Source organism: Streptomyces sp. NPDC088762, assembly GCF_044750905.1.
Lineage (GTDB): Bacteria > Actinomycetota > Actinomycetes > Streptomycetales > Streptomycetaceae > Streptomyces.
This window is the reverse complement of the sequence record NZ_JBIVKT010000018.1, coordinates 114,082-166,150: the sequence shown is the minus strand read 5'-3', so window position 1 is coordinate 166,150 and position 52,069 is coordinate 114,082. Positions and strand designations below refer to the sequence as shown.

34 protein-coding genes and 2 tRNA genes (1 of these 36 cut by a window edge) are annotated in these 52,069 nt (G+C 70.3%); 31 read left to right on the top strand and 5 right to left on the bottom strand.

Going from position 1 to position 52,069, the window contains the following annotated elements; genetic code table 11:
• Nucleotides 1-258: 258 nt before the first annotated feature.
• From ACIP5M_RS30835 to ACIP5M_RS30825, 3 genes are all read left to right on the top strand, one after another.
• On the top strand, nt 259-1,647 hold the full coding sequence (locus ACIP5M_RS30835) for a pyridoxal phosphate-dependent decarboxylase family protein (protein ID WP_401202751.1): 1,389 nt from the start codon (nt 259-261) through the stop codon (nt 1,645-1,647).
• Nucleotides 1,644-2,099: an HD domain-containing protein gene (locus tag ACIP5M_RS30830; RefSeq protein WP_401202749.1), complete on the top strand. Its 456-nt coding sequence runs from the start codon at nt 1,644-1,646 to the stop codon at nt 2,097-2,099. Before ACIP5M_RS30835 ends, ACIP5M_RS30830 begins: the two co-directional genes overlap by 4 nt.
• 174 nt (nt 2,100-2,273) lie before the next feature.
• Nucleotides 2,274-2,468 (top strand): hypothetical protein, encoded by a 195-nt coding sequence (locus ACIP5M_RS30825; RefSeq protein ID WP_150519620.1) that lies wholly within the window; start codon nt 2,274-2,276, stop codon nt 2,466-2,468.
• Nucleotides 2,469-2,540: 72 nt separating this feature from the next.
• Here the strand turns inward: ACIP5M_RS30825 and ACIP5M_RS30820 are convergent.
• Nucleotides 2,541-2,611 (bottom strand) — tRNA-Gly (locus ACIP5M_RS30820).
• Nucleotides 2,612-2,788: 177 nt separating this feature from the next.
• Between ACIP5M_RS30820 and ACIP5M_RS30815 the strand changes: the two genes are divergently transcribed.
• From ACIP5M_RS30815 to clpX, 5 genes are all read left to right on the top strand, one after another.
• Nucleotides 2,789-2,865: transfer RNA gene (locus ACIP5M_RS30815), tRNA-Pro, on the top strand.
• Nucleotides 2,866-3,053: 188 nt separating this feature from the next.
• Nucleotides 3,054-4,433, top strand: a complete 1,380-nt coding sequence (tig, locus tag ACIP5M_RS30810) for a trigger factor (protein ID WP_401202746.1) — start codon at nt 3,054-3,056, stop codon at nt 4,431-4,433.
• Nucleotides 4,434-4,720: 287 nt separating this feature from the next.
• Nucleotides 4,721-5,338: an ATP-dependent Clp protease proteolytic subunit gene (locus ACIP5M_RS30805; RefSeq protein ID WP_073915168.1), complete on the top strand. Its 618-nt coding sequence runs from the start codon at nt 4,721-4,723 to the stop codon at nt 5,336-5,338.
• A gap of 107 nt (nt 5,339-5,445) precedes the next feature.
• Entirely contained in the window at nt 5,446-6,099 is a 654-nt protein-coding gene (locus ACIP5M_RS30800) for an ATP-dependent Clp protease proteolytic subunit (RefSeq protein ID WP_401202742.1), read from the top strand.
• A gap of 153 nt (nt 6,100-6,252) precedes the next feature.
• Nucleotides 6,253-7,539 carry an ATP-dependent Clp protease ATP-binding subunit ClpX gene (gene clpX / locus ACIP5M_RS30795; protein WP_030649983.1) on the top strand — a complete coding sequence of 429 codons (1,287 nt, stop codon included), beginning with the start codon at nt 6,253-6,255 and terminating at the stop codon, nt 7,537-7,539.
• An 82-nt stretch (nt 7,540-7,621) separates the two neighbouring features.
• Here clpX and ACIP5M_RS30790 read toward each other — a convergent pair whose 3' ends face one another.
• A complete protein-coding gene (locus tag ACIP5M_RS30790; protein WP_401202739.1) occupies nt 7,622-8,536 on the bottom strand; it encodes a hypothetical protein in 915 nt (304 codons plus the stop codon).
• A 188-nt stretch (nt 8,537-8,724) separates the two neighbouring features.
• Between ACIP5M_RS30790 and ACIP5M_RS30785 the strand changes: the two genes are divergently transcribed.
• The 11 genes from ACIP5M_RS30785 to ACIP5M_RS30735 all read left to right on the top strand — a co-directional run bounded on the left by ACIP5M_RS30785 (nt 8,725) and on the right by ACIP5M_RS30735 (nt 24,018).
• Nucleotides 8,725-11,346: a valine--tRNA ligase gene (locus tag ACIP5M_RS30785; protein WP_401202736.1), complete on the top strand. Its 2,622-nt coding sequence runs from the start codon at nt 8,725-8,727 to the stop codon at nt 11,344-11,346.
• 162 nt (nt 11,347-11,508) lie between these two features.
• Nucleotides 11,509-13,020, top strand: a complete 1,512-nt coding sequence (locus ACIP5M_RS30780; RefSeq protein ID WP_401202733.1) for a bifunctional folylpolyglutamate synthase/dihydrofolate synthase — start codon at nt 11,509-11,511, stop codon at nt 13,018-13,020.
• 3 nt (nt 13,021-13,023) lie between these two features.
• A complete protein-coding gene (locus tag ACIP5M_RS30775) occupies nt 13,024-13,392 on the top strand; it encodes a DUF4233 domain-containing protein (RefSeq protein WP_401202731.1) in 369 nt (122 codons plus the stop codon).
• A gap of 64 nt (nt 13,393-13,456) precedes the next feature.
• Nucleotides 13,457-13,867, top strand: coding sequence for a nucleoside-diphosphate kinase (gene ndk, locus ACIP5M_RS30770; protein WP_030710854.1), 411 nt, complete (start codon nt 13,457-13,459; stop codon nt 13,865-13,867).
• 318 nt (nt 13,868-14,185) lie between these two features.
• Nucleotides 14,186-15,205 carry a rod shape-determining protein gene (locus ACIP5M_RS30765; RefSeq protein ID WP_008738981.1) on the top strand — a complete coding sequence of 340 codons (1,020 nt, stop codon included), beginning with the start codon at nt 14,186-14,188 and terminating at the stop codon, nt 15,203-15,205.
• Nucleotides 15,206-15,336: 131 nt separating this feature from the next.
• Nucleotides 15,337-16,284 (top strand): rod shape-determining protein MreC, encoded by a 948-nt coding sequence (gene mreC / locus ACIP5M_RS30760; RefSeq protein ID WP_401202728.1) that lies wholly within the window; start codon nt 15,337-15,339, stop codon nt 16,282-16,284.
• Nucleotides 16,285-16,297: 13 nt separating this feature from the next.
• Nucleotides 16,298-17,005 (top strand): rod shape-determining protein MreD, encoded by a 708-nt coding sequence (gene mreD, locus ACIP5M_RS30755; RefSeq protein ID WP_401202726.1) that lies wholly within the window; start codon nt 16,298-16,300, stop codon nt 17,003-17,005.
• Between the two features lie 13 nt (nt 17,006-17,018).
• Nucleotides 17,019-19,199: a penicillin-binding protein 2 gene (gene mrdA, locus ACIP5M_RS30750; RefSeq protein ID WP_401202724.1), complete on the top strand. Its 2,181-nt coding sequence runs from the start codon at nt 17,019-17,021 to the stop codon at nt 19,197-19,199.
• 19 nt (nt 19,200-19,218) lie between these two features.
• Nucleotides 19,219-20,418, top strand: a complete 1,200-nt coding sequence (gene rodA / locus ACIP5M_RS30745) for a rod shape-determining protein RodA (RefSeq protein WP_401202721.1) — start codon at nt 19,219-19,221, stop codon at nt 20,416-20,418.
• 66 nt (nt 20,419-20,484) lie between these two features.
• Entirely contained in the window at nt 20,485-22,017 is a 1,533-nt protein-coding gene (locus tag ACIP5M_RS30740; protein ID WP_401202718.1) for a CHAD domain-containing protein, read from the top strand.
• A gap of 72 nt (nt 22,018-22,089) precedes the next feature.
• Nucleotides 22,090-24,018, top strand: a complete 1,929-nt coding sequence (locus tag ACIP5M_RS30735; protein WP_401202715.1) for a TIGR03960 family B12-binding radical SAM protein — start codon at nt 22,090-22,092, stop codon at nt 24,016-24,018.
• Nucleotides 24,019-24,065: 47 nt separating this feature from the next.
• On the opposite strand, the gene ACIP5M_RS30730 is transcribed toward ACIP5M_RS30735, so the two are convergent.
• Complete coding sequence (locus tag ACIP5M_RS30730) at nt 24,066-25,511, bottom strand: recombinase family protein (protein ID WP_401202712.1); 1,446 nt, start codon at nt 25,509-25,511, stop codon at nt 24,066-24,068.
• A 198-nt stretch (nt 25,512-25,709) separates the two neighbouring features.
• Between ACIP5M_RS30730 and ACIP5M_RS30725 the strand changes: the two genes are divergently transcribed.
• From ACIP5M_RS30725 to galE, 12 genes are all read left to right on the top strand, one after another.
• Nucleotides 25,710-26,510: a hypothetical protein gene (locus ACIP5M_RS30725; RefSeq protein ID WP_401202709.1), complete on the top strand. Its 801-nt coding sequence runs from the start codon at nt 25,710-25,712 to the stop codon at nt 26,508-26,510.
• Between the two features lie 111 nt (nt 26,511-26,621).
• On the top strand, nt 26,622-27,401 hold the full coding sequence (locus ACIP5M_RS30720; RefSeq protein WP_401202707.1) for a TIGR03936 family radical SAM-associated protein: 780 nt from the start codon (nt 26,622-26,624) through the stop codon (nt 27,399-27,401).
• A 235-nt stretch (nt 27,402-27,636) separates the two neighbouring features.
• Nucleotides 27,637-31,659 (top strand): ribonuclease E/G, encoded by a 4,023-nt coding sequence (locus ACIP5M_RS30715; protein WP_401202705.1) that lies wholly within the window; start codon nt 27,637-27,639, stop codon nt 31,657-31,659.
• Nucleotides 31,660-32,098: 439 nt separating this feature from the next.
• Nucleotides 32,099-33,610 (top strand): integrin alpha, encoded by a 1,512-nt coding sequence (locus ACIP5M_RS30710; RefSeq protein WP_401202702.1) that lies wholly within the window; start codon nt 32,099-32,101, stop codon nt 33,608-33,610.
• Entirely contained in the window at nt 33,607-37,212 is a 3,606-nt protein-coding gene (locus ACIP5M_RS30705) for a LamG domain-containing protein (protein ID WP_401202699.1), read from the top strand. The genes ACIP5M_RS30710 and ACIP5M_RS30705 overlap by 4 nt, the downstream gene beginning before the upstream one ends.
• Before the next feature lie 99 nt (nt 37,213-37,311).
• The gene (locus tag ACIP5M_RS30700) at nt 37,312-44,205 is read left to right on the top strand and encodes an RHS repeat-associated core domain-containing protein (RefSeq protein WP_401202696.1); all 6,894 of its coding nucleotides are present in this window, start codon (nt 37,312-37,314) and stop codon (nt 44,203-44,205) included.
• A gap of 146 nt (nt 44,206-44,351) precedes the next feature.
• Nucleotides 44,352-44,822, top strand: a complete 471-nt coding sequence (locus ACIP5M_RS30695) for a hypothetical protein (RefSeq protein ID WP_401202694.1) — start codon at nt 44,352-44,354, stop codon at nt 44,820-44,822.
• Between the two features lie 219 nt (nt 44,823-45,041).
• Nucleotides 45,042-45,362: a 50S ribosomal protein L21 gene (gene rplU, locus ACIP5M_RS30690; protein WP_015033583.1), complete on the top strand. Its 321-nt coding sequence runs from the start codon at nt 45,042-45,044 to the stop codon at nt 45,360-45,362.
• 13 nt (nt 45,363-45,375) lie between these two features.
• The gene (rpmA, locus tag ACIP5M_RS30685; protein WP_226732937.1) at nt 45,376-45,630 is read left to right on the top strand and encodes a 50S ribosomal protein L27; all 255 of its coding nucleotides are present in this window, start codon (nt 45,376-45,378) and stop codon (nt 45,628-45,630) included.
• A gap of 187 nt (nt 45,631-45,817) precedes the next feature.
• Nucleotides 45,818-47,263 (top strand): GTPase ObgE, encoded by a 1,446-nt coding sequence (gene obgE, locus ACIP5M_RS30680; RefSeq protein WP_401202691.1) that lies wholly within the window; start codon nt 45,818-45,820, stop codon nt 47,261-47,263.
• Nucleotides 47,264-47,330: 67 nt separating this feature from the next.
• Nucleotides 47,331-48,953, top strand: coding sequence for a glycosyltransferase family 2 protein (locus ACIP5M_RS30675; protein ID WP_401202688.1), 1,623 nt, complete (start codon nt 47,331-47,333; stop codon nt 48,951-48,953).
• Between the two features lie 52 nt (nt 48,954-49,005).
• Nucleotides 49,006-50,019 (top strand): UDP-glucose 4-epimerase GalE, encoded by a 1,014-nt coding sequence (gene galE / locus ACIP5M_RS30670; protein WP_401202685.1) that lies wholly within the window; start codon nt 49,006-49,008, stop codon nt 50,017-50,019.
• 84 nt (nt 50,020-50,103) lie between these two features.
• Here galE and ACIP5M_RS30665 read toward each other — a convergent pair whose 3' ends face one another.
• Nucleotides 50,104-51,276, bottom strand: coding sequence for a glycosyltransferase (locus tag ACIP5M_RS30665; RefSeq protein WP_401202682.1), 1,173 nt, complete (start codon nt 51,274-51,276; stop codon nt 50,104-50,106).
• Nucleotides 51,273-52,069 carry the final stretch of a CDP-glycerol glycerophosphotransferase family protein gene (locus ACIP5M_RS30660; protein ID WP_401202681.1) on the bottom strand. 2,083 nt of this gene lie beyond the right edge of the window, so only the last 797 of its 2,880 coding nucleotides appear in the window; the start codon falls outside the window, past its right edge; the stop codon is at nt 51,273-51,275. Before ACIP5M_RS30660 ends, ACIP5M_RS30665 begins: the two co-directional genes overlap by 4 nt.

The following is a 52,069-nucleotide window of genomic DNA, read 5'->3' as shown; positions in this document are numbered from 1 at the left end:
CCCATCCCCCGACCCTACGACCGCCGCTCGGCAGCCCTTTCCCCCGGTCTCTCCCCCCCGCGAAGCCCCCGCCAGGACCCCCCGCAGAGCCAGTCGCAGGAGGCCGCGGGAACCACCCAGCCTCGCCGGCGCTTGAGGCGCGGGGCCGGGGGCGGCCGCCAGCCCGCTGCCTGAAGCCGGCCCCCGCCGGGCGCACACGGGCCACTCACCCCCGATTGGCCCGCCCCCCGCGGCAACGGGCCGCCCTAGCGTGCCCCCATGGACCGCACCCTCGCCGACGATCTCGCCCGGCTTCCCGACCTCCTCGACGCAACCCGCCGCGCCGCCGCCGACGCCCTCGCCACCCTGGACGCACGCCCCGTCGTACCGCCGCCCCCCGGGCAGCAGCGGCCCGAGCCCCTCCCGGAACACGGCACCGGGACCGAAGCCGCCCTCGCCGCCTTCCGGGAGCGGTGGGAGCCCCGGCTGTCGGCCTCCGCCGGGCCCCGCTACCTCGGCTTCGTCACCGGCGGAGCCACCCCCGCCGCCCTCGCCGGGGACTGGCTCACCGCCGCCCACGACCAGAACTCCAACTCCGCCTTCGACGGCCCCGGCCAGGACCTCGAACGCGAGACCGTCGGCTGGCTCCGCGCGCTCTTCGACCTCTCCGACGCCCACTCCGGGACCTTCGTCTCCGGCGCCACCATGTCCAACACCACCGGCCTCGCCATCGCCCGCGAATGGCTCGGCGAACGCCTCGGCGTCTCCCCGGCCGAGGACGGCGTCGCCGCCCTCGGCCCCGTCCGCGTGCTCTCCGGCGCCCCGCACTCCTCCATCGCCAAGGCCCTCTCCGTCCTCGGCCTGGGCCGTGGCTCCCTGGTCACGGTCCCCACGCTGCCCGGCCGCGAGGCCGTCGACCCCGCCGCCCTCGACCGCGCCCTCGCCGACACCCCCGGTCCGGCCGTGGTCGTCGCCAACGCCGGCACCGTCAACACCGTCGACTTCGACGACCTCCGGGCCGTCGCCGCGCTCAAGGCCCGCCACGACTTCTGGCTGCACACCGACGCCGCCTTCGGCGCCTTCGCCGCCCTCTCCCCGGACCACGCCCACCTGGCCGCCGGCCTCGACGCCTCCGACTCCCTCTGCGTCGACCTGCACAAATGGCTCAACGTCCCCTACGACAGCGCCGTCCAGTTCACCCGCCGCCGCGACCTCCAGGCCCGCGTCTTCCAGAACGCCGCCGCCTACCTCGGCCCCCTCGGCGACCACCCCGACCTCGTCCACCTCACCCCCGAGAACTCCCACCGGCTGCGCGCCCTCGCCGCCTGGTTCACGCTCCGCGCCTACGGCCGCCAGGGCCACCGAGAGATCGTCGAACGCGACATCGCCTGTGCCCGCGCCCTGGGCGCCGCACTGGAACGGGACGCGGCCTTCCGCCTCCTCGCCCCCGTCCGCCTCAACGTCGTCTGCTTCACCCTCGCCGAGGACCCCAGCCCGGACCGCCTGGCGGCCCTCCGGGAGGCCGTCGCCGCCGAGGTCTTCGTCACCCCGACCGTCTACGCGGGAACCGCGGCCCTGCGCGCCGCGTTCTCCAACTGGCGCACCACGCACGCGGATGTACGCCGGGCCGCGGAGGCGCTCGGCGCAGCAGCAAGGGAGATCGCATGACGAGCAGTCCCCTGACCCTGATCGAGGTCGAAGCCCTGGCGCGCACCGCGCACGAGGGCCAGACCGACAAGGCCGGCCGGCCCTACGCCGAGCACCTCGCGGCCGTGGCCGAAGGCGTCCGCGCGCGCGGCGGCAGTCCCGAACAGCAGGCGGCGGCCTGGCTCCACGACGCCATCGAGGACGAAGCCCTCAGCATGACCTGGCTGGATTCCGCCGCCCTCCCGCAGTCCGTCAAGGACATGGTGCTCGCGGTCACCAAGCGCCCCGGCGAACCGGTCGAGCAGTACACGGCCCGCATCCTCGCCACCCCCGGCGCCCTGCTCGTCAAGGAGGCCGACCTGGCGCACAACGCGGATCCGGCACGGCTCTCCGTACTCGACGCCCCCACCCGCGACCGGCTGTCCGCGAAGTACGCCCACGTCCGCTCCCTGCTCGGTCTCCCCACCCCGTGACACCCCCGATGCCCGAAATATGCCTTCCGCACGTGTGGTTGGCGGAAACGGAACGATGGTGATGCGTCACGGAGCGGATAGACGCGCCCTATTGGTGGGAGGATGGTCCATGTGGGGGTGTGCGCGGCCGTGCGCCCCGGGCCGACCAGGGGACGACCGAAGGTGTGATCAGTAGTGGCCATTTCGCTGTCAGTGGTGGTTCTGTTGGCGGTCATCCTGGTGGTGCTGATCCGCGGTAACCACATCAAGGCGGGGCCCGCCATCGTCGCGGCCCTCTTCGGCTTCTTCCTGGCGTCCAGCTCCATCGCGGACGACGTGAACCGTTTCCTCAACTCCCTCGCGACGATGATCGCGAACATCAAGCTCTAGGCCCCACGGGCCCGGGAACGACGAAGGGCCAGGTCGAGGAAACATCCTCTGACCTGGCCCTTCGCTGTTCAGAGCGGGCGACGGGAATCGAACCCGCGTAGCTAGTTTGGAAGACTAGGGCTCTACCATTGAGCTACGCCCGCAACGCGTCGCCGCAGGTCCGGGGACCGGGGCAACGGACAGCATCCTAGCGGGTCGCGCCGGGGGAGCGCACACCACTTTCGTGTCGCCCGCGTGGTGGGGGCGGGAAGACCGTCGGGAAACTCGGAAACCCCGCGCGTCGGAGGGTCTCCGGGCATGTACCCTACGTGTCGCACCGACGGGGTGTGGCGCAGCTTGGTAGCGCGTCCGCTTTGGGAGCGGAAGGTCGTCGGTTCGAATCCGGCCACCCCGACCACCACCAGTGTCCCCCTTCATGCTCCATCGAGGGTCGCCACAAGATCGCGTTGTGGGCTGATTGCCGCTTGCGGTTACTATGCAAGCTGCGTGCCCGTGTGTCTGATGTACCGGGCCGAAGTCCGCTGAACCGCTGAATCGCAGCGTGACGGCAGAACCCCCAGCAGTCAGCCACAAGGAGACCGAACCGTGAAGAGCGCCGTGGAGACCCTGAACCCGACTCGGGTTCGGCTCACTGTTGAGGTGCCCTTCGAGGAGCTGAAGGACAGCCTCGACGCGGCGTACAAGAAGATCAACCAGCAGGTCACGGTGAAGGGCTTCCGCAAGGGCAAGATCCCGGCCCGCGTCATCGACCAGCGCTTCGGCCGCGGTGCGGTGCTGGAGGAGGCCGTCAACGACGCCCTCCCGAAGTTCTACACCGAGGCGGTCAACGAGGCCGACCTGAACCCCCTGGGCCAGCCCGAGGTCGACATCACGGAGCTGAAGGACGGCGAGCTGCTGGCCTTCACCGCCGAGGTCGACGTGCGTCCCGAGATCGAGATCCCGGACTACTCCGGCATCGAGGTCGAGGTCGACGCCATCGAGGTCTCCGACGAGGACGTCGAGAAGTCGGTCGAGCAGCTGCGCGGCCGCTTCGCGTCCACCAAGGACGTCGAGCGCGCCGCCCAGGACGGCGACGTCGTCACCATCGACCTCGAGGCCAAGGTCGACGGCGAGGTGCTCGAGGACGGCGTCGCCTCCGACGTGTCCTACACCATCGGCTCGGGCGAGCTCCTCGACGGCATCGACGAGGCCGTCAAGGGCCTGGAGGCCGGCGGCGAGGCCACCTTCACCTCCCAGCTGAAGGGCGGCTCCGCCGAGGGCAAGGACGCCGAGGTCACCGTCAAGGTCACCAAGGTCTCCGCCCGTGAGCTGCCGGAGCTGGACGACGAGTTCGCGCAGATGGCGAGCGAGTTCGACACCCTCGAGGAGCTCAAGGCGGACAGCCGCAAGCGCCTCGAGAACATGAAGCAGTACGACCAGGCCACGCAGGCCCAGGAGCGCGTCCTGGAGAAGCTGCTGGAGCTCGTCGAGGTGCCGATCCCCGAGAAGCTGCTCGAGGACGAGGTCAACACCCGCAAGCACAACCTGGAGCACCACCAGCTCGGCCAGATGGGTCTGACCATCGAGAAGTACCTGGAGTTCCAGGGCAAGACGGTCGAGGAGTTCGACGCCGAGACCTCCGAGCAGGCCGTCAAGGGCATCAAGACCCAGTTCGTCCTCGACGCGCTGGTCAACAAGGAGAAGCTGGGCGTCAACCAGGAGGAGCTCACCGAGCACCTCATGCGCCGCGCCGCTTCCTCCGGCATGTCCCCCGACCAGTTCGCCCAGGCGGTCGTCGAGGGTGGCCAGGTTCCGATGCTGGTCGGCGAGGTCGCCCGCGGCAAGGCCCTCGCGGTCGTCGTCGAGGCCGCCAAGGTCACCGACACCAACGGCAACGTGGTCGACCTCTCCGACGAGGACGAGGAGGCCGAGACGGTCGAGGCTTCCGCCGAGGGTGACGAGGCCAAGGACGAAGAGGCCAAGTAACACCCCGGGCGCAGCCCGCTGAGCGGTACCCCTGAGCAGTGCCCGAAGGGCCCGGACGCAGCCGCGTCCGGGCCCTTCGGCACAGGGCCCGGAAGGCCCCCGGACCTTGCGCTCCCAGCGAACAGTTCGGGAAGCGGGATGGCGTTGTCCGACCTGCGCGTTAGGGTCCATGAATACGAGGGCTCTGCATGACCCGGACGCCGGCGGACACGTCCGCACCGGCCGGGTGCGCCCCAGAACGAGACGCTGAGACGGCACATGGCCGTCGGAGACGAGCAGGTGGATACGTGACGAATCTGATGCCTTACGCCGCGGGTGAGCCGTCCATCGGTGGCGGCCTCGGCGACCATGTCTACAACCGGCTGCTCGGCGAGCGCATCATCTTCCTCGGCCAGCCGGTCGACGACGACATCGCGAACAAGATCACGGCGCAGCTCCTGCTCCTGGCCGCCGAGCCGGAGAAGGACATCTACCTGTACATCAACAGCCCCGGTGGCTCCGTGACGGCGGGCATGGCGGTCTACGACACCATGCAGTACATCAAGAACGACGTCGTCACCATCGGCATGGGCATGGCGGCCTCCATGGGCCAGTTCCTGCTCACCGGTGGCACCACGGGCAAGCGCTTCGCGCTCCCGAACACCGACATCCTGATGCACCAGGGTTCCGCCGGCATCGGTGGCACCGCCTCGGACATCAAGATCCAGGCCCAGTACCTGCTGCGCACGAAGCAGCGCATGGCTGAGATCACCGCGCACCACTCCGGCCAGACCGTGGAGGCGATCATCCGCGACGGCGACCGCGACCGCTGGTTCACGGCGGAGGAGGCCAAGGAGTACGGCCTCATCGACGAGATCATCTCCGCCGCGTCGCTGGTTCCGGGCGGCGGCGGCACCGGGGCCTGATCCCGGCCCCGGCGCGCGAGACCTCGTACGACGTCCCGTACGCCAGCCCGTACCAGGCAAGCCTCAGCCCGCAGAACGCCACCAGGACGGTGAACACCCAGATGCACATGAACAACCTTTCTCCCGCGAGCGGCCTCTACTCCGGCCCGCAGGTGGACAACCGCTACGTCATCCCGCGCTTCGTCGAGCGCACCTCGCAGGGCATCCGCGAGTACGACCCGTACGCGAAGCTCTTCGAGGAGCGGGTGATCTTCCTCGGCGTGCAGATCGACGACGCCTCCGCCAACGACGTCATGGCGCAGCTGCTGTGCCTGGAGTCGATGGACCCGGACCGGGACATCTCGATCTACATCAACAGCCCCGGCGGCTCCTTCACCGCGCTGACGGCGATCTACGACACCATGCAGTTCGTGAAGCCGGACATCCAGACGGTCTGCATGGGCCAGGCGGCCTCCGCCGCCGCGGTCCTGCTGGCCGCCGGCACCCCCGGCAAGCGCATGGCCCTGCCGAACGCCCGCGTGCTGATCCACCAGCCCTCCGGCGGCACCGGCCGTGAGCAGCTCTCCGACCTGGAGATCGCGGCCAACGAGATCCTGCGCATGCGCGACCAGCTGGAGACCATGCTGGCCAAGCACTCGACCACGCCGATCGAGAAGATCCGCGACGACATCGAGCGCGACAAGATCCTCACTGCCGAGGACGCTCTCGCGTACGGGCTGATCGACCAGATCGTCTCCACCCGCAAGAGCAGCAAGGTCTGATCCTTGCCGCCAGTTGGCGTGGACACGCTGCCGGATTGGGCGGTGTGAACCACGTCAAGGGGGCCCCGCTCGGGGCCCCCGGCAAGGTACCGTCGGATATGAGGCACCAGGAGCGCTGAACCAGGCGTCTCCCAGGCGAAGGGGAAGCACCTCGTGGCACGCATCGGTGACGGCGGCGACCTGCTCAAGTGCTCGTTCTGCGGAAAGAGCCAGAAGCAGGTGAAGAAGCTCATCGCAGGACCCGGTGTGTACATCTGCGACGAGTGCATCGACCTCTGCAACGAGATCATCGAAGAGGAACTCGCGGAGACCTCCGAGGTCCGGTGGGAGGAACTCCCCAAGCCCCGCGAGATCTACGAGTTCCTGGAGAGCTACGTCGTCGGCCAGGAGCCGGCGAAGAAGGCGCTCTCCGTAGCGGTGTACAACCACTACAAGCGGGTCCAGGCCGGCGAGAACGGCGGCGCGCAGGGCCGCGAGGACGCGATCGAGCTCGCGAAGTCCAACATCCTGCTGCTGGGCCCCACGGGCTCCGGCAAGACCCTCCTCGCGCAGACGCTGGCGCGCATGCTGAACGTCCCGTTCGCCATCGCCGACGCGACGGCGCTGACGGAGGCCGGCTACGTCGGCGAGGACGTCGAGAACATCCTGCTCAAGCTGATCCAGGCCGCGGACTACGACGTCAAGAAGGCCGAGACCGGGATCATCTACATCGACGAGATCGACAAGGTGGCCCGCAAGAGCGAGAATCCGTCGATCACGCGCGACGTGAGCGGCGAGGGCGTTCAGCAGGCCCTCCTGAAGATCCTGGAAGGCACGACGGCCTCGGTCCCGCCGCAGGGCGGCCGCAAGCACCCGCACCAGGAGTTCATCCAGATCGACACGACGAACGTGCTCTTCATCGTGGGCGGCGCCTTCGCCGGCCTGGAGAAGATCATCGAGTCGCGTGCGGGCGCCAAGGGCATCGGCTTCGGGGCGACGATCCGCTCGAAGCGCGAGATCGAGGCGAGCGACCAGTTCCAGGAGGTCATGCCGGAGGACCTGGTGAAGTTCGGGATGATCCCCGAGTTCATCGGCCGCCTCCCCGTCCTGACCTCCGTGCACAACCTGGACCGCGAGGCCCTGCTCCAGATCCTCATCGAGCCGCGCAACGCCCTGGTGAAGCAGTACCAGCGGCTGTTCGAACTCGACGGTGTGGAGCTGGACTTCGAGCGCGAGGCGCTGGAGGCCATCGCGGACCAGGCGATCCTGCGCCAGACGGGCGCGCGCGGCCTGCGCGCCATCATGGAGGAGGTCCTGATGTCGGTGATGTACGAGGTCCCGTCCCGCAAGGACGTGGCCCGCGTGGTCATCACCGCGGACGTCGTCCGCTCCAACGTCAACCCGACGCTGGTCCCGCGGATCGTCCCGAAGGACCAGGGCCCGCACGAGAAGTCGGCGTAGCCGCAGCGAACACCACGCAGAAGGGGCGCCCCCGACCGGGGGCGCCCCTTCTGCGAGTGTGGCGCCGGGCAGGCTGCTGCCCCTACTTCTTCACGCGGGCGGTGTTGTAGAGCTTCGCGGCGAAGTCGGCGGTCTGCTCCAGCGTGTAGCCCTTGCCGCCGCCGAGGATGGCGGACACGTCCAGGGCGGTGACCATGCTCATGGTGCTGTAGTCGCCCCAGATGCAGATCGGCATCGTGAACTCCTTGGGGCCCTTGGACTTGGTGTCCTTGGAGACGAACTTGGCCTCCTGGCACTTCAGGACAGCGCCCTTGAAGCCGGCCGGGGTGATCGTCTTGGGGGTGCCGATGAGCTCGGCCGTCCCGTCCTTGTCGTCCTTGCCGGCCTTCAGCTTGGCCATCGCGAAGTACGCGTCCACGGCCTTCTCGGGGTCTGCGATCTCGCCGTAGACACCCTGGAAGTTGATCGCCTTGGCAGAGAGCGGGTTGCTCGGGTCGCCGGTCACGTAGTCCATGCCCACCTGGGTGGGGTTCTTGACGCCCGCCGTCTCGGCCTCCTTCTTGTCCTCGTCGGTGAACTCCTCCTGCGTGTACTTCGGGTCCTTCTTGAAGTTGTCCACCGTCTCCGGGGCGACCAGCTTGTAGCCCTTGGTGTCGGCGGAGACCACGCCGCCGGCGCCGCCGCCCTTCAGGAAGTACCAGCCGCCGCCCGCGATCAGCGCGACCGCGACGACCACGGCGATGATCACGCCGGCCTTGGACTTCTTGGGCTGCTGCGGGGGCATTCCGCCGTACGGAGGCTGCTGGTAGCCGTAGCCCGGCTGCTGGGGCTGCTGCGGGTAACCCTGCGGCGGCACGCCCGGCTGCTGCTGCGGGTAGCCGTAACCCGGCTGGGGCGCGGGCTGGCCGTAGGGGCCGGGCGGCGGCGGGGGCTGCTGCCCGTACGGTCCCGGCTGCTGCGGCTGCTGGCCGTAAGGCCCCGGCTGGTTGTAGCTCATCTGTGCGTCCCCCTTTAGGAATCTCTTATGTTGCTCTCATCCTGTCGGAAGCGCGGGGATGACAGGGCGCCGGGGTCCCAGGCGTTACGGAACCACGACGCGGGGAGCCCGATCGCGGCCCGCGGTTCCCGTGCCCGCCCGGGCAATGGATTCGTACCAGGGGTGGGGCCGCCCTTATCCTGTGGCTCGTGACCGAGAACACGCAGACACCCAGCAGCCCCAACTCCGAACTGCCGACGTCCTACGCGCCGGCCGAGGTAGAGGGGAAGCTCTACGAGCGCTGGGTAGAGCGTGGGTACTTCACGGCCGACCCCGCGAGTGAGAAGCCCGCGTACACCATCGTCATCCCGCCGCCGAACGTCACGGGCTCCCTGCACCTGGGGCACGCCTTCCAGCACACGCTCATGGACGCGCTGACCCGCCGCAAGCGGATGCAGGGCTACGAGTCGCTGTGGCTGCCCGGCATGGACCACGCCGGTATCGCCACCCAGAACAAGGTCGAGCAGCAGCTCGCCGAGGAGGGCAAGTCCCGCCACGACCTGGGCCGCGAGGACTTCGTCGAGCGGGTCTGGCAGTGGAAGGAAGAGTACGGCGGCAAGATCCTCGGCCAGATGCGTCGCCTCGGCGACGGTGTGGACTGGTCGCGCGAGCGGTTCACCATGGACGAGGGCCTGTCCCGGGCCGTCCAGACGATCTTCAAGAAGCTCTACGACGACGGGCTCATCTACCGCGCCGAGCGCATCATCAACTGGTGCCCCCGCTGTCTGACGGCCATCTCCGACATCGAGGTCGAGTACCAGGAGGACGCGGGCGAGCTCGTCTCCATCCGGTACGGCGAGGGCGAGGACTCGCTCGTCGTGGCGACGACGCGTGCCGAGACGATGCTCGGTGACACCGCCGTCGCCGTCCACCCGGACGACGAGCGGTACAAGCACCTGGTCGGCCGGCAGATCAAGCTGCCGCTCACCGACCGGACCATCCCGGTCGTCGCGGACACGCACGTCGACCCGGAGTTCGGCACGGGCGCCGTCAAGGTCACCCCGGCGCACGACCCGAACGACTTCGCGATCGGGCAGCGCCACGGGCTCGCCAACATGACGATCATGGACGAGCACGGCGTCATCACCGTCCACGGTCCCTTCCTCGGCCTGGACCGCTTCGAGGCGCGGTCCGCGGTCGTCGGCGCCCTGCGCCAGCAGGGTCGCATCGTCGCCGAGAAGCGCCCCTACCTGCACTCCGTCGGGCACTGCTCGCGGTGCAGCACCACCGTCGAGCCCCGCCTCTCCCTCCAGTGGTGGGTCAAGGTCGAGACGCTGGCCAAGGCCGCCGGCGACGCCGTCCGCGACGGCCGCGTCTCGATCCACCCCGAGGAGATGTCGAAGCGCTACTTCGACTGGGTCGACAACCTCAACGACTGGTGCATCTCGCGCCAGCTGTGGTGGGGCCACCGGATCCCGGTCTGGTACGGCCCGAACGGCGAGGTCGTCTGCGTCGGACCCGACGACCAGGCGCCCGCCGGCGAGGGCTGGACCCAGGACACCGACGTCCTGGACACCTGGTTCTCCTCCGGCCTGTGGCCGTTCTCCACGCTCGGCTGGCCGGAGAAGACCCCGGACCTGGAGAAGTTCTACTCCACGGACGTCCTGGTCACCGGCCACGACATCATCTTCTTCTGGGTCGCCCGGATGATGATGTTCGGCCTGTACGCCATGGACGGCGAGGCGCCCTTCAAGACCATCGCCCTGACCGGACTGGTCCGCGACGAGCGCGGCAAGAAGATGTCGAAGTCCTTCGGCAACGTCGTCGACCCGCTGGACTGGATGGACAAGTACGGCTCCGACGCCGTCCGCTTCACCCTGGCCAAGGGCGCCAACCCCGGCACCGACGTGCCGATCGGCGAGGACTGGGTCCAGGCCTCCAGCAAGTTCGCCAACAAGATCTGGAACGCCACGCGCTTCGCGCTGATGAACGGCGCCACGATCGAGGGCGACCTGCCGCCGGTCGAGCGGATGTCGGCGACCGACCGCTGGATCCTGTCCCGGCTGAACAAGACGGTCGCGCAGGTCGACGCCTACTACGACGACTTCCAGTTCGCGAAGCTCAGCGAGGCCCTCTACCACTTCGCGTGGGACGAGGTCTTCGACTGGTACGTCGAGCTGTCCAAGACGACCTTCTTCGCGGGCGGCGAGCAGGCCCAGGTCTCCAGCCGGGTGCTGGGCGAGGTCATCGACGTCATGCTGCGGCTGCTGCACCCGGTCGTCCCCTTCGTCACCGAGACGCTGTGGACCACGCTCACCGGGCGCGAGTCCCTCGTCATCGCCGAGTGGCCGAACGACAGCGGCTTCCGCGACGAGGCCGCCGAGGCCGAGATCGAGAGCGTCCAGGCCGTGGTCACCGAGGTCCGCCGCTTCCGCAAGGAGCAGGGGCTGCAGGACGGCCAGAAGGTTCCGGCCCGCCTCGACCTGGCCGGGACCGCGCTGGCCGCGCACGAGGCCGCCATCCGCCAGCTGCTGCGCCTGCAGCCGGAGGGTGACGCCTTCAGCGCCACCGCGACCCTCCCGGTCGCCGGCGCCACCGTCGCGCTCGACCTCTCGGGCACCATCGACGTGGCCGCCGAGCGCAAGCGCCTGACCAAGGACCTCGGCGCCGCCGAGAAGGAGAAGCAGCAGGCGGAGGCGAAGCTCGGGAACGAGGCGTTCATCGCCAAGGCCCCCGACAACGTCGTGGACAAGATCAAGGGCCGGCTCGCCAAGGCCGAGGCGGACATCGCCCGGATCCAGGCGCAGCTGGAGACGCTGCCGCCCGCGTAGCCGCCCCCGAGCGAGTGGAGGCCCCCGTACCGCCGGACGGTGCGGGGGCTTTCCCATGCCTTTCGCCGCTTTGCATAACGATCCGGTCGCCCCGCGCCCGCCCGGGGGCCCCGGACGCCCGGCGGCGAAAGTCCCGCGGGTCCTCGTCCGTAGACTGGGCCTGTGAGTGAGCAGCAGCCCGAGAACGACGACCGCTTCGACGAGTTCGACCAGATCGTGGCGGAGGAATCCGACCGCGACCCCGACCTGGCGGTGATCGAGGCCGGCAGCCGCACCCTGCGGGCCCAGGCCGGACCGCCGCAGGGCGACCCGGTACCCGCCCGGCCCACCGACCCGGAGGTGGCGAAGGCGCTGCTGGAGGTGGAGCAGGAGCTCGCCACCCGCTGGGGCGAGACCAAGCTGGAGCCGTCCGTGTCGCGGATCGCGGCGCTGATGGACGTGCTGGGCGAGCCGCAGCGCGCGTACCCGTCCATCCACGTCACCGGCACCAACGGCAAGACCAGCACCGCCCGCATGATCGAGGCCCTGCTGAACGCCTTCGAGCTGCGCACCGGCCGCTACACCAGCCCGCACGTGCAGTCGGTCACCGAGCGGATCAGCCTCGACGGGGCGCCGATCGACGCCGAGCGGTTCATCGAGACCTATCACGACATCAAGCCGTACGTGGAGATGGTCGACGCCGCCGAGGAGTACCGGCTGTCCTTCTTCGAGGTGCTCACCGGAATGGCGTACGCGGCCTTCGCGGACGCCCCGGTCGACGTGGCCGTGGTCGAGGTCGGCATGGGCGGCAGCTGGGACGCGACCAACGTCATCGACGCCTCGGTCGCGGTGATCACCCCGATCAGCCTGGACCACACGGACCGGCTCGGCTCCACGCCCGGCGAGATCGCCCAGGAGAAGGGCGGCATCATCAAGCAGGACGCGACCGTCATCCTGGCTCAGCAGCCGGTGGACGCGGCCCAGGTGCTGCTGAAGAAGGCCGTCGAGGTGGACGCGACGGTGGCCCGCGAGGGCATGGAGTTCGGCGTGGTCTCGCGCGAGGTCGCGGTCGGCGGCCAGCAGCTGACGCTGCGCGGTGTGGGCGGGGAGTACGACGGCATCTTCCTGCCGCTGTACGGCGCGCACATGGCGCACAACGCGGCGGTGGCGCTGGCGGCGGTCGAGGCCTTCTTCGGGGTCGGCCAGGAGCAGGCCCGCGTCCTGGACGTGGAGACCGTACGCAGGGCCTTCGCCTCGGTGACCTCCCCGGGCCGCATGGAGGTCGTGCGGCGCAGCCCGACGGTGGTCCTGGACGCGGCGCACAACCCGGCGGGCGCGGCGGTCACCGCGGAGGCGGTCACCGAGTCGTTCGGGTTCAGCCGGCTGATCGGGGTCGTGGCCGCGAGCGAGGGCAAGGACGTCCGCGGGGTGCTGGAGGCCTTCGAGCCGATCTTCGCGGAGGTCGTGGTGACGGAGAACTCCAGCCACCGCTCGATGGGCGCGGACGAGCTGGCGGCCGTGGCGGTCGAGGTCTTCGGCGTGGCCCGGGTGCAGGTGGAGCCGCGGCTGGACGACGCCCTGGAGGCGGCGATCACCCTGGCGGAGGAAGAGGCCGAGTACGGAGGGGCCGGGGTCCTGGTGACCGGGTCCGTGATCACGGTGGGCGAGGCCCGCCTGCTGCTGAAGAGGGGCTGAGGGATGCGCACGCTGTGTGCGAGCACGCTGATCGGCGAGTTCTTCGTGATCGGCTTCGCCGGCCTGGTGGCCATGAAGAACCCGGAGCTGACCCAGGCGGAGGTCTGGACGGTGTGCGGGGTCACGATGCTGCTGTCGGTGCTGCTGTGCGGGATGCTGTCCCGTCCCGGGGCGGTCCAGCTGGGCTGGGCCCTGCAGATCGGCCTGATCGCGAGCGGGTTCGTCGTCCCGACGATGTTCTTCCTCGGCGCGGTCTTCGCCGGCCTGTGGTGGTGCTCGGTGCACTACGGCCGCAAGATCGACACGATCAAGGCCCGGTGGGCGGCGCAGAACGAGGCGCAGGGCACGCCCGCGGCGCCTGACGCTGCGTGACGGGTCCCCGGAACAGCCCTGTAGATTCGTCCCACCGCACCCGTTTGCCGCAAGGAGCCGCAACATGACCCAGCGCACCCTCGTCCTGCTGAAGCCCGACGCCGTCCGCCGCGGCCTGGTCGGGGAGATCATCGGCCGCATCGAGCGGAAGGCCGGCTGGACCATCCCCGCGCTGGAGCTGCGCACGCTGGACCAGGAGACCCTCGAGACGCACTACGGCGAGCACAAGGGCAAGCCCTTCTACGAGCCCCTGATGGGCTTCATGGCCAGTGGTCCCGTCGTCGCCCTCGTGGTCGAAGGGGAACGGGTGATCGAGGGCGTCCGCCAGCTGGCCGGCCCCACCGACCCGATCGCCGCGGCGCCGGGCTCCATCCGGGGCGACTTCGGCACCGTCACCCGGGAGAACCTGATCCACGCCTCGGATTCCGAGGAGTCCGCCGAGCGCGAGCTCAAGCTCTTCTTCCCCGCTCTCTGAGCGCTGTTCGGGCACACTTCGGCCACACTTCCCTGACGCGACATCAGCCAAATAGCGCTCACGACCTGGGGCGACCGAAGTAATTTCGGTCGCCCCCGGGTATTTCCGGGCCACGAGCGGGAACGCCTGGGCAAGACACGACGTCACCACTAGGGGGCGGGTATCCGTTCCGGCGGGATTGCCGGAGTCCCGTCGCGCGGTGTCCGTACTCGCGGCACTACGATGGGGCCTCCACCCACACACCCACCTCGCCGACCTGACAGCAGCCGCTATCAACTGGAAGGCCAGACGCTCCTCATGGGGAACAAGGGGAACAACATGTCGTTCATCGGCCGTGACATGGCGATCGACCTCGGGACCGCCAACACGCTGGTGTACGTGAGGGGCCGGGGGATCGTCCTGAACGAGCCGTCCGTGGTCGCCATCAACACGAACACCGGTGGCATTCTGGCGGTCGGCTCCGAGGCGAAGAAGATGATCGGGCGCACGCCCGGCAACATCGTCGCCGTACGGCCCCTCAAGGACGGCGTGATCGCCGACTTCGAGATCACCGAGCGGATGCTCCGGTACTTCATCCTCAAGATCCACAAGCGACGTTACCTGGCCCGCCCGCGCGTGGTGGTCTGCGTGCCCTCCGGCATCACCGGAGTGGAGCGCCGCGCCGTCATCGAGGCGTCCACGCAGGCCGGCGCCCGCCAGGTGCACATCATCGAAGAGCCCATGGCCGCCGCCATCGGCTCGGGCCTGCCCGTCCACGAGGCCACCGGCAACATGGTCGTGGACATCGGCGGCGGCACCACCGAGGTCGCCGTCATCTCCCTCGGCGGAATCGTCACGGCACAGTCCATCCGGGTGGCCGGCGACGAGCTCGACAACGCGATCATCCAGCACATCAAGAAGGAGTACTCGCTCCTCCTCGGTGAGCGGACCGCCGAGCAGATCAAGATCACCATCGGGTCGGCGTACGACCTCGACAAGGACGAGCACACCGAGATCCGCGGCCGGGACCTGGTCTCCGGCCTGCCCAAGACGGTCGTCATCTCGGCCGCCGAGGTGCGCAAGGCCATCGAGGAGCCCGTCAACGCCATCGTCGACGCGGTCAAGACCACACTCGACAAGTGCCCGCCCGAGCTCTCCGGCGACATCATGGACCGCGGTATCGTCCTGACCGGCGGCGGCGCCCTGCTCCGCGGCCTCGACGAGCGGCTCCGGCGCGAGACGGGCATGCCGATCCACATCGCCGAGGACCCGCTCGACTCCGTGGCGCTCGGCTCCGGCAAGTGCGTCGAGGAGTTCGAGGCACTCCAGCAGGTCCTCGACGCCCAGCCCCGGCGCTGACCGGCGAACATCCCCTCCATCCGGAGGACAACACACAAGGATCCGCCGTACGGGTGCTACCGGGCCCGTGCGGCGGATCGTTGATATACAGGCAAAAGAGAATTCCGACGAGGAAGGCACGGCCGCCGCACGTGAGGGACACACGAGAAAGCCGGCTGCTCCTGGTGCTTCTGATCGCCATCGCGTTCGCGTTGATCACGGTGGACATCAGGGCGGGCGAGGAGTCGCCGGTCGACGGTGCCCGACAGGCCGCCGCCGCGGTCTTCGGGCCGGTCGAGAAGGGCGTGTCGACCGCGGTCGACCCGGTCGCCAACGCCATAGGGGCGGTACGGGATTCCGGTGAGCGCCACAACCGCATCGCCACGCTGGAGCGCGAGAACGCGGCCCTGAAGGCCAAACTGGGCAGCGACGCCCAGACCCAGAGCCGCATCCGCGAGCTCGACGAGATGCTCAAGCGGGCCGGCGCCGGCCAGTACGGCATCAAGGGCGCCGAGGTCATCGCCATAGGAGCGGCCCAGGGCTTCTCCTGGACCGTGACCATCGACGCCGGCAGCAAGGACGGCATCGAGCGCGACATGACCGTCCTCAACGGGGACGGACTCGTCGGGCGGGTCACCACGGTCGGCCCCGACACGGCCACCGTCGTCCTCGCCAACGACCCCGACTTCACCGTCGGCACCCGTCTGGAGAAGACCGGCGAACTCGGCTTCGCCACCGGCCAGGGCGACCGCGCCCTGTCCGTCCAGATGCTCAACGGCAAGGCCAAGGTGAATCCGGGCGACCGGCTCGTCACCTTCGGCTCGCGCGGGAACAAGCCGTTCGTACCGGGCGTGCCGATCGGCGAGGTGGTCAAGGTCGACCCCTCGCGCGGCGACCTGACCCGCACCGTGTGGGTCCGCCCGTTCGTCGGCTTCTCCCGCCTCGACATCGTCGGCGTCGTGGTCATGCCGCCGCGCGAGGACCCGCGCGACGCCGTCCTGCCGCCCAAGCCCGAGGCCCCCAAGCCCATCCCGACGGTCACCGTCACGGTCACCCCGTCCGGGTCCGCCTCCGTGCCCGCCAAGCCGGACGACGAGTAGGAGCAGACCGACCATGCGCTTCAACCGGATCCTGCTTTCCGCCACGCTCGTCGTGGTCGCCCTCGTCGTCCAGGTCACCATCCTGGGCCGGCTCCAACTGCCCGGCGCGGTGCCGGACCTGCTGCTGCTCACCGTCGTCGCCCTCGCACTCGTGTACGGGCCGGTCAGCGGCGTGCTCATCGGCTTCGCCGCCGGGCTGCTCGCCGACCTTGCCCCGCCCGCCGACCACGCCGCCGGGCGCTACGCGCTCGTCCTGTGCGTCATCGGCTACGTGGCCGGCCTGGTCCGCCCCGACAACGGGCGGTTCCGCTCCGCCTGGGGCCCGATGCTCACCGTCGTCGCGGCCGCGATCGGCTCCACCCTGCTCTACGCGGGCGTGGGCGCCCTCGTCGGGGACACCGCCGCCCGGCACGTGGGTCTGCTGGGGCTGCTGTTCACCGCGACCCTCTACGACCTGCTGCTCGCGCCCTTCACCGTGCCGTTCATCATGGCCCTGGCCCGTCGCGCCGAGAACGATCCGATGGCCGTCGAGGCCGGTGGAGGCCCCGCCAACAAGCCCGCCGACGTGTCCTCCGGCTGGCTGGCCGGCGGCACCGGACTGCGCATCGGCAGCCAGCGCGGCGGCCTGCGCCTGAGGACCGGGCGCTCCCGTGCCAACCGGGCCGGCCGCATAAAGGGGGTCAAGGCCGTGAAGGGCGTGAAGAGCGTCAAGAAACTGTGACGGAGGAGCGGACGTGACCAACATCCCCGAAACCGGCCGCACCTCCCGGGTACAGATCCGGCTCGTCATGATCCAGGTACTCGTCCTCTCCATGCTGGTCACCCTCGGGGGTCGCCTCTGGTACCTCCAGATCCGCAACGGGGACGAGTACTACCACGAGGCGAAGAGCAACCACGTCCAGCGGGTCGTCCAGCCCGCCGTGCGCGGCTCCATCCTCGACGCCCGGGGGGTCCCGCTCGCCGACAACGAGACCCGCCTGGTCGTCTCCGCCAGCCGCACCAAGCTGATGAGGATGAAGGACCGGGGCAAGGCGGTGATGACCCGCCTCGCCGACGTCCTGGACATGACCCCCAAGGAGGTCATGGACAAGGTCAGGCTCTGCGACTCCCAGACCCCCAAGCCCTGCTGGAACGGCTCCCCGTACCAGCCCATCCCGGTCACCCTCGAAGCCACCACGCAGCAGGCGCTGCAACTGCGCGAACGACCGGAGGACTTCCCCGGCATCACCGCGGAACCCACCGCCGTCCGCCGCTACCCGGCGCCCGGCGGAGCCCGTACCGCACAGGTGCTCGGCTACCTCTCGCCCGTCACCGACGAGGAGATCCAGAAGGCCAAGGACACCGCCTCGCCGCACCTGCGGTCCGACCAGGTCGGCCGCTCCGGCATCGAGCGCACCTACGACAAGCAGCTGCGCGGCAAGGCGGAGGTCACCTCGTACGAGGTCGACAACCTGGGCCGGGTCATGGGCCAGACCAAGTCCGACCCGGGCATTCCCGGTTCCACCCTCGTCACCAGCATCGACGCCCGGGTCCAGGCCGTCGCCGAGTACGAGCTCCAGCAGGCGATGAAGACCGTCCGCCAGGAGACCGACAACATCACCGGCCGCAAGTACGAGGCCGACTCGGGCGCCGTCGTCGTCATGGAGGCCAAGACCGGCCGCGTCGTGGCGATGGCCTCCCAGCCCGACTACGACCCCAACGCCTGGGTCGGCGGCATCTCCGGCGCCGACTACGCCAAACTGACCAGCAAGAACTCCAACTACCCGCTGCTCAACCGCGCCATCCAGGGCCAGGCCCCCGCGGGCTCCATCTTCAAGGTGGTCTCGGCGAGCGCGGCCGTACGCGCCGGCTACGACTTCGACGGCAAGTACAACTGCAGCGCCTCCTACAACATGGGCGGCCGGAGCTTCGCCAACTTCGAGTCCAAGGGGCACGGCCCCATCACCCTGGCCGAAGCGCTCAAGTTCTCCTGCAACACCGTCTTCTACGCCCTCGGGCACAAGGAGTGGCAGCGCGACGGCGGCCTCAGCCCCAAGAAGGACGCCCACGACTGGTTCTACCGCACCGCCCGGGAGTTCGGACTCGGCGCAGAGACCGGCATCGACCTGCCGAACGAGGTCACCGGCCGCATCCCGGACCGCCGGTGGAAGCAGAGCTTCTGGAAGGCCAACAAGGACTCCTGGTGCAAGCAGGGCAAGAAGGGCGGCACCTACGTCGAGCAGATCGCCTACGAGAGCTGCCTCGAAGGCAACCAGCTGAAGGCGTACGACAGCATCAACTTCGCCATCGGCCAGGGCGACGTCCTCGTCACGCCCATCCAGATGGCCACCGCCTACTCCGCCATCAGCAACGGGGGCACCCTCTACGACCCCACCGTCGGCAAGGCCGTGATCAGCCCCGACGGCAAGCACGTCGAGATGATCAAGCCCAGGGCCCACGGCAGGCTGCCGATCGACGCCCAGACCATCAGCAACCTCGACAAGGGCCTGCGCATGGTCGTCGAGCCCGGCGGCACCGCCGCATGGCGGTTCCTCGGCTGGCCCATGGACAAGATCCCGATGCACGCCAAGACCGGCACCGCCCAGGTCTACGGCAAGCAGACCACGTCCTGGCTGGCGACCTACACCAAGGACTTCACGATCGTCATGACGATCTCTCAGGGCGGCACCGGCTCCGGTGCCTCCGGCCCCGCCGTCCGCAACCTCTACAACGCCATCTACGGTCTGAGCATGGACGGGAAGCAGGACGTGAAGAAGGCCCTGCTGCTCGCGCCGGAGGCGAAGCTGCCCAAGGTCCACCCCGACGGCTCCATCGACTCCCCCGAGATCCGGCCGTACGTGCCGCCGTCACCGGAAGAGCTGGAGCCGCCCGTGCTCGCCGGGCCGCCCGCACAGCGCCCCAAGCACCTGGACTGAGGACCGAGGACCGAACGACATGCAGACCGCCAACAAGTTCTCCGTCTCCCGGTACGCGCCCGAGCGCGGGGCGATGGCCAAGCTCACCGCCCGCGACTCGGTCGTGCGCCGGCTCGACTGGCCGATACTCCTCTCCTCGCTCGCGCTGTCCCTCATCGGCTGCCTGCTGGTGTGGTCGGCGACCCGCAACCGGACCTCGCTGAACCAGGGAGACCCGTACTACTTCCTCGAACGGCACGCCCTGAACACCGGCATCGGCCTCGTGCTGATGATCGGCACCGTCTGGCTCGGCCACCGCACCCTGCGCGGCGCCGTGCCGATCCTCTACGGGATCTCACTGGTGCTGATCATCGCCGTGCTCACCCCGCTCGGCGCCACCATCAACGGCGCCCACGCCTGGATCGTGATCGGCGGCGGATTCTCCCTCCAGCCCTCCGAGTTCGTGAAGATCACGATCATCCTGGTCATGGCGATGCTGCTGGCCACACGGGTCGACGCGGGCGACCTGACCCATCCCGACCACCGCACGGTCGTCAAGGCGCTGTGCCTGGCGGCCGCCCCGATGGGCATCGTCATGCTGATGCCCGACCTCGGCTCCGTCATGGTCATGGTCGTCATCGTCCTCGGCGTGCTGCTGGCCTCCGGCGCCTCCAACCGCTGGGTGCTCGGCCTGATCGGCTCCGGCGCCGGCGGAGCCATCCTGGTCTGGCAGCTCGGCGTCCTCGACGAGTACCAGATCAACCGCTTCGCGGCCTTCGCCAACCCCGAACTCGACCCGGCGGGCGTCGGCTACAACACCAACCAGGCCCGCATCGCGATCGGCTCCGGCGGCCTGACCGGCTCCGGGCTCTTCAAGGGCTCGCAGACCACCGGCCAGTTCGTGCCCGAGCAGCAGACCGACTTCGTCTTCACGGTCGCGGGGGAGGAACTGGGCTTCATCGGAGCCGGCCTGATCCTGGCGCTGCTGGGCATCATCCTGTGGCGGGCCTGCATGATCGCCCGCGAGACCACCGAGCTCTACGGGACCATCGTGTGCGCCGGGATCATCGCCTGGTTCGCCTTCCAGTCCTTCGAGAACATCGGGATGACCCTCGGCATCATGCCGGTGGCCGGACTTCCGCTGCCCTTCGTCTCGTACGGGGGTTCGTCGATGTTCGCGGTGTGGGTGGCCATCGGGCTGTTGCAGTCCATCAAGGTGCAACGGCCCTTGTCCGCCTGATCCGGGTGGCGTCCTGATCCGGGTGGCGCCCTGTCGAGGTGATCCGTTCGGGACTACCTTCGATGCATGGCGGACACGAAACGCGAGATCGAGCGGAAATTCGAGTTCACGCAGGGCGGCGCGACGCGGTCCGGGGCCGCCCGGCGCGAGGTACCGGACCTGACGGGGACGGCCACGATCGCGGCCGTCTCCGACCAGGGCACCGTCGACCTCGACGCCGTCTACTACGACACCCCGGACCAGCGGCTCGCCGCCGCCGGTCTCACCCTGCGGCGCAGAACGGGCGGCAAGGACGCGGGCTGGCACCTCAAGCTCCCCGTCTCCCCGGGCGTCCGCGACGAGATCGGGGTGGCACTCAGCGACACCGTCCCGCCCGCGCTCGCCGCCCTCGTCCGCTCCCGGGTACGCCGCTCGACCCTCCAGCCGCAGGTCCGGCTCCTCTCCTCGCGCCGCGTCAGCCACCTCCTGGACGCCGACGGAGCCCTGCTCGCGGAACTGAGCACCGACACGGTGCGGGCCGAGCGGGGCGAAGCCGGCGCCGACTGGACCGAAGTCGAGGTGGAGCTCGCCGACGGGGCCGACCCCACGCTGCTCGACGAGGTCGAGAAGACCTTCCGCAAGGCCGGGCTCAAGGTCTCCGACGCCCCTTCGAAGCTCGCCCGGGCGCTGGCCGAGACCGGCACGGCGCCGGCCCGGACCGGCGACGACGGCCCCGACGGAACGGCGGGCGCCCACGTCCTGGCGTACCTGCGGGACCAGCGCGACTCCCTGATCGCACAGGACCCGGCCGTGCGGCGGCAGCTCCCCGACTCCGTCCACCAGATGCGCGTCGCCACCCGCCGGCTGCGCAGCGCCTTCAAGACCTACCGCAAGGTGCTGGACCGCGGGGCCACCGACCCGCTCGGCGAGGAACTGCGCTGGCTCGCCGCCGAACTCGGCGCCGACCGCGACCAGGAGGTCCTGCTGAAACGGATCCGGACCCGCCTCGACGAGCTGCCGGGCACCCTGCTGCTGGGCCCCGTCCGCGGCCGGCTGAAGATCTGGAACGCCGCCCGCGCCACCGAGTCGCGCCGCCGGGTGCTCGACGCGCTCGACAGCGAGCGCTACCTGGCCCTCCTCGACTCCCTCGACGCCCTGCTCGACCGGCCCCCGCTGCTGAAGGCCGCCCACGGGCGGGCCGAACGCGTCCTGCCGAAGGCCGTGCTGCACGACTACGAGCGCCTCGCCGGCCGGATCGAGAAGGCGCTCGCCCTCCCGCCCGGCCACGAGCGCGACGTGGCCCTGCACGACGCCCGCAAGGCGGCCAAGCGCGCCCGGTACGCGGCGGACGCGGCCGTACCGGCCCTCGGCAAGGCAGCGAAACGCCTGGCCAAGGCCGTGAAGAAGGTCCAGTCCCTGCTCGGCGAACACCAGGACAGCGTCGTGGCCCGCGACGCCCTGCGCGGCCTCGGCGTCCAAGCGGCCGGCGCGGGGGAGTCCGCCTTCACCTGGGGGCTGCTCCACGGCCGCGAGGCAGCCCTGGCCGAGCGGAGCGAGCGGGAGCTGCCGCACCTCTGGGCGAAGGCCTCGGACCCGGCCCTGAGGTCCGCATTGGAATGATCATGTGGGTGGGGGCGGCCGGGCCTGGGGGTACGCTTGAGAGCTGCCCCCTGCCCGCTTCACGAAAGTCGCGTGATGACCGAGTCGGTCTTCCCTCAGCTTGAGGCCCTGCTTCCGCACGTGCAGAAGCCCATCCAGTACGTCGGTGGTGAGCTCAACTCCACGGTCAAGGAGTGGGAGAGCTGCGACGTCCGCTGGGCGCTCATGTACCCGGACGCGTACGAGGTCGGGCTGCCCAACCAGGGCGTCATGATCCTCTACGAGGTGCTGAACGAGCGCGAGGGCGTGCTCGCGGAGCGCACGTACTCGGTGTGGCCGGACCTGGAAGCGCTCATGCGCGAGCACAAGGTCCCGCAGTTCACCGTGGACAGCCACCGGCCCGTGTCGGCCTTCGACGTGTTCGGCCTGTCCTTCTCCACGGAGCTGGGCTACACGAACATGCTCACGGCCCTGGACCTCGCGGGCATTCCGCTGGAGTCCAAGGACCGTACGGTCGACCACCCGATCGTCCTGGCGGGCGGCCACGCCGCCTTCAACCCCGAGCCGATCGCGGACTTCATCGACGCGGCGGTCATCGGCGACGGCGAGCAGGCCGTCCTCGACATGACCGAGATCATCCGCGCCTGGAAGGCGGAGGGCCGGCCCGGCGGGCGCGAGGAGCTCCTCCTGCGCCTCGCCAAGACCGGCAACATCTACGTCCCCGGCTTCTACGACGTGGAGTACCTGCCGGACGGCCGCATCGGCCGCGTCGTCCCGAACCGCTCCGGCGTGCCGTGGCGCGTGTCCAAGCACACGGTCATGGACCTCGACGAGTGGCCGTACCCCAAGCAGCCCCTGGTCCCGCTCGCCGAGACCGTCCACGAGCGCATGTCCGTGGAGATCTTCCGCGGCTGCACCCGCGGCTGCCGTTTCTGCCAGGCCGGCATGATCACGCGCCCCGTGCGGGAGCGAAGCATCACCGGCATCGGCGAGATGGTGGAGCGCGGCCTGAAGGCCACGGGCTTCGAGGAGGTGGGTCTCCTGTCCCTCTCCTCCGCGGACCACACGGAGATCGCCGACATCGCCAAGGGCCTCGCGGACCGCTACACGGACGACAAGGTGGGCCTGTCCCTCCCCTCGACCCGCGTGGACGCCTTCAACGTCGACCTGGCCAACGAGCTGACCCGCAACGGGCGCCGCTCCGGCCTGACCTTCGCCCCCGAGGGCGGCTCCGAGCGCATGCGCAAGGTCATCAACAAGATGGTGTCGGAAGAGGACCTGATCCGCACCGTCGCCACCGCCTACGGCAACGGCTGGCGCCAGGTGAAGCTGTACTTCATGTGCGGCCTGCCGACCGAGACCGACGAGGACGTCCTCCAGATCGGCGACATGGCGGTCAACGTCATCGCCAAGGGGCGCGAGGTCTCCGGCCAGAACGACATCCGCTGCACGGTGTCCATCGGCGGATTCGTGCCGAAGCCGCACACCCCGTTCCAGTGGGCGCCGCAGCTCTCTGCCGAGGAGACGGACGCCCGCCTGGGCAAGCTCCGGGACAAGATCCGCGGCGACAAGAAGTACGGCCGTTCCATCGGCTTCCGCTACCACGACGGCAAGCCCGGCATCGTCGAGGGTCTCCTCTCGCGCGGCGACCGCCGCATCGGCGACGTCATCCGCGCCGTCTACGAGGACGGCGGCCGCTTCGACGGCTGGCGCGAGCACTTCTCGTACGACCGCTGGATGCAGGCCGCCGAGAAGACGCTGCCCGCGTACGGCGTGGACGTGGCCTGGTACACCACGCGCGAGCGCACCTACGAGGAGGTCCTGCCCTGGGACCACCTGGACTCCGGCCTCGACAAGGACTGGCTCTGGGAGGACTGGCAGGACGCCCTGGACGAGACCGAGGTCGAGGACTGCCGCTGGACCCCGTGCTTCGACTGCGGCGTCTGCCCGCAGCTCGGACTCGACATCCAGATCGGCCCGACCGGCAAGAAGCTCCTGCCGCTGACGGTCGTCAACAAGTAGCGGCCCCGCCCCCGTCGGCCCCGTCCATCCGGACGGGGCCGACGGCGTCAGCGGACGACGTCGGGGAAGACCTCCCGCTTGACGATCAGTCGCTCCTCGGCGTCGGGTGGAATGCGGAGCTCCAGCTCGATCTCGGGTGCCCTGGTCCTGGGGATTTTCGTACGGCTGATCCGGCAGGTGACTCCCGCCCGCCGCAGGTCGTCGGCCATGACCTCCCGGCCCTCGCGTTCCCAGCGGTCGCGGAAGGTTTCCCCGCTTGCCGAGATGCTCCAATGCGGCTCGGACCGTCGAGGGGAGTCCACCTGTCCATGCACGTATTCCCGTGTGCGCACCGGCCGCGTACCCAGTGCGGTCAGGACACGCGTGTACAGCCTTCGGTACACGGCATCCGGGTCGGGAGCGCCCAAGCCTCCGCTCGGACAATTCCGGCAGCGCAGGTAGGCGTAGGTGCGGCCGTGGACGCAGGACCGCTGGACCGTCATGTTCGTGCGGCAGTCCGTGCAGACCAGAACCCCCAGAAAAGCGGTCGCGCCACCCGGATTGCGGGGCGGTTGCGACCTGCTCCGCTGGTCGAGGGCTGTCTGAAGGCTCTGCCACTCGGACTCGGTGAAGATCGGATCGGCCACGCGAACGGGAACACCGTCCTTGTCGCGGACGACTGTTGACCGGCGGACGCCGCCATCCTTGTCCTCCACGACGCGCAGACCCATCAGTGCGGGGTTCCGCAATCTCCTCAGCAGCGTGCTGGCCGTCCACTGCCCGCCACCACCGGTGGGAAGCCCGCCGCGGGTGAGCACCGTGGTCATGCGACGGGCCGAGACTCCGCGCATCGCCGCGCCGTAACACCATCGCAGCACACGCTGGGCCTGCGGCTCGATGACCAGCTTTCCGCCGCCATCGGTCACGTACCCGTAGGGCGGCTTCCCCACGAGCCAGTCCGACTGCGTTTTGGCGTAGTCCCAGAGGCTTGACACCCTGGCGCTCGTGCTGCCCGTCTCGATCTCCGCCAAAGCGCCGATGACCTCTGCCGTGGCCCTCCCGAGCGGGGTGGACAGGTCGATGGCGTCGTGCTTCGACATGAGGTTCTTCCCGTGGGCCGAACACCAATCGATCATGGTGCTGAGGTCGGTCACCCGCCGGACGAACCGATCCATCTTCCAGAAGAGGATCACGTCGAACTCCGGCGCACGGTCGTTCAGCCAGCATCCCAGTTCTTTACGCTGCCAAGGCGGGACCCGGGTGGCCGAGACGTTGAGGTCCCTGGCGACACCCACGACACGCAACCCTCGTTCCCGGGCCAGGCTGCGCAGTTCGAGCTCCTGACGCACGGGCGACGTCGTGTCCGCGGTGAGCGCCGACAGCCTCACCGATATCAGGGCCCGTGGGGCATCCGCAGGAAGCGCGTTCTCGGCCTGTCGGAGCTCATCGAGCACCGCAAGGTCGGGCTCCCTCCAGTGAACGCCGGCTATGAGCGTGCCCTGCTTCTCGTTCATGGGTGTCATCACGTCCTGCCAACGACGGCCCCTGCCTCCGGTTGTCGACGCGTGGGCTTCTGTTCTCAGATGGACACGCACATCCAGATCGGCCCGACCGGCAAGAAGCTCCTGCCGCTGACCGTCGTCAAGTAACGCCTGCGTATCGAGAGGCCCCCCGCCGCAACGGCCGGGGGCCTCTCGTGTGTCAGTAGGATCATGGAACGAGACAATCCGCGGTCCCCGCAGGGCGACGGCTGCCTGGCCGGAGCCGTCCGGATCCCCGTGAAGATCGTGGCGGTGCTGATCGTGCTGCCCGTACGGGTGGTGTGCGAGCTGCTCGCCGCCCTCGGCCGCGGGCTGGCGCGGTACGTGTTCGCGCCGCTGTGGGAGTACGTGCTCGAACCGGTGGTGCGGGCCCTCGGGTGGGTGGTGGCCACCCTGCTCAGGCTGGTCTTCGTCTGGCCGTGGGCCGCGCTGTGGCGGTACGTGCTGCGGCCCGTGGGGGCCTGGCTGTACGCGTACCTCCTCGCCCCCGTCGGACGGGTGCTGTACGGCTGCCTGATCCTGCCCCTGGCCCGGGCGACCTGGCGGTATGTGCTCGTGCCGGTCGGGCGGGCCCTGGTGTGGCTGGCCGCCGCCGCCCACCGGTACGTGCTGCGGCCCCTCTACCGGTACGTGCTCACCCCGCTCGGGCAGGTCCTCGGCTGGGCCTGGCGCGTGGCCGGGGTGATCACCGGTGCGCTGTGGCGGGGGGCCAAGGCGGTCGGGTGGGTGCTCGTCGGGTGGCCCCTGTCGCAGGTGTACCGGTACGTGCTGACGCCGGCCGGGCACCTCCTGCGCGCGGTGTGGCGAACCGCCCGCGAGACCGTCCGGGAGGTGCGCGCCGAGGTGCGAAGGGTGCTCTTCGGTACTCCTCCCCGGGAACCGGCGAGGTCACGGGCGCGTACTCTGGGTAGTACGACAGCCGCCGACGCGGCACCCGCAGACGAGATCTCCCTGCGCCAACGGCAGGGGTGAGCCGGAGCGGGTCGAGACGACCTCAGGGCGACGCGCGAGCCGCGGAGCCCCGCACAAGGAGAAGAACCACTGGGCAAGCGACAGCCCGAAGGCCCGCCTCCCGCACCGGTGGTGCAGCGCATCCGACTGCGCTACACCAAGCGCGGCCGCCTCCGGTTCACCAGCCACCGCGACTTCCAGCGCGCCTTCGAGCGGGCCCTGCGCCGCGCCGAGGTGCCGATGGCCTATTCGGCCGGCTTCACCCCGCACCCGCGCGTCTCGTACGCGAACGCCGCCCCGACCGGGACCGGCAGCGAGGCGGAGTACCTGGAGATCGGCCTCGCCGAGGCCCGTGACCCCGAGAAGCTGCGCGAACTGCTCGACGAGTCGATGCCGGCCGGCCTCGACATCGTCGACGCCGTCGAGGCCCGCACCTCCGGCCTCGCGGACCGGCTGACCGCCTCCGTATGGGAGATGCGCCTGGACGGCGTGGAGCCCGCCGAAGCCGAGCGGGCCGTGGCGGCCTTCCTCGCCGCCGAGACCGTGGAGGTCCAGCGCCGGACCAAGAACGGCATGCGGACCTTCGACACCCGAAGCGCGGTCGTCAGTCTGGAGGCCCTTTCCGCCCAGGCTGATAGGCCGCTGGACAGTGCCTGTGCGATACTGCGCCTGGTTGTTCGGCATCTGACACCTGCCGTGCGACCCGACGACGTCCTGTCCGGTCTCCGAGCTGTGGCCGACCTGGCGCCGCCGGTCCCCTCAGCGGTGACCAGGCTGGCGCAGGGGCTCTTCGACGAGGAGTCCGGCACGGTGACCGACCCGCTCGCGCCCGACCGCGAGGCTGTCACGGCCGCCCCACCCACGGCCGCCGTAGCCGCCGACGCGAAGGCGCCGGAAGGTCCCGCCGCGTAGGGACCGTCGTCGTCGCGCCGCCCTGGCACTCGGGAGCCACCTGGGTCGGGCAGCGCACAGACCTGAAGACTTCCGCCAGGCCGTACGGACCTACGTACGGAACCGGCGGCCATGGACTACAGCTCCCGTGTGGCGAACGCGCCCCGGAGGCCGGCTCCGCGTTCATCACGCGGACGCCGTGCCGGACCGGACGTCAGCCGCGGCGCCCGGGAGCGTGACGGGAGAACCGCCCGCAATGAACGACAACGAAATCGACACCACCGCCGACAACAACAGCCCGAGCGACAACCTGCCTCCGCGCAGGCGCCGCCGCGCCGCCTCCCGGCCCGCCGGGCCGCCCGGCGCCACCGCTGCCGAGGCGACCCCGGTGACCGAGGCCGCTCCGGCCGCCCCCGCGGAGGAGGCCGCCCCGGCCGCCGCCCCCGCCCGTACCCGCCGCCGCGCGACCCGCGCCGTGGCCGCTCCCGAGGCTGCGGCCGCCGAGGTCGTCGTCGAGGCCCCGGCCGCCGCCGCTGCCCCCGCCGTCGAGGAGCCCGCCGCTCCCGCTCCGCGGGCCCGCCGCCGTGCGACCCGCGCCTCCGCAGCCCCGGAGGCTCCCGCCGCCGAGGCCGCCCCGGCGGTCGAGGAGGAGGCTCCGGCCGCTCCCGCCCCCCGTACCCGCCGCCGTGCGACGCGCGCCGTGGCCGCTCCCGAGGCTCCGGCCGCGGAGACCGCCGTCGAGGCCCCGGCCGCCGACGCTGCCGCCCCGGTCGCCGAGGAGCCCGCGGCTCCGGCTCCGCGTGCCCGTCGCCGTGCGACCCGTGCCGTCGCCGCCCCCGCCGGCGAGAGCGCTGCGGCCGTGGAGGCCGCCCCGGCCCCCGTGGCGGAGGCTCCGGCCGCCGTCGAGGCCGAGGAGCCCGCCGCTCCCGCTCCGCGGGCCCGCCGCCGCGCCACGCGCGCCGTCGCCGCCCCCGCCCCCGCCGAGGCGGCTCCCGCCGAGGAGGCCCCCGCGGCCCCGGCCGAGGTGGAAGAGGCCCCCAAGGCCGCCGCCCGTACCTTCACCGTCGCCGACGCGCTGGACTCCCCGAAGCGCGGCGGCCGCCGCCGCGCCACCCGGTCCTCCGCCCCGGCGGCTCCGGCGGCTCCGGCCGCCCCCGCGCAGCCCGCCGCCGAGGCCGAGGCGCCCGCCGCCCCGGCCCGTGCCCGCCGCGCCGCGCGTCCCGCCGTGGCCGTCTTCCAGGCCCCGGTCTTCGCCGAGCCGATGTTCCAGACCCCCGAGACCGCCGCGATGGCCGCCATGGCCGCCCGCGCCGCCGCCCCGGCCGAAGAGGTCGAGGAAGAGGAAGAGACCGAGCTCGAGGCGGAGGCCGTCCAGGCCCCGGCCCCGCAGCCGGCCGGCCGTCGCCGCCGCCGTGGCCGCGGCGCCGCCGAGGCCGCCCCGGTCGCCGAGTCCGCGCCGGTCTCCCTTCCCGAGGTGCTCGCCGAGGAGGAGCCGGAGGCCGAGGCCGCCGAGATCGAAGAGGAGTACGAGGAGGGCGACGAGTCGGGCGAGCGCCCCTCGCGCCGCCGCCGCCGTGGGGGCCGTCGCCGCCGCCGCGGTGAGGCCGCCGACCTCGACGAGTCCGCCGAGGACACCGCCGCCGAGGCCGCCGAGCAGGAGGCCGAAGAGGAGGAGGAAGAGGAGTCCGAAGAGGCCCTCGGTTCCAGCTCCAGCCGTCGCCGCCGCCGTCGTCGCCGTCGCAGCGGTGAGCCCGCCGACGTCACCGCCGAGGCCGCGGGCGAGGAGGACGGCGTACGCACCGTCGTCAAGGTCCGCGAGCCGCGCCCGGCCCGCGAGCGCGCCGAGTCCACCTCCTCCGACGAGGTCCAGTCCATCAAGGGCTCGACCCGCCTGGAGGCGAAGAAGCAGCGCCGCCGCGAGGGCCGCGAGCAGGGCCGCCGCCGCGTTCCGATCATCACCGAGGCCGAGTTCCTGGCCCGCCGTGAGGCCGTCGAGCGCGTGATGGTCGTCCGCCAGTCCGGCGAGCGCACCCAGATCGGCGTCCTCGAGGACAACGTGCTCGTCGAGCACTACGTCAACAAGGAAGAGGCCACCTCGTACGTCGGCAACGTCTACCTGGGCAAGGTCCAGAACGTGCTGCCGTCCATGGAGGCCGCCTTCATCGACATCGGCAAGGGCCGCAACGCGGTCCTGTACGCCGGCGAGGTCAACTTCGAGGCGCTCGGCATGGCCAACGGGCCGCGCCGCATCGAGTCCGCCCTCAAGTCCGGCCAGTCGGTCCTGGTGCAGGTCACCAAGGACCCGATCGGCCACAAGGGTGCCCGCCTGACCAGCCAGGTCTCGCTGCCCGGCCGCTACCTGGTCTACGTGCCCGAGGGCTCGATGACCGGCATCAGCCGCAAGCTGCCCGACACCGAGCGCGCGCGCCTGAAGACCATCCTCAAGAAGATCGTCCCCGAGGACGCGGGTGTCATCGTGCGCACCGCCGCCGAGGGCGCGAGCGAGGACGAGCTGCGCCGCGACGTCGAGCGTCTGCAGGCCCAGTGGGAGGACATCCAGAAGAAGTCGAAGCAGATCACGACGTCGTCGCCGAGCCTGCTGTACGGCGAGCCGGACATGACCGTCCGCGTCGTGCGCGACATCTTCAACGAGGACTTCTCGAAGGTCATCGTCAGCGGTGACGGCGCCTGGGAGACCATCCACGGCTACGTGTCGCACGTCGCCCCGGACCTGGCCGACCGGCTCCAGCGCTGGACCTCCGAGGTCGACGTCTTCGCGACGTACCGGATCGACGAGCAGCTCGCCAAGGCGCTCGACCGCAAGGTGTGGCTGCCCTCGGGCGGTTCGCTTGTGATCGACAAGACCGAGGCGATGATCGTCATCGACGTCAACACCGGCAAGTTCACCGGTCAGGGCGGCAACCTCGAGGAGACCGTCACCAGGAACAACCTGGAGGCGGCCGAGGAGATCGTGCGCCAGCTGCGGCTGCGCGACCTGGGCGGCATCGTCGTCATCGACTTCATCGACATGGTCCTGGAGTCCAACCGCGACCTGGTCCTGCGGCGCATGCTGGAGTGCCTGGGCCGCGACCGCACCAAGCACCAGGTGGCCGAGGTCACCTCGCTGGGCCTGGTCCAGATGACCCGCAAGCGGGTGGGCCAGGGTCTGCTGGAGTCCTTCTCCGAGACCTGCGTCCACTGCAACGGCCGCGGTGTCATCGTGCACATGGAGACCCCGACCGCGGCCGGCGGCAACGGCAAGCGCGCCAAGCGCCGCGCCGGCAAGGGCGAGTTCGACCAGCACGACCACGAGATCGAGACGGTCGAGGCGGAGGCCTTTGAAACCGAGGCGGAGGTGGCCGCCGAGGCCGCCGCGCCGCGGGCGCTGCCCGAGCCGGAGTTCGTCGCGGACGAGGAGCTGTACAGCAGCCCGGCCGAGGCGGAGGCCGCCGCTGGTCTGAGCGGCCGTCGCAACCGCCGCCGTGCCACCCGCAAGGCGACCGCTCCGGCGGGCGCCCCGCGCGGTACGGCCGCTCCGATGCCCGAGCCGGCCCCGGCCCCCGTGGCCGAGGTCGTCGCCGAGCCGGTCACCGCGCCGGCCGACACGGTCCTGGAGCCGGCCGCCGAGGTCGTCGCCGAGGCCGTGGAGGCCGCCGAGACGGTCGAGGCCGCCCCGGTCGAGGCCGCTCCGGTCGAGGAGGCCGCGCCGAAGGGCCGTACCCGTCGCCGGGCGACCCGCAAGGCCACCGCCCCGGCGGGCGCCCCGGCCCCCGCGGCCGAGGTGGCGCCGGAGCCGGAGCCGGTCGTCGTGCCGGAGCCGGAGCCGGTCGTGGAGCCCGAGCCCGAGCCGGTCGTCGCCGAGGCCGAGCCCGAGCCCGTCGCGGAGGCCCCGGTCGCCGAGGCCCCCGTGGCCGAGGCCGCGCCGGCCCGTCCGCGCCGGCGTGCCACCCGTAAGGCCACCGCCCCGGCCGGTTCCCCGGCGGGCGCGGCCGAGGCGGCCATCGTGGTCGTGGAGTCCCCGTCGGCCGAGCCGGAGGCCCCGGCCCCGGCCGAGGCCGAGGAGCCCGCTCCCGCCAAGAAGGCGGTCCGCAAGACGGCCGCCAAGAAGGCGACGACCACGGCGAAGAAGGCACCGGCCAAGAAGGCGGCGGCCGCGAAGAAGACCGTCGCCAAGAAGGCGGCCACGACCAAGAAGACCGCGGCGAAGCGGACGACGAAGAAGACCGCGGCGGCGGAGCAGCAGTCGCAGCCCTCCGTCTCGGCACCGACCGAAGGCTGATCTCCGGCCCCCGCGGTCCCTGCTCCACCCGGCCCCGCCCGGCACCGGAATACCGGTGCCGGGCGGGGCTTTTTCTCGCACTTTTGCGGATCTTGGCGTGAAAGTGATCAATCCGTTAACGAGCAAGATCGCCTGATGTCGGATATCGCCCCTTGTCGCAGGCGTGTATGGCGGGCGATGGTGTGCGGACGCTTCAATGCGGCTTGTCCTGGTGGGGATCTACGGCAAGCGGGGGGAAACGGCCAAACGCGCTTGACCGTGCGCATTGATGCTCCTTTTCGTCACTTCGCTCCGTTTTCTGCTCCATCCGAATTCCAGCCGCGCTGCAGCGCCCCGCGAATTCGACGGAGACGGACCACATCAGGTGATCAGAAGAACCCCCGCGCCGCCCGGCGCTTCTGTGCGGCATGCCATCAGAGGGAGGCTGGGCCTCGCAGCCGTGGCCGCCGCACTGGCCCTCACGACGGGGCCGCTGCCGCTGTCCACCCCGGCCGCCGCCGCGGTCGCGCTGGCCGCCGGATGCAGCGGAGCCGAGGCGGACTTCAACGGCGACGGAATCCGCGATACGGCCATAGCCGACCCGGAGGCCACGGCGGCGGGCATGTCCAAGGCCGGGGTCGTGCACATCGTGTACGGCGGCGGCAAGGGAGTGCTCGAACTTACCCAGGAGGTCACGAAGGCCGGGGCCTCCGAATCGGGTGACCGCTTTGGCTACTCGCTGGCGGTCTACGACGCAGACCTTGACGGGTGCAGCGACCTGGCGGTCGGTGCGCCGTACGAGGACATCGGAACCAAGGCCGACGCCGGCCGCGTCATCGTCGTCTACGGTTCCCCCGCCGGCCTGGGGGCCGGCAAGGAGGCCGTCGACTACACCCAGGGCACGGGCTTGCTCGCCAACATCCCCGCTGAGACGGACGACTGGACCGGCTACTCGCTCGCCGCGGGCAAGTCCTCGACCGGCGTGCCGTTCCTCGCCTTCGGCGCCCCCGGGGAGGACGTCGGCACGATCACCGACGCGGGCGACTTCTTCTACATCTCCGGATCGACCACGGTGACGGCCGTCTTGGTCACCCAGGACTCGACCACGGCCGGAGCGGTGCCCGACGCCGCCGAGCCGTACGACCGGTTCGGCACCGCCATCACGGCCACCCCCACCCACCTCGTGGTCAGCTCCCCGGGTGAGGCCCAGGGGGCCATCCCTGACGCCGGCGCGGTGACGATCTTCAGCCACGCCCTCACATCGGGCTCGCCCAAGCCGCTGAGCGTGGTCACCCAGGACACCCCCAACATGTACGGCTCCTGCGAGAACGGCGACGTCTTCGGCACGTCGATCACGGCGGTGCCCTACCGTGCGGCCGGGGCCACCAGCACCACCGAGTCGCTCCTCGCCGTCGGTGTCCCGGGCGAGGACCTGGACACCACCGTCGACGCGGGCGCCGTCCAGGTGCTCAAGCTCGACGCGGCCGGCGCCTACACCGATCTCGGCTGGATCCACCAGAACGTGGCCAATGTCGGCGGTGAGTCCGAGCCGGGCGACCGCTTCGGCCAGCGCGTCGCCGCTTTCAACACCGAGCCCACCGCCACGAGCACGGCGGCCAACGTCCGGCTCGCCGTGGGCGTTCCGGGCGAGGACTCGGTCAGCGGTCTCGCCGACCGGGGCATGGTGCACATGTTCGGGATGGTCGGACCGCCCGGCGACTCGGACAAGCTCCTCGAGCCGGGCTCCGAGATCCAGACGCCGTCGGCCGCGCACCTGTACGCCGGGATGAGCATCGGCGGCGGTTCTGCCGGCCTCTACGTCGGCATGCCGTACGGCCCGGCCGGGGGCCGCGCGGTCTACCTGTTCCCGTGGACGATCAGCGGCTCGGGGGGCACACCCATCGAGACGTTCAAGCCCGGCGAGGGCGGTCTGCCCGCCGATGCCCCCACCTTCGGAACGGTGGCCCGATGATGCCCCAGCCCACGAGACTGCGCCGTACCGTGCTGCGCCGCGCCTCGCTCGCGGCCGTCACCGCCGGAGCCCTCGTCGCCACCACCCTCGGTCTGGACCTGTGGACCGGTGAAGACCAGGCCCGCGGACCGGAGCCCGTTGCCGTCGGCACCCCCGTCCAGACGGAGGCCGAGGCGCGGATCGCGGCCCGTACGAGCGGGAAGCAGGTCGAGGTCCTCGGCCTGCGCACCGAGCAGCGCGAGATCTTCGCCGCGCCGGACGGCACGTACACGGCCCGCGAGTACACCGAGCCGGTCCACGCCGTGCAGAACGGCAAGTGGGTCGACATCGACAAGACCCTCGTCAAGCAGGCCGACGGCAGCGTCGGGCCCAAGGCGACCACTGTCGCCCTGACCTTCTCGGGCGGCGAGGCGGGCAAGCCGTTCGTCACGATGCGCCGCGCCACCCGCGAGATGTCGCTGACCTGGCCCTACGGCAAGCTCCCCGCGCCCGTGCTCGACGGTGACACCGCCACCTACCCCGACGCCCTGCCGGGCGTCGACCTCAAGGTGCGGGCCGAGGCCAACGGCTTCGGCCACCTGCTCGTCGTCAAGACCCCGCAGGCCGCCGCCGATCCCCGCCTGGCGCGCCTGGACCTCGGCCTCAAGTCCAAGGGCCTGACGTACAAGAAGGACGCGAACGGCGCGGTCACCGCCGTGGACAGTACCGTCGGTGGCACCGTCTTCCAGTCCGGCGCCCCCAGCATGTGGGACTCGGCCTCCTCCCAGGAGGCCGCCGCCCGCACCAGGGGTCCCAAGGCCGTCGCGCAGTCCCTGTCCGCGGCCCGCGCCGACGCGCCCACCGGGAAGGACGCCGCCGCGGCGCTCGCCCCCGCGCTGGAGGGCCCGGGCGGAGGCGGCAAGGCCGCCCCGCTCGGACTCGAAGTGTCGGCCGACAAGCTGACCCTGGTCCCCGACCAGAAGCTGCTGCGCGACGGTGCCACCGTCTTCCCCGTGGTCATCGACCCGATCCAGAAGACCGCCGACCGCTCCGGCTGGCTCGGCGTGATGTCGGGCAAGCCCTCGGTCGGCGAGTGGCAGTACTCCGGCAGCGCGGGCGTCGGCAAGTGCCCGACGGACTACAGCGCGGCCTCCTGCGCCGGTGTCGGCGTGCGCCGCGTCGCCTTCCAGATCCCGCTGTCCTTTTACAAGGGGAAGCAGATCCTCGACGCGACCTTCAGCGCGCGCGTCCAGCACGTGTACTGGGCCGATGCCCGTGCCGAACCCATCCAGCTCCAGCGGATCGGCGGCAGTACGGCCCACATCGACAGTGCCAGCAACTGGTCCAACACCCAGAACACCACGCTGACGACGCTGGAGACGCTCAACCAGAAGATCCAGCCCACGAGCTGCGAGTCGCAGGCCAACATGCACTTCAAGTCGGGTGCCTCCGGAGGCCTGACCAACAGCGTGCGCACTGCGGCGAACGACGGCTGGGACTCGATGCTCCTGAACCTGCGCGCGCAGGACGAGGGCAGCTTCGGCGGCTGGAAGCGCGTATGCGGCAACGCGTACATGACCATCAGCTACAACACGCTGCCCGGCCAGATCAGCGCGAGCGCCATGTCGTCCAACCCCGGTGGCGCCTGCGTCACCGGGTCCGGCCGGCCCTACACCGACGTGCCGCCGACACTGCGTGCCGTCGCCAACGACGTCGACTCCGGTGAGCAGGTGAAGGTCCGCTTCCGCGTCCAGTGGAAGGACGCGGCCGGCGCCGCCCAGTCGTACGAGGAGGACACGGAGTACAAGGCGCCGACGACCTCGACCCCCTTCGAGCGCACCGTCAGGTCGACGATCCCCGAGAACACGCCCATCTCCTGGAGCGTCGCCACCCATGACGGCGACGGCTGGGGGCCGTGGAGCGGCACGTGCGAGTTCATGTACGACAAGTCCTTCCCGGGCAAGCCGAATGTGTTCTCACCCGAGTACTCGGCCACGAACGAGTACCACGACGGTGTCGGCGCGCCCGGTACCTTCACCTTCTCGCCCAACCCGAACGACTCCGTGCCCGACACGGACGTCGTCAAGTACCGCTATTCCTTCGACGGCGAGCCGAACAAGGAGGTGGCCAACGCCGCCGCGGGCGGCCCGGGCTCGGTGACGTGGACGCCCACCCGCCCCGGCCCGCACTGGGTCGACGTCGTCGCGATCGACAAGGCGGCGCACCCGAGCGCCACGGCCCGCCACAGCTTCTACGTGGCCTCCGGCGCCACCGCCGCCGCGCAGTGGAACCTCGCCGACGCGCCGGGCGGCAACGCCGCCGACGAGGAACAGGGCAAGTACCCGGCGGGCTTCGGCCCCGGTGTCACCTTCGGTGTCCCCGGACCGGGTGGCTCCATCGACTCGGCGGCCCATTTCGACGGCACCGCCGACAGCTGGGTGGACGCGGGCAGCACGGTGCTGGACACCCTCAAGGGCTTCAGCGTCAGTGCCTGGGTGCGGCCCGCCGACCTGAGCCGTGACATGACGGTGGTCAGCCAGGACGGCACCGGCGAGCCGGGCTTCGTCCTGGGCTACGACGCCGTGGCCAAGACCTGGAAGTTCTCCGTCCCGGTCGGTGACGTGGAGACCCTCGGCGAGTGGAAGGCCGTGTCCACCGGGGTCACCCCCGTCAAGGACCAGTGGGTGCTGCTGACGGGCCTCTACGACGGCGCCGCCGGCAAGATCCAGCTGTACGTCAACAAGGACCTCAAGGGCGAAACGGTCCGCCGTTCCACCTGGAAGTCGTACGGCGCGCTGCAGATCGGCCGCCACATCGACAAGACGGGCTACGAGGACGCCTTCGTCGGCGACCTCGCCGAGGTCCGCGTCTTCGGCCGGCCGCTGCTGCCGGGCCAGATCAACGAGATCAGCACGGTCAAGCCCGCGCGCAAGGGGTACTGGCAGCTCAACTCGGCGCAGTCCGGTGTCACCCCGGACATCGCCGGCGGCCAGGGCCTGACCCTGGCGGGCAACGCGGCCCTGTACACCCCGAACATGGACGACCCGCTCGAGGCCCCCACCGCGCCCATGGTGGGCGCCGGTCACCTGGTCCTGGACGGGAACGGGGACTACGCCACGACGGCGGCCGCCCCGGTCACCGGAACCGCGAGCTTCACCCTCGCGGCGCGGGTCCAGCTCACCTCGATCGACGCCCCCACCTCGCAGACGGTCTTCTCGCTGCCGGGCAACAACACCAACCGGGTCCAGGTCCGCTACCAGGGCGCCACCAAGCGCTGGGAGCTGGCCGTGGCCTCCTCGGACACGGCAGGCGCCGCGGTGAAGGTCTTCTCCGACGACCAGGCCCTGCCGGACACCAACCCGGTGGGCCAGCACCTGGCCGTGGTCTACGACTCCTTCGCCGGCCAGATCCGGCTGTACGTCAACGGCCAGCTGGCGGCCTCCGCCAAGGGCGTCGACAACACCCTGTGGGCCGCCACCGGCGGCCTCCAGGTGGGCCGTTCGCTGCGCGGCAACACGGAGTACTTCGCCGGAGCCATCGACGAGGTCCGCGCGTACGACGGAGCCATCGACCCGACGGCCGTCATCCAGCTCGCCTCGACCGGCGAGCTGACCGACCGCTAGGCCTCCCCTTCCTGACAGGTGTGCCCGCCCCTCCCCCGGGGCGGGCACACCTGTCCGATCACGCACCACCTTCCTGCTCGAACTCTGTGGAGTGCACTGATGTCTCTACGCGGCCGATTGCTCAATCGGCGCATATCCAGGCGGACACTGGGGTCCGTCGTCATCGGACTGAGCCTTGCTCTGTCCGCCTCCTCCGTACAGGCCCTCGAAGCCGCTCCCGGCGGCACCAAGCGGCCCGGAGTCCAGAACTTCGGCGACCCCGTGAAGGGAACGAAGGCCAAGCCCAAGGGCCGCCCCGCGAACGCCGCCGCCAAGGCGGCCGTCAAGAAGCTCGACAAGCCGGTCTGGCCGGGCAGCGGCAGCGCCGAACTGGGTGTTGCCGCAGCCCAGGTGAAGGTCGGCGGCCTCCCCGTCACCGTCACCGCCCCGAAGGAGCCCGGGGCGAAGGCCCCGGCCGCCTCCTTCAAGGCCGCCGCGGTCGGCGGGGCCAAGCAGCCCGGCAAGGTCCAGGTCGACGTGCTGGCCCCCGAGCGGGCCGCCAAGCTCGGCGTGGGCGCGCTGCTGCGCGTCCAGCGGGCCGACCAGGCCGCCGACGGCGGCCAGGTCCGGCTGAACGTCGACTACTCGGCCTTCGCCGACGGCTTCGGCGGCGCCTACGGATCCCGCCTCCAACTCGTCGAGCTGCCGGCCTGTGCTGCGGTCGCCGACCCCGGCACCGCAGCCTGCCCCGAACTCCCCAAGCCGCTCAAGACGGTCAACAATCCGAAGACGAAGACGGTCTCCGCGGATCTGACCGCTCCGGCGCGTACGGCCGGCATGTCCACGATGGCGGCTGGTCCGTCCGCGAGCGGCTCGATGGTCGCCCTCGCGGCCGGTGACTCGTCCTCGCAGGGCAACTATGCGGCCACTCCGCTCGCTCCGTCGGCGAAGTGGAGCGTGTCGAACTCCTCGGGCGGCTTCTCCTGGTCGTACCCGCTGCGCACGCCCCCGGTCCCGGGCGGCCAGGTGCCGACGGTCGGCCTCGGCTACTCCTCGCAGTCCGCGGACGGACGTACCTCGGACACCAACAACCAGGGCTCCTGGCTCGGTGAGGGCTTCTCCTACGAGCCCGGCTACGTCGAGCGCCGCTACAAGCCCTGTGCGAAGGACGGCCAGACGTCCTCCGCCGAGCAGTGCTGGGCCTTCGACAACGCCACCGTCATGCTCAACGGCTCGGCCACCGAGCTGATCAAGGGTGACGCCGACGGCAAGTGGCGGCTCGCCTCCGACGACGGTTCCAAGGTCGAGCAGCTCACCGGCGCCGTGAACGGCGACAACGACGGCGAGCACTGGAAGATCACCACGGCCGACGGCACCGAGTACTACTTCGGCAAGAACCGTCTGCCGGGCTGGGCCACGGGCAACGAGGAGACCTCCTCGGTCTGGACCGCCCCCGTCTTCGGCAACAACTCGGGTGAGCCCTGCTACAACGCCACGTTCGCGAACGCCTCCTGCCAGCAGGCCTGGCGCTGGAACCTGGACTACGTCAAGGACCGCCAGGGCAGCGTCATGTCGTACTTCTACGGCAAGGAGACGAACCACTACGCCCTGAACGGCAAGACCGACGTCAACGGCACCCCGTACACGGCCGGCGGCTACCTCAAGCGCATCGACTACGGCCAGCGCGAGGCCACGGTCTACTCGGCCAAGGCGCCGGCCCGCGTCGTGTTCACCACGCAGGAGCGGTGCCTGCCGACCGAGACCTTCAAGTGCCTCCCGACCGACTTCAAGAAGGAGAACGCCGCCTTCTGGCCCGACGTCCCGATGGACCGCTACTGCGCGCCGAGCACCAAGTGCACTGCCACGCAGGTCGCGGCCTCCTTCTGGACCCGCCAGCGGCTGACCGGCGTCACCACGCAGATCCGCAAGGACGCCACGAACTACGACGACGTCGAGGCCTGGACGTTCACCCACCAGTTCACCGACAACGGCGACCAGTCGAAGACGCTGTGGCTGTCGAAGATCGACCACGAGGGCCGCAGGGGCGGCACCGCGAGCGTCCCCTCGGTCGAACTGATGGGTACCCAGCTCAAGAACCGGGTCGACGGCCTGAACGAGAGCATCGCTCCCTTCTACCGCTTCCGCCTGTCCACGGTCCTCAGCGAGACCGGCGCCCAACTGGACGTGAACTACGCCCCGGCGGAGTGCACCAAGGAAGCCCTGCCCAAGCCGGGCGAGTCCACCCAGCGGTGCTACCCGGTCGTCTGGTCGCCCCCGGGCTTCCTCGACCCGATCACCGACTGGTTCCACAAGTACGTCGTCGCCCAGGTCATCGAGACCGACCGGACGGGCGGCGCCCCCCAGCAGGTCACGGACTACGCCTACCAGGGCCCGGCGGCCTGGCGTAAGGCCGAACCGGACGGCATCACCGAGGACAAGTACCTCACCTGGGGCGGCTGGCAGGGCTACGGCAAGGTCACGGTGACCACTGGTGGCACGGCCACCACGAAGACCCGGGTCGACTACACGTACCTCCAGGGCATGGACGGGGACAAGAACTCCGCCGGAGGCACCCGTTCGGTCACGGTCACCGACTCCGAAGGCGGCACCTACACCGACTACAAGGAGTTCAGCGGGCACGAGCTGGAGTCCGCCACCTACGACGGCGACAAGCTCGTCTCGAAGGTCATCAAGACCCCGATGCGGCATTACACCGCGACGGACACCAACACCTGGGGCACCAGCCACGCCTCGTTCACCAGGACCGTCAAGACGCGCGGCTACACGGTGACCGAGGGCGGCGACGGCCGCCGCGAGGCGGAGTCGAACGCCACGTACGACCTGACCAACGGCACCGGCCGGATCCTGGAGTCGGAGGACCTGGGCGACCTGTCGACCACGGCCGACGACACCTGCACCCGTACGACCTACGCGGACAACGCGGCGGCCAACATCCTCGCCGCGACCTCGCGCGTCGAGTCCGTCTCGGTGAAGTGCGCCACGGCTCCTGACCGCAGGACGCAGGTGATCTCGGACGAGCGCACCTCGTACGACGGCCTGGCCTTCGGCGCCGCGCCCACCGTGGGCAACGCGACGCAGACCGAGCGCATGACGTCCCACAACGGGACGACGGCCACATACCAGGTCACCGGTACGACGGCGTACGACGCCTTCGGCCGGCCGACCACGCAGACCGACGCCGCGGGCGCCGACACCAAGACGGCGTACACCGACGTCAACGGCCTCATCTCCCAGACCAAGGTCACCAACGCCCTCGGTCACGTCAACACGAGGGACTACGACCCCGCCTGGGGCCTGTCCACCGGCCAGACCGATCCGAACGGCAAGCGCGGCGACCTCGCCTTCGATCCGCTCGGCCGACTGGTCTCCGTCTGGCTCCCGGACCGCTCGAAGAGCGCCGGCCAGACGCCGAGCGTCAAGTACAGCTACAACTACCGTCTCGACAAGCCGGTCGCGCTGAAGACCGAGAAGATCGAGATCGACGGCTCCTACGGCGCGGAGTACGTCCTCTACGACAGCCTGCTGCGGCCGCGCCAGAAGCAGACGGAGGGACCGTCCGGCACCCGTATGGTGGCGGACACCTTCTACACGCCGACCGGAAAGATCGCCAAGGTCAACGCCACGTACAACGCGGCGGGGGCGGTCTCCGACGAGCTGCTGATCGTCCGCAACGGCGATGTGGGCGCGCAGACCCTGTACGAGTACGACGGCTTGGGCCGTACCACGGCCCAGATCTCCGCCGTGGCCGGCGGTGAGCAGTGGCGGACCACGATCGTCCACGGCGGCGACCGCACCCATGTGGACCCGCCGGCCGGTGGCACGCCCACGACGACCCTGATCGACGCGCAGGGGCGGACCACCGAGGTCCGTCACTACAAGGGCGCCTCCCCGGTGCCGAACGGGCCGACCTCCGGCTACGACGCCACCAAGTACACGTACACCCCGACGGGCAAGCTCCAGCAGCTCACCGACCCGGCGAACAACGTGTGGTCGTACAAGTACGACCAGCTCGACCGGCTGATCGAGGCGGTGGACCCGGATTCGGGCAAGCGTACGACGGCCTACGACGAGGCCGACCGGCCGACGTCCACCACGGACGCCCGCGGCAAGACGGTCTCGACGGTCTACGACAAGCTCGACCGCGTCCTGACGACGTGGGACGGCCCCGCGAACACCGGGACCAAGCTCACGGAGCAGCGGTACGACAAGGCCGGCTGGCTCGGCTACGGATGGGCTTCACTGCGCTACGTCAACGCAACGGAGTACTTCGGCACGATCGTCCAGGCGATGGACGAGTTCTACCAGCCGCTGAAGACGGCCTACACCGTCCCCGCTTCGTCGGGAACGGGCCTGGCCGGCACCTATGTCTTCAGCAGTGCCTACAACCGTGACGGCAGCAAGCAGAGCGACTCGCTCCCGGCTGCGGGCGGTCTCGACGCCGAGACCCTCGCCTACACCTACGACGACATCCAGCGCCTGAAGACCATGACGGGCGCGACCCCGTACGTCACCGACGCCACGTGGTCCGGCCGGACGCTCCTACAGCAGCTGGAACTGAACAACGGAGGCAAGAAGGTCTGGCAGACCTTCCAGTACGAGACCGGCACCGACCGGCTGATGCAGTCGAAGGTGGACGTCTACGGCTCGACCACCGGGCCTGCCAAGCAGTCGAACTACTCGTACGACCAGGTCGGCAACGTCAAGTCCATCGCGGACGTGGCGGGAGCGGGCACGCCCGACCTGCAGTGCTTCGCGTACGACTACCAGGCCCGCATGACGGAGTCCTGGACCCCGGCCACGACCAAGGCCGCAGCAGCCGCGTCCGGCACGGTCGGCAGTCAGGTCCCGGTCTCGGGATCGGGTCCGGCGGCCTGCAACACGGCTCCCGGCGCCTCCGCGCTGGGAGGCCCGGCGCCGTACTGGAACTCGTACACCTTCGACTCGGTCGGCAACCGCCTCACCGAGACGGCGCACGACACCGGTCTGACCGCCTCGAAGGACGTCAAGCGCACCTTCACCTACAAGGCGGGCACCCACCGGGTCGAGAAGGTCGTGGAGAACACCCCGACCGGCGACCACCAGTACACCTACGGCTACGACACGGCCGGCAACACCACCACCCGCACGATCGGAGGCAACACCCAGACCCTGGAGTACAACGCCCTCGGCGACCCGGTCAAGAACAGTCAGCCGGACGACGTCACCACGCCGGGCACAAACGAGGCGTCGGAGACGACGTTCCTCTACGGCCCCGACGGCGGCCGGGTCCAGCGCAAGGACGCCACCGGCACCACGGTGTACCTGCCGGGCATGGAGCTGCGCCTGGACGCGGGGACGACCACCGCCAAGGCGACGCGGTACTACGCCTTCGCGGGACAGAGCATCGCGATCCGCACCCCGGACAAGAAGCTCTCGTTCCTGGCCTCCGACCACCACGGCACGGCCGAGATGTCGATCGACGCCACCACAGGTGCGGTCACCCAGCGCCGCATGGACCCCTACGGCAACAGCCGTGGCACCCCCCAGGGCACCTGGAAGGGCGAAAAGGGCTTCGTCGGCGGCACGATCGACGCGTCCACGGGTCTCACGACGATCGGGGCACGCGAGTACGACCCGTTCCTGGGCAAGTTCATCACCCCGGACCCGGTCGTCGACACGAGCGACGCCCAGCAGCTGAACGCGTACGCGTACGCGCACAACCGTCCGGTCTCGGCGAGCGACCCGAGCGGTCTGTACGACCCGGACGAGCGTGCGTTCTGCCAGGGCAGGGACGACTGCACGAACGGCAGGTACACCCCGAAGCCCGACAAGGACGACCCGCCGCCGCCCCCGGTCACGGACGCCGAGAACGATCTGCGTGATGCCGAGGGCGAGCACAACCGCACCAAGGCGAAGATCAAGAACGCCGTCAAGCAGATCACCAAAATCCTCATGGATGAGCTCGGTGTGACGGCGGCCCTGGACTGCTTCTCCAGCGGCGACCTGGGTGCGTGCGGTGAAACGGCGCTCAACATCGCGAGCAGCTTCGCCGGCGGCATCGCCGGCAAGGTCCTCAAGAAGTACGGCTGGCCGACCCAATGGGAGAAGGCCGCGTCTCTCGTCAAGAAACTGGGCGGGCTGGCGCTCGACCTGGTAGACGGGGTCAAGGCCTGGTTCAAGACCTCGGAGAAGGTCGAAAAGGCCAAGGGCGCATTGGCGGCAGCGAAGGCTCGGTTCAAGGGTTCCGGCGGCAGCTGCCCCATCCCGCACAGCTTCCTGCCGGGCACGGAAGTCCTGCTTGACGACGGATCAACGAAGAAGATCGAAGACGTCAAGGTCGGGGACCGGATCACCACGACGGACCCGTCGACTGGTGAGAACGTGACGCGGGAAGTCGTCGGCACGATCGTTACCCGTGATGACAAGCACTTCGTCGATCTGACGATGGACACCGGGGCTGGAGAGGCGTCACTCGTCTCGACTGTCACCCACCCCTTCTGGGTCGAGAGCGAACAGCGTTTCATCGATGCAGGTGACCTGAGGCCGGGAATGCGGTTGCGTACGCCGACCGGCGCCACTGTCGAACTGTCGGGAATGCGATTCTTCAATGAACTGCGCCGGACGCACGACCTGACCATTGAGGGCATCCACACGTACTACGTGCTGGCCGCGACGGTGCCGGTACTCGTGCACAATTGCGATACCGGCGGGCTGAGCCTCGCAGGTGCGCGGCAGGTGAGTGGACGCTTCCCCAAGACTGCCGACCCCGGCGAGACGCTCTTCCGTCAGAAGGAGGACGGTACGGTTACTGCTTATGCAAGGTATGACGATGACGGCGAGATGCTGCAGCGTGCAGACGTGGACCCCGCTTCGGCCCCCCATGCCGGCATACCGGCCCCGCACATCCTCGACATGGTGAAGAACACGAATCCGAAGACTGGACAGGTCTTCCGTACCTGGGCAAAGTTGCCGCGGCCCCTACGGCCGGAAGAGCGGCTGTGCGGCTGTCGGTAGGTGGCGCGCGACGTGATCGGAGCAGCCCACCAGATCTGTAGATAGTCAAATATCGTAATAGCTGCGCCCAACACTTAGGCGCCCGCCAGCAAAATGGCGGGCGTCTAAGTATTTCCCTGTTTCAGCGCGCGTTCGACCTCATCTGCGTGAGTGACCTGAAGGAGTTGCCGATGGATGATCCGATGGAATATCCGGGAATTAAATCCTGGGCAGATGAGTGGGGAGGTGGCGTCGATTATGTCGATTACGTGAAAAGCAACGGCGATCTAGCCATGCTGGTGGCATTGTCTCGGCTGCTCTGGCCTAGGTTTGTCGAAGTTCAAGGCTGTGTGCTGTGGGATCGCGCATACGAGGAGCCAAATTTCGAACTGTGGCATGACAGCCTCTCCGGCGACACCCGGAAAATTGAGGCGACGCTCAATCAACTCCGAGTTTGGCAGATCGTCGAATCGGAGGACGTGGAGGAAGATTGGCAGGCGTTGAAGTTCGCTGCTGACTGCATTGTGAAGACATGGCGGGCTGCCTTGCGCGCAGAATTTCCCGAGCGGAATTTCGATGTTCGGGTCATTGATTCCGAGGACGGTCCCATCGTGACGTTCTCCTCCGGCTTGGCTTAGCCGGCCGGAGGGGGCCGCGCCGGTCCTGGCGTGCCGCTGGGCCCCGGTTTGATTCATCGGACCGGGGCCCGTAACCTAGGTTGCTGGCGTGTCTACGTGCACGCCATCCACTGAGCACCTCACCTCCCGTACCGCCTCGCGGTGTGGGGGAGGCCGGCCTGCGGTTCCCGCGGGGCCGGCTGGCTTCAGGGGTTCCCATCGAGCGAGAGAGAGATCCGCGTGTACGCCATCGTGCGCAGCGGTGGTCGCCAGCACAAGGTTGCTGTTGGTGACATCGTTGAGGTTGACAAGATTTCCACTGCCAAGGTTGGCGACACGGTCGAGCTCTCGACCCTGCTCGTTGTCGACGGCGACGCCGTGACCAGCGACCCGTGGGTCCTGGCCGGCATCAAGGTCACGGCCGAGGTCGTGGACCACCACAAGGGCGCCAAGATCGACATCCTGCGCTACAAGAACAAGACCGGCTACCGCCGTCGCCAGGGTCACCGTCAGCAGTACACGGCGATCAAGGTCACCGGTATCCCCGCGGCTGCGAAGTAAGAGGGACTGAGACATGGCACACAAGAAGGGCGCATCGTCCACCCGGAACGGGCGCGACTCCAATGCCCAGCGGCTCGGCGTGAAGCGCTTCGGCGGTCAGGTCGTTTCCGCCGGCGAGATCCTCGTCCGCCAGCGCGGCACCCACTTCCACCCGGGTGCGGGTGTCGGTCGCGGTGGCGACGACACGCTGTTCGCGCTGCAGGCTGGCTCCGTCCAGTTCGGCACGCACCGTGGCCGCAAGGTCGTCAACATCGTTCCGGCCGCCTGATCCAGCTCCTGCTGATCGCGCGTACGTAACTTCCCGAGGGCGGATCTCACCTCTTCCCGGCGTCAGCCGGGAAGAGAGGTCCGCCCTCGGCGCGTTGTCTCAGAGACACGCTCAGGCACGTTTAATGGGCAGCTAGGTCTGCCACCGGACTTTCCGGACCATTCCCGCTGTATCTGGAGGAACAACCATGACCACCTTCGTGGACCGCGTCGAGCTGCACGTCGCCGCGGGTAACGGGGGCCACGGCTGCGCCTCCGTTCACCGGGAGAAGTTCAAGCCGCTCGGCGGCCCCGACGGCGGCAACGGCGGCCGTGGCGGTGACGTGATCCTGGTGGTGGAGCAGGCGATCACCACCCTGCTGGACTACCACCACAGCCCGCACCGCAAGGCCACCAACGGCAAGCCCGGCGAGGGCGGCAACCGCTCCGGCAAGGACGGCCAGGACCTGATCCTGCCCGTCCCGGACGGCACCGTCGTCCTCGACAAGGAGGGCAACGTCCTCGCCGACCTCGTCGGCCAGGGCACCACCTACGTCGCCGCCGAGGGCGGCCGCGGCGGCCTCGGCAACGCGGCGCTCGCCTCGGCCCGCCGCAAGGCCCCCGGCTTCGCGCTCCTCGGCGTCCCCGGCACCACCGGCGACATCGTCCTGGAGCTCAAGACCGTCGCCGACGTGGCGCTGGTAGGTTTCCCGAGCGCCGGCAAGTCCTCGCTGATCTCGGTGCTCTCCGCCGCCAAGCCGAAGATCGCGGACTACCCGTTCACCACCCTCGTCCCCAACCTGGGCGTGGTCACCGCCGGTTCGACCGTCTACACGATCGCCGACGTCCCCGGCCTGATCCCCGGAGCCAGCCAGGGCAAGGGCCTCGGCCTGGAGTTCCTGCGTCACGTCGAGCGCTGCTCGGTCCTCGTGCACGTGCTGGACACCGCCACCCTGGAGTCCGACCGCGACCCGGTCGCCGACCTCGACGTCATCGAGGAAGAGCTCAGGATCTACGGCGGCGGCCTGGAGAAGCGCCCGCGCCTCGTCGTCCTCAACAAGGTCGACATCCCCGACGGCCAGGACCTCGCCGAGATGGTCCGCCCCGACCTGGAGGCCCGCGGCTACAAGGTCTTCGAGGTCTCCGCGGTCGCCCGTACGGGCCTCAAGGAGCTCTCGTACTTCCTCGCCGAGATCGTCGCCAAGGCGCGCGCCCGCAAGCCCAAGCAGGAGGCGACCCGCATCGTCATCCGCCCGAAGGCCGTGGACGACGCCGGCTTCACGGTCGCCTACGACGAGGCCGAGGACGTGTACGTGGTGCGCGGCGAGAAGCCGGAGCGCTGGGTCCGCCAGACCGACTTCAACAACGACGAGGCCGTGGGCTACCTCGCCGACCGCCTCAACCGCCTCGGTGTCGAGGACGCGCTGAAGAAGGCCGGCGCCCGCGCCGGTGACGGCGTCGCCATCGGCTCCGACGAGAACGCGGTCGTCTTCGACTGGGAGCCGACCATGATGGCCGGCGCCGAGATGCTGGGCCGTCGCGGCGAGGACCACCGCATGGAGGCTCCGCGCCCGGCCACGCAGCGCCGCAAGGAGAAGGAAGCCAAGCGCGGGGACTCGGCGCAGCAGGAGTACGACGAGTTCCGGCCGTTCTGATCTGCCCTTTTTGGACCGGTGGGCGGCCTTGAAGTGATGTTTACCCGGGTCGCCTAGGATCCACCGGGTGAGCAGCGCAAAACCTCCCACCGTCTCCATCGTGGTGATCGCGTACAACGACGCCGGGCTCGTGGGCGAGGCCGTTGCATCGGCCCTCGCCCAGGGCCCGGCGGTCGCCGAGGTCATCGCCGTGAACGACGCCTCGTCCGACGGCACCGCGCGGGTCCTCGACGAGCTGGCCGCCGTACACCCCCGCCTCAAGGTCGTGCACCGCACGGAGAACAGCGGCGGGTGCGGCACCCCGCGCAACGACGGGATCGCGGCCGCGTCCTCCCCGTACGTCCTGTTCCTCGACAGCGACGACGTCCTGCCACCGGGGGCGGCCGAGGCCCTGCTGCGCGCTGCCCAGGAGCACCGCACGCCGGTCACCGTCGGCGCGTGCGTACGCCGCGAGCTGCCGCTGCACCACGACGTGCCGTGGGTGCCCGGTCTCTACACGCCGGGCGAGGTCGTCGAGCGGCCCGCCGACCGGCCGGAACTCGTCCGGGACACGCTCTGCGTCAACAAGCTGTACGACCGGTCCTTCCTCGACGAGCACGGGATCCGGTTCCCCGACGGACGGTTCATCTACGAGGACTTCGTCTTCACCGCCCGGGTCCTGGCCGCCGCCCCCCGCATCGCGGTCATCGGCGACCTCGTCTACGTCTGGCACGTGCGCCGGGACGCCGCCCAGGTGTCGATCTCCCTGGACCGCAAGGACGTGGGGAACTGGCGCGCCCGCGTCGAGGCCCACCGCACCGCCTGGCGGACCCTCGCCGCCGCGTCCCCGGAGCTGGGCCGCGCCTGCCAGGTGAAGTTCCTCGAGTACGACCTGCGCATGTACCTGCGCGAGCTCGGCAAGGACCCCGGCTACCAGACCGCCTGGTGGACCCTGACCCGCGAGTACCTCGACACCTTCGACGAGGCCGCCGTCGAGGCCGCCGCCCCGCACGCCCGCTGGATCGTCCGGGTGCTGCGGGCCACCGCCACCCCGCCCGCCGACGTCGAGCGGCTGACCCGTTTCGCCGCCGAGCCGCCGCGCCTGCTGCCCCCGTACGCGACGGGAGCCGACGGGGTGCCGGTGTGGAGCGAGGAGCTCCCGGTCGAGCTGGACGGGCTGCGGGAGATGCCGGTCGCCGCGCTGCCGGTCACCATAGACGCCGAGCCGGCCGGCAACGCCGCCGTCCGGTTGCGCCTGCACGACCTCTACGGGCGGCTGGCCGAGGCCGGCCCGCTCACCGCCCAGCTGCGCTTCCTGCCCCGCGCGGGCGGAGACCCCGTACTGGCCCAGCCGGTGCCGCTGACCCGGGATGGCGCCGATGCCGGCGGCTGGACGGCCGTGCTGCCCTTCCGCCTCGCCGACCTGGCTGCCACCGGCCGCCGGCTGGGCCTGCGCAGGCTCCAGGCATGGCACGTCGAAGTGGTCGTGGACTGCGCGGACGGGAGCTCTCTGTCGACCTCCCTGCGCCCCCGGGGCGGGCTGCTGCGTCGCCGGGCCCTGCCGAGCAGCCGGTACGGTGTCCTGCTGACGCAGCCGTACCGTACGGGTTCCGGTTCGCTGGCCCTGCGCCTCGCGCCGGGTGCGGCGGGCGCGATGTACCTCGTACGGAACAGACTCGGCCGGGCCAAGGCGGCCCGCGTCGCGCGCTGACGGGTCGACGACCGCCGGCCGCGGAACCAAAGACAGGACCAAGGAGTTACACATGACGTTTCTGATCACCGGTGGCGCCGGATACATCGGCGCGCACGTCGTCCGCGCGATGCTCCTCGCGGGTGAGAAGGTCGTCGTCCTCGACGACCTCTCCACGGGCAACGAGGACCGCGTGCCGGAGGGCGTCCCGCTGGTGGTCGGCTCGGTCCTGGACCGGCTGGTGCTGGACGAGACCATCGCCGAGCACAAGATCACCGGCGTGGTGCACCTCGCGGGCAAGAAGCAGGTCGGCGAGTCCGTCGAGAAGCCGCTGTACTACTACCACGAGAACGTGTACGGCCTCACGGTCCTGCTCCAGGCCGTGGCCGCCGCGGGCATCCGCAACTTCCTCTTCTCCTCCTCCGCCTCCGTCTACGGCATGCCCGACGTGGATCTGGTGACCGAGGACACCCCGTGCGCCCCGCTGAGCCCCTACGGCGAGACCAAGCTGGCCGGCGAGTGGCTGGTGCGCGCCGCCGGCAAGGCGCACGGCATCTCCACCGCCTGCCTGCGCTACTTCAACGTGGCGGGCGCCGCGACCCCCGAGCTGGCCGACACCGGCGTCTTCAACCTGGTCCCGATGGTCTTCGAGCGCTACGACGCCGGCCAGGGCGCGAAGATCTTCGGCGACGACTACCCGACCCCGGACGGCACCTGCATCCGCGACTACATCCACGTCGAGGACCTCGCGGAGGCCCACGTGGCGGCGGCCCGCAAGCTCGCCGAGTGGGCGTCGGCCGGGGACTACAAGGACCTCACCGTCAACATCGGTCGCGGCGAAGGCGTCTCCGTCGCCGAGATGGTCGCCCTGCTGAACGAGGGCACCGGGCACACCCACGCCCCGGTGATCAGCCCGCGCCGCCCCGGCGACCCGGCGAAGGTCGTGGCCTCGGCCGACAAGATCACCAGCGAGCTGGGCTGGAAGGCCCGCCACGACGTCCGCGAGATGGTCACCTCCGCCTGGGCGGGCTGGGAGGCCAACAAGGCCGCCCGCAAGGACGCGCACAAGGACGTCCACCGCCCCTGAGCCGAGGCCGCTGCCGTGTGACGAAGCCGCCCGCCCCGGAGGGATCCGGGGCGGGCGGCTTCGTACGTACGGCGGTTTCGGCGGTCAGCGCTCCAGGAAGGAGAACAGGGTCTCCCACCGGTCGGTGATCTCGGCGCTGGAGTACCGCTTGACCGACTCGAAGGCGGCGTCGCCGAGCCCGTCCCGCAGCTCACGGTCCGACATGAGCGCGTCCAGGTGCCCGGCGAGCTCCATCGTGTTGCCCAGCCGGGCCAGCAGCCCGTCCTCGCCGTGCGTCACGATCTCCCGTACGCCCGGCGCGCAGTCGAAGGCGACCACCGGCAGGCCCGCCGCCATGGCCTCCAGCAGCGTGATCGGGAACCCCTCGGCCCGCGAGGCCTGTGCGAAGACCGAAGCCCCGCGCAGCGCGCCGAGCACGTCGCCGGTGCTGCCCATCCACTCCACGGAGTCGTCCAGCCCCAGCGAGGTGCAGTGCGCCCGCAGCGCCGGCTCCTCCAGGCCCGCCCCGTAGATCCGCAGGACCCAGTCGGGGTGGTGCGGGACGGCGTCCGCCCAGGCGTCGAGCAGCAGGTCGACGCCCTTCTCGAAGGCGAGGCGGCCGACGCTCGCGACGACCTTCTCGGTGCGCGGAGCGGGGGAGTCCGGCATGAAGGGCAGCGGGTTCGGCATGCTGCCGACGTTCTCCATGCCCGCCCGGATCCACAGGTCCGCGTCCTCGGCGGTCAGCACCAGCAGCCGGTCGACCTCCGCGTAGTGGCGGCGGACCCGCTCGCCGCGGGTGGACTTCTTGCTGGCCTCGAAGGACTCGTGGCTCATGCCGATGACGCTGAGCCCCTTGGTGTCGGCGAGCGCCACCCACTCCATCGCCCAGACCTGGGTGACGATGACCACGCCGCCCGGGCGCGCGCCGCGGAAGAGCTCGCTGAGCGTCTCCGCCTTGGCGCGCATCCCCGCCCGCCGGGCCGCCTGGCGGCGCCGCTCGGGCGCGTTCAGCCGACCCTTGATGCCGCGCAGCCGGCGGGCCGCCGGCGGGTGGGTCTCGTAGAGGGTGGTCACCTCGTACGGCAGGCCCTGCGGCAGCTCCTGGCGGATCTCCTCGGCGACCGGGGCGATGCCGACGATGTGCACCCGGTGCCCGCGGTCGGTGAACAGCCGGGCCATCTGGTGCGACCAGGTGGTCACGCCGCCGAGCTCGTCGACGTTGTTGGAGACGATGAAGATGTCACGGCCGCCCGGGGTGGCGGTCTGCTGGCTCACTTGCCGCTCCTGGTGAAGAACTTCTCGACGATCTGGCGGGCCGCGTCCCCGCGGTCGTACTCGCCGAACTCGGTCAGGAAGCGCTGGCGCGCCTCCGCGTACTTGACGTCCGCCTCCTCGAAGGCGGCCAGGGCCTGGAGGAGCTCGTCCGCCGTGGCCACCACCGGGCCCGGGGCCTTCTCCTTCAGGTCGAAGTACGTGCCGCGGATGTCGGTGGCGTACTCCTCGTAGTCGTACGCGAAGAACAGCATCGGCCGGTCCAGGACCGCGTAGTCGAACATCACGGACGAGTAGTCGGTGATCAGTCCGTCGGCGAGGGCCAGCAGCGGGGTGATGTCGTGGTGCCGGGACACGTCGATGACGCGGCCCGCGACCGACGGCGGCAGCGAGACGCTGTTGAGGTAGTGGGTCCGCACCAGCAGCGTGAAGCGGTCACCGAGCCGGTCGGCGAACTCCTCCACGTCGAAGGGGAAGGTGAAGCCCTCGACCGAGCCGTCCGCGCCGGCCCGGAAGGTCGGCGCGTACAGCAGCACCTTCGTCGCCGGGTCGATGCCGAGTTCGGCCGCCAGCGGGCCGCGGACCCGCTCGCCGCTCTGGGCCTCGCTCCGGTGGGCCTCCACCAGGGCGTCGTTGCGCGGGTAGCCCGTGCGCAGCAGCACCTCGTCGCGCAGCCGGAAGGCCTTGGCGAGGGTCCGGGTGTCGTGCTCGGAGCGGATCAGGAAGTGGTCGAAGCGGTCGATGGCCGCCTGGAACTTGTCCTGGCCCGCGCGGCCCTGCGCCTTGGTACGCGGCT

What these genes read in the sequence shown, in the direction of transcription:
- ACIP5M_RS30835 (WP_401202751.1), top strand. Translation starts at nt 259, where the DNA reads ATGGACCGCACCCTCGCCGACGATCTCGCCCGGCTTCCCGACCTCCTC.
- ACIP5M_RS30830 (WP_401202749.1), top strand. Translation starts at nt 1,644, where the DNA reads ATGACGAGCAGTCCCCTGACCCTGATCGAGGTCGAAGCCCTGGCGCGC.
- ACIP5M_RS30800 (WP_401202742.1), top strand. Translation starts at nt 5,446, where the DNA reads ATGAACAACCTTTCTCCCGCGAGCGGCCTCTACTCCGGCCCGCAGGTG.
- ACIP5M_RS30790 (WP_401202739.1), bottom strand. Translation starts at nt 8,536, where the DNA reads ATGAGCTACAACCAGCCGGGGCCTTACGGCCAGCAGCCGCAGCAGCCG.
- ACIP5M_RS30775 (WP_401202731.1), top strand. Translation starts at nt 13,024, where the DNA reads ATGCGCACGCTGTGTGCGAGCACGCTGATCGGCGAGTTCTTCGTGATC.
- ndk (WP_030710854.1), top strand. Translation starts at nt 13,457, where the DNA reads ATGACCCAGCGCACCCTCGTCCTGCTGAAGCCCGACGCCGTCCGCCGC.
- ACIP5M_RS30765 (WP_008738981.1), top strand. Translation starts at nt 14,186, where the DNA reads ATGTCGTTCATCGGCCGTGACATGGCGATCGACCTCGGGACCGCCAAC.
- mreD (WP_401202726.1), top strand. Translation starts at nt 16,298, where the DNA reads ATGCGCTTCAACCGGATCCTGCTTTCCGCCACGCTCGTCGTGGTCGCC.
- rodA (WP_401202721.1), top strand. Translation starts at nt 19,219, where the DNA reads ATGCAGACCGCCAACAAGTTCTCCGTCTCCCGGTACGCGCCCGAGCGC.
- ACIP5M_RS30740 (WP_401202718.1), top strand. Translation starts at nt 20,485, where the DNA reads ATGGCGGACACGAAACGCGAGATCGAGCGGAAATTCGAGTTCACGCAG.
- ACIP5M_RS30730 (WP_401202712.1), bottom strand. Translation starts at nt 25,511, where the DNA reads ATGAACGAGAAGCAGGGCACGCTCATAGCCGGCGTTCACTGGAGGGAG.
- ACIP5M_RS30725 (WP_401202709.1), top strand. Translation starts at nt 25,710, where the DNA reads ATGGAACGAGACAATCCGCGGTCCCCGCAGGGCGACGGCTGCCTGGCC.
- ACIP5M_RS30715 (WP_401202705.1), top strand. Translation starts at nt 27,637, where the DNA reads ATGAACGACAACGAAATCGACACCACCGCCGACAACAACAGCCCGAGC.
- ACIP5M_RS30705 (WP_401202699.1), top strand. Translation starts at nt 33,607, where the DNA reads ATGATGCCCCAGCCCACGAGACTGCGCCGTACCGTGCTGCGCCGCGCC.
- ACIP5M_RS30700 (WP_401202696.1), top strand. Translation starts at nt 37,312, where the DNA reads ATGTCTCTACGCGGCCGATTGCTCAATCGGCGCATATCCAGGCGGACA.
- rpmA (WP_226732937.1), top strand. Translation starts at nt 45,376, where the DNA reads ATGGCACACAAGAAGGGCGCATCGTCCACCCGGAACGGGCGCGACTCC.
- obgE (WP_401202691.1), top strand. Translation starts at nt 45,818, where the DNA reads ATGACCACCTTCGTGGACCGCGTCGAGCTGCACGTCGCCGCGGGTAAC.
- galE (WP_401202685.1), top strand. Translation starts at nt 49,006, where the DNA reads ATGACGTTTCTGATCACCGGTGGCGCCGGATACATCGGCGCGCACGTC.